Genomic DNA, 57,671 nt, shown 5'->3' on the forward strand with positions numbered 1-57,671 from the left:
TCTCGCAGGAGCTCAACCTGCTCCGCCAGGGTGCGTCGACGGTCCTCAACGGCAATCTGCTGACCCTGCCCGTCGGCGGCGGCATCCTGCACGTGCAGCCCGTGTACGTGCAGTCCACCGGCCAGACGGCCTATCCGACCTTGCGGAAGGTCCTCGTGTCCTTCGGCGACAAGGTCGGGTTCGCCGACACCCTGTCCGGGGCACTCGACCAGCTCTTCGAGGGGGCCTCCGGTGCCGAGACGAGCGAAGGTGAGGGCGCCGGTGCAGGGGAGGAGGCCCCGGGCGAGGACCCGGCGTCCGCCAGCGCGGAGCAGCGGCTCAAGGATGCCCTCGCGGCAGCCAACGCTGCCATCCAGGCCGGCCAGGAGGCACTGGCCGAGGGCGACTTCGCGGCCTACGGCGAGCAGCAGGAGGCCCTGCAGCGGGCCATCCAGGCCGCCATGGACGCCGACGCGGAGCTCACGGGCGAGCCGGTCGTACCCGAGGGCGAGGAGGCCCCCGCCTCCGAGTCGCCGGCGCCCGAGGGCGAGGGAGGGAACGGCTAGCGGCCGGCCGATTTGCGTTCTCCGCCCCGCGATGCAAGAATTGAGTCTTGCGGCGCGGGGTGGAGCAGTTCGGTAGCTCGCCGGGCTCATAACCCGGAGGTCAGAGGTTCAAATCCTCTCCCCGCAACTGGAAACCGGCCCTGACAGGGAAACCTGTCGGGGCCGGTTCTTTTGTGCGCACATGTTTCGTCATGGTTCGTGTTGCGCCGTAACGGCCCGGGACGTGTCGCCACGCAGACCCGGAGCCTCAGGAGGCCCTAGTAGTCTGAATCCGAGATTCGTCGAAAGGACCGCCAGTGAACGCGCCAACGTCGACCACGTCGCGTGATGCCCGTGGGCCGAAGCAGCCCAGTACGTGGATCAAGCTCGGAGCGTACGTCGGGGGCGCCGTCGTGCTCTTCGCCGTCGCCGTCCTCGCGGCTCGCTGGCTGGTGGGCCTCGACGGCGTGCAGGACTTCCTCCAGCGCTATCCGGGGCACACGCCGCTGCCGGAGGCGACGCCCGTCGGGCTGCCGGCCTGGCTGGGCTGGCAGCACTTCCTCAACGCGTTCTTCCTGCTGCTGATCATCCGCAGCGGATGGTTGGTCCGGACGCAGCAGCGGCCGCCCGCGCACTGGACCCGCAACAACAAGGGCCTGATCAAGACCAAGAACCCCCCGAAGCGCATCAGCATCAACCTGTGGCTCCACCTCACGCTGGACGCGCTGTGGGTGCTCAACGGGCTGGTCTTCCTGGTGCTCATCTTCGCCACCGGACACTGGGCGCGGATCGTGCCGACCAGCTGGGAGATCTTCCCCAACGCGGTCTCGGCCGGTCTCCAGTACCTCTCGCTGAACTGGCCGCTGGAGAACGGCTGGGTCAACTACAACTCGCTGCAGGTGCTCGCGTACTTCGTGACGGTGTTCATCGCGGCGCCGCTGGCCGTCATCACCGGCCTGCGCATGTCGGAGGCCTGGCCGAAGAAGGCTGCCGTGAACCGGTTCTACCCGATCGAGGCGGCGCGCGCGGTTCACTTCCCGACCATGGTGTACTTCGTCGCGTTCATCGTCGCCCACGTGGCTCTGGTGCTGGCCACCGGTGCGCGGCGGAACCTCAGCCACATGTTCGCCGCGCAGGAGGACGCCGGCTGGCTCGGCTTCTGGATCTTCCTCGTCTCGGTGGCCGTGATGGCCGCCGGCTGGTTCCTCGCCAGACCTGCGCTTCTGGCTCCGATCGCCTCGCTGATGGGCCGCGTCAGCCGCTGAGGGCGATGCGCGGAGGCGGCGGATCCGGGTCCGACGCCGCGCCCCGCCGGGCGGTCGGACGTGCCGTGCACGCCGGACCGGGCCCCGATTTGAACACCGGCCCTGCGACGTGTAGAGTCTTATCTCGCGCCGCGGGGTGGAGCAGTTCGGTAGCTCGCCGGGCTCATAACCCGGAGGTCAGAGGTTCAAATCCTCTCCCCGCAACGAGAAACAGGCCCTGACTTGGGAAACCAAGTCAGGGCCTGTTGTTTTAACGGGGGGTTCCGGTGAGGACCTGGGCCGGGGCAGCGCGCCGGGAGCGAGGGGTGAGGCGCCCGGGAAGCGCCTCACCCGGACGGCAGCTCAGGCCCCGTGGTAGCTGTTCGCTTCGTTCTCGCCGCTCGCCTGCCCGAGCTCGGCGGGGGAGCGCCCCTGTTTCAGGGCGGCCAGCCGGGCCTCGACCTCCAGCTGCTCGCCCAGGTCGTCGAGCTGCTCGAACTGCGAATCGAGGCTGGAGGCGGCCAGCTCGTTCGCGCCGATGACCTTGGCCTCCTCCCGCCGGATCTTCTCCTCGAAACGGGAGAGCTCCGACGTCGGATCCATCAGATTCACACTCTTGAGTGCGTCATGGACCTGGCTCTGCGCGGCCGCGGCCTTGGAGCGGGCCACCAGCTCGTCGCGCTTGGCGACCAGCTGCTGGCGCTTCGACTTCATCTGCTCCAGTCCGGACTTCAGCTTCTCGACGACCTGTTCCTGCGACGCGATCGTGGGCTCGACTCCCTTGGCCTCGCCCTCCGACTGCAGCTGACGCTGGATGGCGACCTTGGCGAGGTTGTCCCACTTGGCCGCGTCCGCATCCTGGCCGGCCGTGCGGTGCTGTTCGGCCCGCGACGACGCCGCCAGCGCCTTGCTGCCCCAGTCCTCGGCCGCGCGGAGGTCCTCGTCCCGGTCCTGCTGCATCAGGCGCAGGTTGCCGATGGTCTGCGCGATGGCTGCCTCCGCCTCGGCGATGTTGTCCGTGTAGTCGCGCAGCATCTGGTCCAGCATCATCTGCGGGTCCTCGGCCTGGTCGATCAGGGCGTTGATGTTCGCCTTGGCGAGTTGGGCGATCCGGCCGAATATCGACTGCTTCTGCATGGTGTTCCCTTTCGTTGGCTGACGTTTCGTGGGTCTGTAGGGGTCTGTACGGGTCTGTGCAGGTGTGAACGGTGCTGGGCTGAGTGGTGCGTGTCAGGCTCGGGCGCTCTGCCGGTCAGAAGGAGCCGCCCCCACCGCCGAAGCCACCGCCGCCTCCTCCGAACCCGCCGCCTCCGCCGAAGCCACCGCCTCCACCGGAGAAGCCGCCGAAGCCGCCGCCGCCCCACATGCCGCCTCCGCTGTGGCCCCCTCCGTGGTGGCCGTCGTGCATCATGTCCGAGAGGATGCCGCCCAGAAGGACTCCTCCGAGCATCCCCATGCCGTCGCCGCGCCCGCCCCGGCGGTAGCCGCCGCGTCCCATCGGTCCCTGTCCGAACGGGTCGAAGCCGGCGACATCGTCCTGGGCCACGGCCGAGGCCTGCTCGGCGAGGCTCAGGGCCCGGTTGGCGTGGTTCAGGGCGGTCGCCGGGTCGGCCCCGCGGAGGCGGATCGCCTCGTCGAGGTGCCGCTCGGCCTCGGCCAGACGGGTTCGCGCCGTGGCACCGACGCCGCCGCGCCGCGCTCCGACGAACTCCGAGGCGCCGCGCAGGCGCAGCTGCGCAGAGTAGATCGCCGACTGCACCTGTTCCGCGGCGCGGGCCTGCTGCTCCTGTTGCGAGCGAAGTCCCGCCAGCGGCGCGTCGAGCTCGGTGCGGGCCTCCTCGAGTCGGCGCAGCAGTGCCACGGGGTCGTGACGTCCGCCGTCGATGCTGTCCTGCACCTGCCGGAGGACGTGCTCGACGGCGGCGGTCGCCGCGGCCAGCTCGGGAGCCTGCCGCGCCTGGGCGAGGGAGCGGACCTGTGCCAGGTCCCGTTCGGTGGCCCCGAGGGCCTCACGGAGCGTCGCGGACGCCTTGTCGAGCTCCGGCTCCGTGGCCTCGACGGCGTCCAGGAGCTCCCCAGCCTGACCGAGGGCCTCCTCGGCCGCGTGGAGCGGCAGTGCCGCGCCGCCGCTGCTCGCGGCGATCTGCTGCTCGGCCTCCGCCAGCTGCTCGGAGGCGAAGTCCAGACGGGCGACCGCCTGCTCGTCGTTGTCGGCCACAGCGGCCAGGGCTTCCTCGCTGTACCGGCGGGAGACTCGTTCGAAGACCGCCGCGACGGGGCCGAGCCGTACCCGCGTGCGCTGCTCGACGGACTGGAGCCGCACGAGCTCCTCGGGAGCGCGCCGCTCCAGCTGGCGCAGTTCCTCGAACTCCGCGCGGTGCGACTCCAGCGTCGCGTCCACCGTCATGCAGAGGCGCTGGATCTCCCGCAGCCACGCCGACTGCTCCTCGGGTGTGTCGGGGACGTGGTCGTCGAGCCTCTGTTGGAGCTCGAACGCCCGGGAGACCTGCTGCTTGGCGGTGGAGAGATCTGCCTCGAACTGCTCGATGGCACCGTCACCGTACTGGGCCCGGGCGAACTCGACGTCTTGCCGGCTGGACCGCACGGCGTCGTCCGCCGCGACGAGCAGGCCGCCGACGGTCCGGCGCTGCCGCTCGATCTCCTCCGCGGACAGCACCGGGTCCTCGGGGTGCCCGGCCGCTGCGCCCTCGGAGGAGCCGTGACCTCCGTTCTCCGGACCGGCGTGACGGCGCTTGCGCCGCTGCAGGAACCAGACGCCGCCGGCCACGGCGGCACCGGCCGGCACGAGCCAGAGCAGACCGGAGCCGCCGCCGTCGCTCCGGCCGCCATCGCCGCCATCGAGGTCGGCGGAGGCGATGCCGTCGGCTGCGGCCTCCGCCGCGGCCCGCAGGGCGCCGGAATCGAGACTGCCGCTGCTCAGCTCCGGGACGATCCGCTCCTCCCAGATCCGCTGGGTGTCGTCCGAGAGCCCGGAACCCTGGTGCGCGAGGAACCTGCCGTAGCGCAGCTCCGGATCGATCGCGAGCACCGCGTCGCTGGGGCCGAGGCCCGAGGTGAACTCGTCGAGGGCCGCGTCGAACTCGTCCGTGGAGGACAGGCCGGTCGTGAAGCGCACGTGCAGCTCGATCCCGGTCTGCCCGCGGACCTCCGCGACCGCGGTCTCGACGGCGCGGGCATCCGCCTCGGACAGCAGCCCGGCGGGGTCCTGGAGCCCGGCCGACGCCGGGGCGGCGACCGCGGCCGTGACCGGCTGGGATATCCCGCGGGACAGCCCCTGGTGCTGGAGATTGTCCGCCGCGGCCGGGACGCCGGCCGTCACGGCCAGGACGAGCCCGGCGCCGAGCGCCGCACCGCGGGCGACGCGGAGCGCCCGCCCCGCCTGCGGGCCGCGACGCCCGATGGGCGCGGAGCGGTGCCCGCCGTGGACTGGCGGATCGAACCGGTCGGGAGTGGGCGGGAGGTCGGCGGACTGCAGCATTCGATGCCCTTCGTGGCGGACCGGCCGTCCACCGCACCGGGGTGCGGCGACGTCGGCCCATGCCGTGGATCACGTATGGCCTACCGCGATTGTATGGCCTGTTCCGGACCCTGTCTGCCATCGCGCCGCGTCAGGGGAGACGATGCGGGAACGGGGGCCCGGGCCTTCGAGGGCACGGGTGTTCGCGTGGAGCGAAGACTCAGGAAATGCATAGGCATGGCTGGCGGGGAACACAGGGCCGGCGGGCATAGTTGAGACCGATGGACCGACGAAAGGACAACACCGCCATGAGCGACCGCCACGGCACGGATCCGAGGGACGAGCGTCCCGGCCACGACGGCGCGGGCCTGCCACCGCGCCCGGAGACGCCTCCGCAGTCGCCGGCGCCGGAGCGCCGCGAGCAGCCGACCGCGCCGTTGTTCGGCACCCGCGCCGCCGAGCAGGCCGAGCAGGGCGAGCAGGGGCCGGCCGGATCCCGCGCGTCGGATCCGGGCCATCGCGACGACGCTGCCGAGGGCGACCGCACGCCTCAGGATGGCCGGACGCCTCAGGATGGCCGCACGGGGCCCGCGGGCCGCCCGACCCACGCCGCTGCGCCATACGGACCGTACGGCGCGTACGGCCGCCCGGACGACTCCGAGCCCGCCTTCTACGGCATGGCCCCGGCGACGCCGACGCCGCGCCGGCGGCGATTCGGCACCGGTGCCCTCGTGGGCGGCATGGTGCTCGCAGCCCTCATCGGCGGAGGCGCCGCCGTCGGCGCGGACTACCTGCTCGACGACGGCGGCGCGGCCCGGGTCGCTGCGGGCGGCGCGCAGGACTCCGTGGTCATCAACAATCCCGAGAACGTGACGGCCGTGACCGCGGCGGCTGCGAAGGCCGCCCCCAGCGTGGTCACCATCGAGGCCGCCTCCGACCAGGGCTCGGGCTCCGGCTCCGGCATCATCCTGGACGACGAGGGCCACATCCTCACCAACACCCACGTGGTCACGATGGGCGGTGCCACGGCGGAGCCCGTCCTGACCGTCCAGACCGCCGACGGCCGGGTCCTGCCCGCGCAGATCGTCGGACTGGACCCGCTGTCCGACCTCGCCGTGATCAAGGTCGAGGCGGAGAACCTGACCCCGGCCGAACTGGGCTCCTCGGGCGAGCTGAACGTCGGCGACGCAGCGGTTGCCATCGGTGCCCCGCTGGGCCTGAGCGGCACCGTGACGGACGGCATCGTGTCCAAGCTGAACCGCACCATCAGCGTCCAGTCGTCGGCCGTTCCGGAGGCCCCCACGGAGGGCGAGGGGCGGCCGGACGAGCAGTTCAAGTTCCCCGGGCAGGAGCAGTCCAGCGGTGCGGGGTCCATCTACATCAACGTCATCCAGACGGACGCCGCCATCAATCACGGCAACTCCGGTGGCGCGCTGGTGGACGTCAACGGGAACATCATCGGCGTCAACGTGGCCATCGCCTCCGGTGGGGAAGGCGCCTCGGCCGAGCAGGGCGGGAACATCGGCGTCGGGTTCGCCATCCCGATCGACTACGCCCAGCGCATCGCTAACGACCTGATCGAGCACGGAGAGGCCAGTCACGGCCTGCTCGGTGTCAGTGTCCAGCCGCAGCCGGCGCTGAGTGGCGAGCAGCCGACGTCGTTCTCCACCGGTGCGATCGTCCGTGAGGTCGTCCCCGACTCGCCGGCGGCGAAGGCAGGCCTCGAGGTCGGCGACGTCATCACCGGCGTCGACGACCGGCGCGTGGACGACAGCCTCTCGCTGACCGCCGTGGTCCGCGAGTACGCGGCCGGCAGCACGGCGGAGGTGAAATTCATCCGCGGCGGTGAGGAGCAGACCGCCGAGGTGACGGTGGGGCAGTCCACCGGCTCCTGACGCGGCGACGAGTATGCGGCGCGGGCCGCGGGCCGGACGGCGCCCGCGGCCCGCGCCACGACGGTTAACACGGCGCCGCATTCGGTAACAGCGCGCCGCATCCGTTCACAGGGCCGCCGCCTGGGGTCACGCGCCCCACCATCGGTTAACCGGCGTTAACCCGCTGCCCGAGGGGCGGGTTAGCATGGTGGCGAACCCGGCGGATCCGTGATTCCGCGGGCGACCAACCGACCGAAAGGCAGACATGAGCGACGCAACGCCGCTGAACGTCCTAGTGCTGGTGAAGTACGTCCCGGACGCGCAGTTCGACCGGCGCCTGGACCCGGGCACGCACCGGGTGGAGCGCACCGACAGCATCCTCTCCGAACTCGACGAGTACGCGGTGGAGGCGGCACTGCAGCTGGTCGAGGCCCACGGCGGCGTCAAGGCCGGCCACCGAGTCACGGTCCTCACCATGGGCCCCGACGGCGCCGGCAGCGCCATCAAGAAGACCCTGCAGATGGGCGCCACCGAGGGGGTGCACCTCTGCGACGACGCGCTCGCCGGGTCCGACGCCGCCGCCACGTCGCTCGCACTCGCCGCCGCCGTCCGCCACCTCGGCGGATTCGATCTGATCCTCACCGGCATGGCCTCCACCGACGCCGAGACCTCGCTGGTCCCGTCCCAGCTCGCCGAGCGTCTGGGCCTGCCCCAGCTGACGCTCGTCTCGGAGATCGCCCTCGAGGGCCGCGAGGTCACCGCCCGCCGCGACGGGGACACCCGCACCCAGCGACTCCGCGCACCGCTGCCCGCGCTCGTCTCCGTCACGGACCAGTTCGACGAGCCCCGGTACCCCAACTTCAAGGGCATCATCGGCGCCAAGAAGAAGAAGACCCACACCCTGACGCTGGCCGAGCTCGGGCTCAGCGCGGAGGAGGTCGGCGCGACCGGCTCGTGGACCGAGGTGGTCTCCAGCGCGGCCCGTCCGGCGCGCACCGCCGGCACCGTCATCACCGACCAGGGGGACGCCGGAGCCAGGCTCGCCGACTTCCTGGCCGACCAGAAGCTGCTCTAGGACACCGAGGGAGACAACATGAGCACCACACTCGTCTATCTGGATTCGCCCTCGCTCGCGCAGGGCTCCGAGCCGGGCAAGGCAGACCGGGAGCTGCTCGCGATCGCGGCGTCGCGCGGCGACGTCGTCGTCGCCGTTCCCGCCGAGCTCCCGGAGGCGGCCACCGCCGCCCTCGGAGCCTACGGGGCCACCGCCGTCGTCGTGCCCGACGCCCCGCTGGAGGACCAGCTCGTCGCGCCGCACGCGGCCTTCGTCGCCGCCGCGGCGCAGGACGCCGGCGCCGACCTCGTCCTGCTGTCCAACACGGGGGAGGGGCGTGAGATCGCCGCGCGCGCCGGCATCCGCCTCAGCGCAGGCGTGGTGACCGACGTGGTCGCCGTCGGTCCCGACAAGACCTTCACCAAGTCCGTCCTCGCCGGCGCCTACACCGCGGAGTCCCGGGCGACCACGGGGATCGCGGTCGCGACCGTCAAGCCCAACAGCGTCGAGCCGGCCGAGAGGGGCTCCGGCACCGCCGGCCTGCGCGCCATCTCCGTCCCGCAGGCCGGACCGGCGGCGCGCATCGAGTCCACCGAGGAGAAGCCGCTCTCCGGACGTCCCTCGCTCGACGACGCCCGGATCGTCGTCGCCGGCGGCCGCGGCGTCGAAGGTGACTTCGCCGCCGTGGAGCAGCTCGCCGACGTCCTCGGCGCCGCCGTGGCCGCATCCCGCGCCGCGACCGATGCCGGTTGGATCGAGCACAGCTACCAGGTCGGGCAGACGGGCAAGACCGTCTCCCCGCAGCTCTACATCGCGGCGGGCATCTCCGGCGCCGTCCAGCACAAGGCGGGCATGCAGACCGCGCAGACGATCGTGGCGATCAACTCCGATCCCGACGCCCCGATCTTCGAGATCGCCGACTTCGGCATCGTCGGCGACCTGGGCGAGATCCTCCCGCAGGCGGCGGCGGAGATCCAGCGGCGCCGGGCGTGAGTAGAGGCGCGGCGTTCGAACCGGAGCGCGAGCGGGTCGAACGCGTGCTCGCCTTCGCGGCGCACCCGGACGACCTCGACTTCGGGGCCGCCGGGACGGTCGCGGCCTGGACCGCGGCCGGGGTGGACGTCCAGTACTGCCTGATGACCGACGGCGACGCGGGGGGCTTCGACCCCGCTGACCGCGACGGCATCGTCCAGCTGCGCCGGCAGGAGCAGCTCGACGCCGCCCGCCGCGTGGGCGTGGAGCACGTGCACTTCCTCGGGCACCGGGACGGGTTCCTGCAGCCGGACCACACGGTCATGGAGCAGGTCGTCGCGCTGATCCGGCGGCTGCGGCCGGACGTCGTGCTCGCCATGCATCCGGAACGGGACTGGACCCGGCTCCAGCGATCCCACCCGGACCACCTGGCCTGCGGAGAGGCCGTGACCCGGGCCGTGTACCCGGCGGTGGAGAATCCCTTCGCCTACCCGGGTCTGCAGGCCGAGGGCCTCGAGGCATTCAGGCTGCGCTGGCTGTGGCTCTACGCGGGGCCGGCGGAGCGGGAGAACCACCGGGTGGATATCACGGAGCACGTCGATACCAAGCTGGAGGCGCTCCGCCAGCACCTCAGCCAGCACCCCGACGTCGGGCGCATGGAGGAGTATGTGCGGCGCCAGCTCGCCGCGAAGGCCGCCGACGCGGGTCTGCCCGCCGGCCGATTCGCGGAGGCCTTCCACGTCGTCGCCGTCAACGCGGACGACACGATCGCCGGCTTCTGAACCCGCTGCGGCGGGTTCGGAAGCCGGCGATCGGCCGCGCTGGAGGGGCTGCGCCTACTCGACCGGGGGCACGTCGATCGACACAAGCGGCTCGCTGGACGGCCGGTCCGTCCCGCCGACCTGCTCGAGCGTGACCGTGACCGTCGCGACGTCCTTCAGGCCGGTGAAACCGACGGCCCCGCTGCCCGTCCCGGGCTCGAAGGGGTCGAGCGGGCTGTGCGTCCCGGTCCGGCCCTCGACGACCCAGGCCTGATAGGCCATGCCGCCCTCCGGCGTCGGCATCCCGGCGATCTCGACGAAGCCGGCGTTCTCGTCGGGGGAGACGACGACGCTGGCCGACCCGCCGCCGTCGTACTCGACGCTCACGGGCGGCCGGGCGTCGGAGGCGGCGCGGACGTCCGCGACGACATCGCGGGGGGACAGGGCCAGGAACGCGGCGACCACGCCGGCGAGGACGACCGCCACGGCGACGACGAGCAGCATCCGCTTCGTCGCCCGGTTGTCGCGACGCTCCGGCCTGGACGTGGCGACCTCGTCGACGAGGGAGAGACCGAGGTCGCGCTCGGGGTGGTCGTCCGACGGGGCCGGCTCGGGATCCGCGGCATCGTGCCCGACCTCGTGGCGTCCGGCGTGGCGCGATTCGGGGTCCCGACCTGCGGACCTCCGGCCCTCCGACCGCCGTGCCTCGGCGCGTTCGCCCATGATCTCCATCCGTTCCGTTCCACCCGACTCGCTTCGGGCCCGATGCGTTACCGACCCGTTACATTACACGCTACCCCGCGCACGTGCGTGAAGCGTGGGAGCGGGCCGGGTGCGGCGTGGCCGCCGTGCTGGCGCGGCCGAACGGGCCGACCGGGACGAGTCCGGGAGACACCGAGGTGTGCAGCCTCACCTCCGTGGGCCGGCGCCGGCGAATCCGTGCTGCTTCCAGGCCTCGAAGACCGCGATCGAGGCCGTATTGGCGAGATTCATGGAGCGGCGCGAGGGCAGCATCGGCAGCTTGATGCGGTCGGTGACGCGCGGGTCCTCCTTGACGTGGGCGGGCAGTCCGACGGACTCCGGCCCGAACATCAGCACGTCGCCCGCGGCGTACTCGACGTCCGAGTACAGCGTCTGCCCCTCGGCGGTGAACGCGAAGACCCGCGCGGGCAGTAGGGCCTCGAAGGCGGCCTCCAGCGACGGGTGCACCGTCACCAGGGCGAGGTCGTGGTAGTCGAGTCCGGCCCGGCGCAGCTTGGCGTCGTCGAAGTCGAAGCCCAGCGGCTCCACCAGGTGCAGCTCCGCCCCGGTGACGGCGGCGAGGCGGATGGCGTTCCCGGTGTTCCCCGGGATCTCGGGCGCGTAGAAGAGGATTTTGAACACCGGGACATCCTAGCGCCGGGGAGCACGGCGGTGCCGGCCGGCGGCTGTCAGTACATGCCGCCGATCAGGCGCGCGAGCAGTGGCACGTCCACGACGTTCGGCTCCGGTCCCGTGGCGAGGAACAGCTTCAGCTCGCGGACCAGGTTCGCGGCGTTGACCACGTGCATCGGCGCGGCCGCGGAGGAGGGCTCGGCGCCGCGCGCGTAGTCGATCACCGGCTCGTGGAGGTTGCCGTCCGGGGCGTGGATCACGGTCCAGCCCGTGACGTTGACCTCGGGCATCAGCAGGTCCTGCATGCGGCGCACGGCCGGCGCCAGCCGCGGCGGGGAGATGGGACGGCCGTTCTGCAGCAGGGTCTCCCCGTCCCAGCGGTACACGCCGCGCGGCAGCAGCATCGAGTCCACGAGGGCGAGGCGGTATCCGGCGAGGACCGCGTGATCGACGAATCCGCGGTCGGCGGGGGAGTGGAGCCCGTTGACCAGACGGGCCGACGGCAGCACCGAGAGCACCTGGTTGGACAGCAAGGACACAGTCCGGGCCTCGCGCTGGAGCCGGGACTGCCCGGTGAAGAGCCCGCGCTTGCGGGGTACGCCGTGCACGCGCTGCTCGGCGAGCGCCCGGCTCAGCACCGGGACGACGTCGTCGCGGTACGGGGGGACGTAGCGGGTGGGCTCCGTCGCGGTGCTCCGGCGGGCGGGTCCGGTCGGCGCCGTGGTCGTCGACGCCCGGTAGGAGGCGGCCTCGTCGTCGGAGGCACGCGTGTAGGCCGAGGAGCCGCCGTAGCTGCGGTCGTAGGCGGCGCGGGCGCGCTCGTCGGAGAGCGTCTCGTAGGCCAGCGAGACGAGGCGGAACTCGGACGGATCCCCGCCGTGGTCGGGATGGGTCCTCCGGGCGGCGCGCCGGTAGGCCGCCTTGATGTCCGTGGTGCTGGCGTCCCGGGGCACGCCGAGGATCTCGTAGTGCGTCCGCTGCTGGGGCACGCTCCGCCTCTCGTCGATTCCGGTCCGGCCGTGGGCCACCATCCTAACGAAGCCGCCCGCGCCGGCGGCCCGTCACGTGCGCGAGGCTAGCGGGGCCGCCGATCCGGAGCGGGGCGCCGGTACTCGAGGAAGAGTGCGTCGTCCTCGGTCAGAAGGTGGTGCAGGGCCATCCGGCGCAGGTCCGGCTCGGTCTCGCCGACGGCGATCCGTCGCGCCGGGCCGCCGGCGAGCCGCGGGTCGAGGGTGAGGCAGAGGCTGTCCACGGCGTCGCCGGCGACGAACGTGCCCAGCAGGTGAGGTCCACCCTCGCTGTGGATCACCCGGTGGCCGCACGCGGACAGGGCCCCGACGATGGCCGCCGCCGTCGTCCCGGGCTCGAGGACGACGACGTCGGCCGCGTCCTCGAGGCGTCGCCGACGGGCCTCGGGCGCCTCCGGGCCGGTCAGGATGAGCGGCCGCACCGGGCACTCGGCGAGGAACGGGCCGTCCGGTTCGAGGCCGAGGGAGCCGCTCACGACGGCGACGGCCGGGTGGGCGGTCAGACCCCGTGCCCGGCGCCAGTCCTGCGCGGGACCGTCGAGGAGCTCCCCGCCGTACCCCTCGGCGCGCACCGTGCCGGCTCCGACGAGGATGACGTCGGCGAACCGGCGCAGGAGCGCGAAGATCCGCTGGTCCGCCTCGTTGCCGAGCTCGCCGGAGGTGCCGCCGTGCGTCGCCGCGCCGTCGAGTGTGGAGACGAAGTTGAACCGCACGAACGGGTCGGCCGCGTCCGGGGGCGCGTATGCCTCCAGCAGATCGGCGTCCGTCATGGACTGGTGGACTGGGAGCATCAGTGCCTCGTCTCCTGGGCTCGTGGGGTTCCTCCGGCGGCCGGAGCGCTGCCGGACGGGTGGTCGTCGGGCGCGGGCGCGTTGGCCTCGCCCATGTTGTGCCGCAGGTACGCCGGCTCCCGCCAGCCCATGGCCGCCTCGAGCAGCCGCATCGCCTGCACCGACTCCTCGACGTTGTGCATCCGGACGATCCGGGCACCGTTCATCGCGCACATCGCCGCCGCAGCCAGCGATCCGGCCGTCCGGCCCCGCTTGGGCAGGCCGAGCGATTCACCAATGAAGTCCTTGTTGGACACAGCCGCCAGGGCGGGATAGCCCAGTCCGGCGACCTCCTCGAACCGCCGGGTGAGCTCCAACGTGTGGAGGGTGTTCTTGTTCAGGTCGTGCCCCGGGTCCACGATGAGCTGCCCCGGTGCCGCACCCGCCTCCAAGGCCGTGTCGATCCGCCGGCGCAGGAAGTCGAGCACGTCGGCCACGACGTCGTCGTACCGGGGGCGGGGGTACGCGGTGCGCGGGCGGGCCAGCGAGTGGGTCAGGACCAGGTGCACACCGGCGTCGGCGACGACCCGGGCGAGCTCCGGGTCGGCCAGGCCGGTCGTGTCGTTGACGGCGTCGGCCCCGGCCTCGATCGCGGCGGCCGCGACGGACGGCAGGAAGGTATCGGCCGAGATGATCACGTCCGACTGCGCCCGCACCTCCCGGATCACCGGGACGATGCGCTCCGCCTCCTCCGTGGCCGGAAGCGCCGGTCCGGGCGCGAAGGGGACGCCGCCGATGTCCACCCAGTCGGCGCCGGCCTCGACGGCGCGCAGGGCCGCGTCGACGGCGTCGCGCAGCCCGTAGGTCGATCCGCCGTCGTAGAAGCTGTCCGGGGTGCGGTTGACGATCGCCATGACCGCGATCCGTCGGGAGAAGTCCACCGTGCGGTGCCCGAACTCGTGCACCGGATGCAGCAACTGCGGTTCGAACATGCCCACGGTACGTCTCCTTGTCGTCACCCCATTCCTATCAGGCCCGCGGGCTCTGCCCCCGGCGCCCCGGACGCGCGGGTCGCCGGGCGACTTGTACGCTGGTGGACATGCCCATCACCTTCGCCGGTTCCGCCGCCGGCCGCTGGGTCGCGGAGTTCCGGGACGCCCAGGCCTCCGCGGTCCCCACCGTCGCCACCCAGGTCCCCTCCGGCCATCCCGCCGTGGCCCGCATCTTCCACCCGGCGAGGGACTTCGACGGCCGACCCGTGCGCTGGAGCACGGTCGCCCGGGCCCGGGGGACGGTCTTCCACCCGGGCGCGCAGTTCGCCGCGCTCGCCGGGATCGACGAGGCCGGCTACGCGCTCTGCGAGGACGCCTGGGAGGGCGACGCCCCGACGGCTCACGGCCTGCCCCAGCCGGACCTGTCGCACCTCGCCGCACTGCTGTCCGCGCACACCGGCACCCCGGACAGCCTCTACCTGGGGCTCTGGAACGGCTACGCCTTCGCCGCCGGCATCACCGCGGAGGACGGCGCCCGGATCGAGCTGACCGCCGCCGAGCAGGCCGACGTCCTCGAGCTGGACCCGTCCGGGTACCAGACCTACTGGATCTTCCGCGGGACTGCCTCCGATCTGGCCGAGCCGCTCTGGGCGCAGAACGACGCCGTCTCCGAACGTCAGGCGCCGGACCTCGCGTGGCCCGCGGACCGGTCCTGGTTCCTCTCCACGGAGCTGTACGAGGACTCCACGCTCCTCTCCGGCCCGGAGGAGCTGATCCGCGCCGTCGTAGAGCACTCCGGGCTGGAGGCGCTGCGGGTCGGCTGCGAGATCCGCCTGGACGCAGCGGGTGACGAAGTCAACCCGCCTCCCGCGGGGCCGCCGGAAGCGCCGGAGGCGTAGAATCGGGGGAGCGCAGAGCCGCCCGGCTCCGTTCCCCACCCCGCACCCGACCCGCTTCTGGAGACCGTGGATTCCATCCCTGCCCCCGCCCCGCCGGGACCGGTCTACCTCGACCACGCCGCGACGACGCCCATGGCACCGGCCGCGCTCGAGGCCATGACCGCCGAGCTCGCGCGCACCGGGAACCCCTCCTCCCTCCACGGCGCCGGGCGCCGTGCCCACCGTGTCGTCGAGGACGCACGCGAGGAACTGGCCGCGGCGGCGGGCTGCCACCCCACGGAGATCGTCCTCACGTCCGGCGGCACCGAGGCCGACAATCTGGCGCTCAAGGGCCTCTACTGGGCGCGCCGGGCCGAGGATCCCCGCCGGACCCGCATCCTCTGCCCGCTGATCGAGCACCACGCCGTGATCGACACGGTGGAGTGGCTCGAGACCCACGAGGGCGCCGACGTCTGCTGGGTCCCGGTGGACGGCCTCGGGCGGATCGACCTGGACCGGCTGCGCGCGGAGATCGCGGCCGCGCCGGAGCGGATCGCCGTCGTCACCGCCATGTGGGCCAACAACGAGGTCGGCACGGTCCAGCCCGTCCGCGACGTCGTCGCGCTCGCCGAACCGCACGGCATCCCGGTCCACTCGGACGCCGTGCAGGCCTTCGGGGCGCTGCCCGTCGACTTCGCCGAGGCCGGCCCCGCCACGATGGCCGTCAGCGCGCACAAGATCGGCGGCCCCGTCGGCATCGGAGCGCTCGTGGTCCGCCGCGACGCCACACTCACCGCCGTCCAGCACGGCGGGGGCCACGAGCGGGCCCTGCGCTCGGGCACCCTCAACGCCGCCGCGGCGGCGGGCTTCGCGGCGGCCGCGCGGGACGCCGTCGGACGCCTCCCCGCCGAGGCCGAGCGGCTCGCCCGGCTGCGGGACCGGCTGATCGACGGGGTGACGGCCGCCGTCCCGGAGGCGCAGCTGAGCGGACCCGCCGACCGCGGTCACACGGGGGAGCGGCTGCCGGCCAACGCGCACTTCACGTTCCCGGGATGCGAGGGCGACTCGCTCCTGTTCGTGCTGGACATGCTCGGCGTGCAGTCCTCCACCGGCTCAGCGTGCACGGCCGGCGTGCCGCGCCCGAGCCACGTCCTGCTCGCCATGGGCCTGACCGAGGAGCGGGCGCGCGGGGCGCAGCGGTTCACGCTGGGGCGCACGACGACGGCTGGCGACGTCGACGCACTGGTCGCGGCGATCGGCGAGGCCTCCGCCCGGGCCCGCCGGGCCGGGCTGGCGGCCCGGCAGAGCAGCATTCGGACAGCAGGAACGGGAGGAGCGGCATGAGGGTACTGGCAGCGATGAGCGGCGGCGTCGACTCCGCCGTGGCGGCGGCCCGGGCCGTGGACGCCGGGCACGACGTCGTCGGCGTCCACCTGGCGCTGTCCCGCATGCCCGGCACCCTGCGCACCGGCAGCCGCGGCTGCTGCACGGTGGAGGACTCCAACGACGCCTGGCGTGCCTGCGACAAGCTCGGCATCCCCTACTACGTGTGGGACTTCTCCGAGCGGTTCAAGGAGGACGTGGTCGACGACTTCATCGCGGAGTACGCGGCGGGCCGCACCCCCAACCCCTGCATGCGCTGCAACGAGCGGATCAAGTTCGCCGCCCTGCTGGAGAAGGCGCTCGCGCTCGGGTTCGACGCCGTCTGCACGGGCCACTACGCCAAGGTGGTCGAGCTCCCGGACGGTTCCCGGGAGTTGCACCGCGCTGCCGACTGGGCCAAGGACCAGTCCTACGTCCTGGGGGTCCTCACGCACGAGCAGCTCAAGCACTCGCTGTTCCCCCTCGCGGAGACCCCGTCGAAGGCCGAGGTCAGGGCCGAGGCGGCCGCGCGCGGCTTCACGGTGGCGAACAAGCCGGATAGCCACGACATCTGCTTCATCCCCGACGGGGACACCCGCGGCTGGCTCGCCGAGCGCATCGAGATGACCGAGGGGGAGATCGTCGACCACGAGGGGAACGACATCGGCACGCACCCCGGCGCGCATGCGTTCACCGTCGGCCAGCGGCGCGGCCTGAAGATCGGCCGGCCCGCCGCGGACGGCAAGCCGCGGTTCGTGCTGGAGATCCGGCCCAAGGAGAACAAGGTCGTCGTCGGCCCGCAGGACCTGCTGGAGGTTGACCGGCTGCGCGGCATCAGGATCAGCTGGGCGGGCCTGCCGCTGCCGGAGGCCGAGGCCGGCGAGGAGTTCGAGTGCATGGTGCAGGTCCGCGCCCACGCGGACCCGGTGCCGGCCCGTGCGTGGGTCACGACGGACACGGAGGAGGACGACGCCCTGGACGAGCTCGTCGTCGACCTCGAGGGCCCCCTGAAGGGCGTCGCTCCCGGTCAGACGATGGTGCTGTACCAGGGCACGCGCGTCCTCGGCCAGGCCACGATCAACTCGGCCCGGAGCCGGTCCTGGGATCCGTCGGCCGTCTCCTGACCGCGGCAGACCCGGGGCGACCGGCCAGAGGGCCGAGGCCTGCCGGGAACGCCGGTCAGGCGGAGGGGGCGCCCGGCTCGTCCACGACGCCCGTGAGCCGGGTGCCGACCTCCTCGTACTCGCAGCGCACGCACCCCGGTGCCGTCGGCGGAAGTTCCCGCGCCGGGTGGGAGGCGCAGTAGAGGAAGTCGAAGTCCGGCCACCACTTCTTGGGCCGGACCGCCTCCGTGAACCCGCAGACCGTGCACGTCAGGTGGAGCCAGACCGGCCGCTTGCCGGTGCGGTTCGCCTTCGACTGGGCCAGCCAGGCCGGCGGCTCCGCGATGAGCGCCCGGAGCTCTGCCTCGGAGAGCCGGGCGGGGATTCCGTGGCGCGCGGCCATCTCGAGGGGGATGTCCAGGGCGATGGCGGCGTCTCGGCGGGTCAGCATAGCTCGCCAGCGTAGCCGCACCGGGGGAGCCGCGCACCTCCGGGGGCGCGGGCGGATCGGGCGACCGATCGGCCCGGCGGTCCGCCGGCGTGTCCCGCGCAACAGTCCCGGGCCGGGCGGGCCTCGACGGGTGCCCGGCGACTAGACTGGGGCGCATGAGCGAGACGCAGCCGGCGCGCGCCGAGGACACCGACCCCACGCCAGCCGCGGAGCCGACGTCGGACGGGGACGCCGACGGTTACGATCCCGCCGCGAGCTCCCTGCAGGGTGCCGTCGACCCGGCGGTGATGCGGGAACTGCTGGCCGTGCGCAGCAGCATCGACAACATCGACGCGACACTGGTCTTCCTCCTCGCCGAGCGCTTCAAGGCCACCCAACGGGTGGGGCACCTCAAGGCCCGGCACCGGCTGCCAGCCGGGGACCCCGGGCGGGAGAAAGCGCAGATCGCCCGCCTGCGCCGACTGGCCGAGGAGGCCCAGCTCGATCCCGCGTTCGCCGAGAAATTCCTGAACTTCATCATCTCCGAGGTCATCCGCCACCACGAGGCCATCTCGCAGAGCCACCAGCACGACCCCGCACAGCAGCAGCACCCATGACGTCGAGCCATACCGTCCGCGCCACAGCCCGCGGCCCCATGCCGGGCACCGATCCGCTCGAGGCCTCCCGCATCGTCCACGGCGAGCTCGGAAGCCCGCACCTGCCGCATCTCATCGAGTTGCCCGACCGCGGCGTCGGATCGGACCCGGTGGGACGCACCGCCGGTCTTCTCGAGGAGCTCCACGTCGACCTCCACTCCTACGGGTGGCGTCTGGCCACGCGCCCCGGCCGCGACGCCGGGCGGATCGCCGGCGCGCTGCGCAGCGACATCAACGCGACGGCGGACGTGCTCGGCGCGCAGTCGGAGCCCGCCGCGGAGCTCAAGCTGCGGATCGTCGGCCCGCTGGCGCTGGCGAAGAGCCTGTACCTGGCCAACGGCGAGCGTGCGCTCAGCGACCACGGGGCACGGCGCGACCTGGCCGACTCCCTCGCCGTCGGGGCCGCCCGCCACGTCGACGCGGTGCGGCGGGGGACCGGCGTCGAGCGCGTCGTCGTGGAGGTGGACGAGTCCGGCCTGGGCCCGGTCCTCGCCGGTGCCGTGCCGACGGTCAGCGGCTACCGGACCCTGCGATCGGTGCCGCGGCACGAGGTTTCCGCCGCATGGCGCACGGTCGCCGAGGCGTTGCGGGATGCCGGCGCGGAGACGGTGCTCAGCACCGACGTCGACCCCGCCGACGTGTCCGTCGTCGTGGAGGCGCTCACCGGCGCCGGGTTCGACGGCGCCGGCCTGAACGTCGCCGCACTCGACACGGCGGCCTGGGAGCAACTGGCGGGGCTCGTCGAGGGCGGGCGCTCGGTTTGGCTCGGCCTGCTCGACCCGTCGTGGCTGGAGCTGGACGTCGACGACCGTCCGCGGCTGCCCCGCGTGACCGAGATGGTCCGCCGCGTCCACCGCCCGTGGCGGCAGCTCGGGCTCGGCGACGCCCAGCTCGCCCAAGCGGTGCTCATGCCCGCCGACGGCCTGGCGGGGCTGCCCCCGGTCGCGGTCCGCTCCGTCCTGACGGCGCTGACGGGAACGGCCGAGGCCCTGAGCCAGATCGCCGCCGAAGCGGCCGCCTGACCCGTCCGCCGACCAGCGGCGGCGTCTCCGTCCATGTCGTCCGCTCGATGGGATCCGCTGGATCCCGCGCCGCTGACCGGTGATCGGCTCCGTTCCGGTTAGGCTAAAGACTGGATGCACGCGGCCACGCCGCGACGGCTGCGACGAAGGGGAGTCATGAAGGCCCGGATTCTGGTGGTTGACGACGACGACGCCTTGGCTGAGATGATCGGCATCGTTCTGCGCAACGATGATTTCGATCCGATCTTCTGCAACGACGGGGCCGCCGCGCTGGAGGCCTTCCGCGAGTCGAACCCGGACCTGGTCCTGCTGGACCTCATGCTGCCCGGTGTCGACGGGATCGAGGTCTGCCGGCAGATCCGCGCCGAGAGCGATGCGCCGATCGTCATGCTGACCGCGAAGTCCGACACGGCCGACGTCGTCCGCGGCCTCGAGTCCGGTGCGGACGACTACGTGCCCAAGCCCTTCAAGCCGGCCGAGCTCATCGCCCGCGTCCGGGCACGGCTGCGTCCCGGGGAGAAGCAGGCGCCGGAGACGCTCCGCATCGGCGACCTCACCGTCGACGTCGCCGGCCACTCCGTCATGCGCGGCAACGAGCGGCTCTCCCTGACACCGCTCGAGTTCGACCTCCTCGTCGCCCTCGCGCGCAAACCGTGGCAGGTCTTCACCCGCGACCAGCTGCTCGAGCAGGTCTGGGGCTATCGGCACGCGGCCGCCGACACCCGGCTCGTCAACGTGCACGTCCAGCGGCTCCGCTCCAAGGTCGAGCGCGACCCGGAGAACCCCGAGGTCGTCCTGACCGTGCGGGGCGTCGGCTACAAGGCGGGCACGAACTGACCTGGATCCGCCGGCTCGCCAAGCGCGCGCGTCTGGCATGGCGGCTGGCCGCCATGATCTGGAGGCGCTCCCTGCAGCTGCGGGTCGTCGCCGTCACGCTCACCCTCTCCGCGCTCGCCCTGGGGGCAACCGGGGTGTTCGTCTCCCACCAGGTCGCCTCGGGCCTCTTCAACGAGCGATTCAACCAGCTCCAGGGCGACGCTATGAACGGTCTGAACAACGTCAAGGCGACCTTCGCCTCCCTCGAGACGGGGGGAGAGCGGGACCAGGTGTGGACGGACGTCCGTCAGACCCTGGAGGCGCACGCCCACCAGGGCGCCAGCGGCGAACGGGCCTTCGTTCTCGCGCTGCTGCCCGGCAGCGAGACGATGTACGTGCCGTCCATCGCCTCGCCGGGGCTGACCACGGGCACGGTTCCCTTCGAGCTCACGGAGGCGGTCCGCGACGGCGCCGGCATCTACTGGCAGTCGATCTCCTATGTCGTCGACAACGAACGCGTGCCCGGCCTGGCCTTCGGCACCCGGGTCACGCTCCCGCCGGGGGCCGACTACGGCTTGTACTGGATCTACGACCTCTCCAGCGTCCAGGAGACCCTCGACTTCTTCCACCGCACCGTCTTGTTGGCAGGCATCCTGCTCCTCGTCGTCATCGGGTTGATCGCCTGGTACACCACGCGGCTGGTCGTCGGCCCCGTCTCGAACGCGGCGGCCGTCTCGGAGAAGCTCGCCTCCGGGCGCCTGGAGGAGCGCATGGAGGTCCGCGGCGAGGACGAGGTCGCCCGCCTGGGGAACTCCTTCAACCACATGGCCTCCAGCCTGCAGGACCAGATCGTCCAGCTCGCGACGCTGTCGCAGATGCAGCAGCGGTTCGTCTCCGACGTCTCCCACGAGCTGCGCACACCGCTGACCACGGTCGCGATGGCGGCCGAGGTGCTCCACGACGCCAAGAACGACTTCGACCCCGTCAACCGGCGGTCTGCCGAGCTGCTCTACCGGGAGGTGGAGCGCTTCGGGATCCTGCTGAGCGACCTGCTGGAGATCTCCCGGTTCGACGCCGGGGCGGCCGCGCTCGACGCCGACGACCTTGATCTGCGACCCGTGGTCCAGCGCGTCCTCGAGACGGCCCAGCCCCACGCCGCACAGGCCGGCGCCGAGCTCCGGCTGCACGGCCCGGCCAAGCTCGTCGTGCAGATGGACGCCCGTCGCGTCGAACGGGTCCTGCGCAACCTCGTCATGAACGCGGTCGAGCACTCCGAGGGGCGTCCGATCGATGTGACCATCGGCGGCAACGACTCTGCGGTCGCCGTCTCGGTGCGGGACCACGGCATCGGCATGTCCACGGAGCAGGTCACGCACGTCTTCGACCGCTTCTGGCGCGCCGATCCCGCCCGCAACCGCACGACCGGCGGCAGCGGCCTCGGGCTGTCCATCGCCATGGAGGACACCAGGCTGCACGGCGGCTGGCTGCAGGCCTGGGGGGAGCCCGGCGGCGGGTCCTGCTTCCTGCTCACGCTGCCACGGCGGCTGGGCGGGACGATCGCCGAGTCGCCGCTCCCGCTGTCGCCGCCGCGCGAACTCGGATCCGGGGAGGCCCTGCGATGAGAACCGTCCTCAACCGTGGCCGGGCCCTGCTCGCCGGCTTGGCCGTCGTCGTCCTCGCCCTGAGCGGCTGCGCGTCGATTCCGACCGACGGCCCCGTCGGCGTCAGCGCCGCGGATGCCACCCAGCCGGGCGGCGTCGCCTACGAGTTCAACCCGCCCGGACCCGCCGAGGACGCCGAGCCGGAGTCGATCATCCAGGGCTTCATCACGGCGGGCCTCTCGCCGGCCGACGAGTACGGGACCGCCCGTGAATTCCTCACGCCGCAGCTGTCCCGGACCTGGCAGCCCAGTGCCTCCACGCTGGTCTACACGGGCCAGCCCAACGTGGTCGGCGGGGCCGGCGCTGGCGAGTTCGCGGTCGAGGTGGCCACGACGGCCCGCATCGACGAGTTCGGCGTCATGCAACGGTATGAGACGGCGAAAATCGAGACGATCAGCATGGTGCTCGACGAGGTCGACGGGCAGTGGCGCATCGGGGAGACGCCCGACCTCACGCTGCTCGAGGAGGGCAGCTTCATCGACGTCTTCGGCTCCTACCCGCTCTACTTCTACAACGCCACCTACTCCCATGCGGCCCCGGACTTCCGGTGGTTCGCACGGCGTCAGTCCCTGGCCTCGACGCTCGTCCGGGCGCTGCTGGACGGGCCCCGACCGTATCTCGAGGGCGCCGTCGTCACCGCGTTCCCGGAGACCAGCGAACTCGCCCGGAACGCCGTGCCCGTGGAGGGGAGGACCGCCACGGTGGACTTCCAGGAAGCGGTCTTCGCGGACGCCTCCGCCCTGGTGCGCCTGCGGATGCAGCAACAGCTCGAGCTCACCCTGGACGGGGTCAACAACATCGGGGCCGTCCAGATGACCGTCAACCAGACACCGATCACCCTCGAGGGGTCCCAGGAGTTCGTCGAGGTCTCGGCCGAGGCCGAGGTGCCGGATGTCCAGATCGGGATCGCCGACGGCCAGCTCGTCCTCTACCAGGGCGGCAGCAGCACGATCGAGATCGGGAACATCCCGGACGTCCGCTCCTACGACCCGATCGAGCCCGCCATGTCGCCGGCCGGTGCCGAGGTCGGCGGAAGCCAGTACGCCTTCGTGAGCGGCGACAGGACGCATGTCTACATCGTCTCCCAGAGCACCGGTTCCGACGGTGCGCTGGCCGAGGCGGCGATGGGGGAACGGTTCATCCGGCCGAGCATGGACGTCCACGGCTGGCTCTGGGCGGTGGACTCCGGCACCGGCAAGGTCACGGTCGTCCGGGCGTCAGCCGAGGAGGGCCTCGCGGACCGGCAGACCTCGGAGATCGCCGCCGAGTGGCTCGAGGGGCTCACGGTCGATTCGTTCCGGGTCTCCCCGGACGGCACCCGGGCGGCCGTCGTCGCGGGCCGGGGCGAGGAGCGTCGGCTCTACGTCATCGGGATCATCAGGGATTCGACGGGCGTGCCCCGGGGCTTCACCGAGCTGTCCATGCTGCCGGTCTCGGTACCCGTGGGACAGGTGGTCTGGGATGCCACAGACGCTGTCATCGTCATGGATCCGAGCGGGACCGAGCCTGTCCGGCCCGAGCGGGTGCGGCTCGACGGGCGGACGGAGCCGTTGAACGTCCTCCTCGGCATGACCAGCATCTCCAGCGGCCCCGGCGACGACATCATCGTCTACGCCGAGGCGCAGGGCACGGTCTGGTCCCAGGTGGCGAACGTGTGGAAGGACAACGGGATCGAGATGCGCGGCCTCGCCTATCCCGGCTGATCGGCCCGTCCTCCACAGTCCGCCGTCCGCGCCGCTCCGTCCACACGGCCTCCGCCGGCGGTCCTCGGGGTGCCGCCTTCGTGCCACCCTCGCCGGATGGACACTCGAGAGGACGTCCCCGGGGACCCCGCAGACCGCGTCGGCGCCGGCGGCGGGGAACCTCGACCGGACGACGACGGCGGGGACGACGCAGGCCGACCAGCCAGACAGCCGGTACGCGCTGCCGCGAGGCTGGACGGCTGGGCACTCGGCGATCCGGGGCGTGCCGCTGCGGAGGCCGTCCGGGAATTCCTCGGCCTGGTTGCCCCGACGGAGTGCGTGGCCTGCGGCGGGCAGGACACGGTTCTGTGCCGCGTCTGCTCGGCACGGATGCGCCGGAGCACCGTCCGGCCCGCCCGGGTCGAGGACGCGGCCGAGTCGCTGCCCATGGACGACTTCGACCGTCCCCTGCCGGTCGTCGCGGCCGGCCCGTACGCCGGCGAGCTCTCCGCGTGCCTGCTCGCGTACAAGAACCGCCAGCGCACCGGTCTGGTCACGGTCCTCGGGCCGGCTCTGGCCGGGGCGGTGCACAGTTTCGCGCCGGAGGCTCGACGCGTGAAGGCATGGACCGGCGCCGAGCGGCTGCTCCTCGTCCCTGTGCCGTCCCGGCGGTCCGCGACCATCGAACGAGGCTATGCGCCCGTGCACGAACTGCTTCGGTGGATGCGCCGTCGCCGGCTGGAGCCTCCCGGCTTCCAGATCGCGGCCCCGTTGCAGGTGCAGGAGACCTGGAGCGCCCTCCTGCCCTCCCGCGCCGCGGTCCGCCTCATCGATGCGATCGGGCAGCGCCTCGGTGCCGGCCGGGGTGCCGGGAGCGGCGCGCAGAAGGGCCGGGGACGGCGTGCGCGGACCGCGGTGCGCGAGAGCATGCGGGTCGGAGTCGATCTCCGCGGCTGCGTGTGCGTCATCGTCGACGACGTCCTGACGACGGGTGCCACCGTCGCGGAGGCGCACCGGGCGCTCGAGGTGGCCGGCGCCGTCGTCGCCGGCGCCGTGGTGATCGCGGCGACCCACGACCCACGGGGAACGGAGACGGCGGCTGTCGGCATCAACGGCGGGTAAACATTCCGGAAATCTCTTGCATCCTGGCGTAGGTGATCTACGGTGAAGTATGGGCATCCCGAAAGGGACGACGCACCCATCTTCAGCGGTCCGGATGAGCGTGATTCCGGCCGTTGTCGTGTCACCGAGGACGTAGGAGGACACCATGGAGATGACTTTCACCGGACGCAACATCAGCGTCTCAGACCGCTTCCGCGAGTACGTGGAGGAGAAGGTCGACAAGGTGGAACAATTGGCCGCGAAGCTGCAGCGGCTTGATATCAAGGTGACGAAGGAGCCCCACTGCAAGAACCCCGAGACCCAGCTCACCGTGGAGCTGTCCGTCATGACGAAGGGCCCGGCGATCCGGGCCGAATCCCACGCGGCTGACAAGTTCGCCGCGTTCGATCTGGCGTTCGGCAAGCTGCTGGAACGCCTCCGTCGCGCTCGCGACAAGCGCAAGGTCCATCACGGCCGCCACACGCCGACCGCCGTCTTCCAGGCCACGGGCGGGCTCGACCCCGCACCCAGCGACGTGCCGCTGCACCAGGCCGCCACCGCCGACGAGCCGGTTGAGCAGAACGAGTCGCAGGATCACGCCAACCCCGTGGAGATCCGCCGGAAGGTCTTCCCCGCGACGCGTATGAGCGTCGACGACGCCGTGGACCGGATGGAACTCGTCGGGCACCCCTTCTATCTCTTCGTCGACGAGGCCACCGACCAGTGCGCCGTCGTCTACCGCCGCAAGGGCTGGTCCTACGGCATCATCGCGCTCGACGGCGACCGCCAGGAGCCGGAGACGGTCGAGACACGCCACTACCGGGACGAGAAGCCCGCCACCGTCTGAACCGGACGGGGACCGATCGACTGGAACCGATGCAACGGGGGCCGGGCCGCATTGTGCGGGCCCGGCCCCCGTTGCATGCCCCGGCCGGGCCGACGTTCGCTCGCGGCGCAGGCGCGTGCCAGCTGCCGCGGCCTGCGCCGTGGGCTGCGCGTATAGACTGGCCGAGCCAGTTTTCCTGTGCCATAGAAAATGGAGCTACCACGTGGCGTCACTGCTAGAACGCGTCCTACGTACCGGCGACAAGAAGACGCTCAAGCGTCTTCGCGGGTATGTCAGCGCAATCAATGCACTCGAGGAGGAGTTCCGGTCCATGACGGACTCGGAGCTCCGCGCGGAGACCGACAGTTTCAAGAAGCGTCTCGCCGGCGGCGAATCACTCGACGCCCTCCTGCCGGAGGCCTTCGCCGCCGTCCGGGAGGCAGCCGACCGCACCCTCGGAATGCGCCACTTCGACGTGCAGCTCATGGGCGGGGCAGCCCTGCACCTGGGCAACATCGCCGAGATGAAGACCGGTGAGGGCAAGACGCTCGTCGCCACGGCCCCGGCCTACCTCAACGCGCTCACCGGCGGCGGCGTGCACATCGTGACCACGAACGACTTCCTGGCCGAGTACCAGTCCGATCTGATGGGGCGCGTCTTCCGCTTCCTGGGCATGACCAGCGGCTGCATCCTCTCCAAGCAGGATCCCGCGACCCGGCGCCAGCAGTACGAGGCGGACATCACCTACGGCACGAACAACGAGTTCGGATTCGACTACCTCCGCGACAACATGGCGTGGTCCAAGGACGAGCTCGTCCAGCGGGACCACAGCTTCGCCATCGTCGACGAGGTCGACTCGATCCTGATCGACGAGGCCCGCACGCCGCTGATCATCTCCGGTCAGGCCCAGGGCGACGTGAACCGCTGGTTCGCCGAGTTCGCCCGCATCGTCCAGCGGCTCGAGCTGGGCACCGACTACGAGGTCGACGTCAAGAAGCGCACGGTCGGCGTGCTCGAGCCCGGTATCGAGAAGGTGGAGGACTACCTCGGGATCCACAATCTCTACGAGACGGCGAACACGCCGCTGATCGGGTTCCTGAACAACGCCATCAAGGCCAAGGAGCTGTTCACGAAGGACAAGGACTACGTCGTCATCAGCGGCGAGGTCCTCATCGTGGACGAGCACACGGGCCGCACCCTGGCCGGTCGCCGGTACAACGAGGGCATGCACCAGGCGATCGAGGCCAAGGAGGGGGTGCAGATCAAGGCCGAGAACCAGACGATGGCGACCGTCACGCTGCAGAACTACTTCCGCCTCTATGGGAAGCTCTCGGGCATGACCGGCACGGCGACCACCGAGGCCGGCGAGTTCATGGGCACGTACAAGCTCGGCGTCGTGGAGATCCCGACCAACCGCCCGATGCAGCGCAAGGACCAGGCCGACCTCATCTACAAGAATGAGGTCGCCAAGTTCGACGCCGTCGTCGAGGACCTCGTCGAGCGTCACTCGGCCGGACAGCCCGTCCTCGTCGGCACCACGAGCGTCGAGAAGAGCGAGTACCTCTCGCGGAAGCTCGCGAAGGCCGGGGTCCGCCACGAGGTGCTCAATGCCAAGCAGCATGCTCGGGAGGCGGGCATCGTCGCCCAGGCCGGCCGTAAGGGAGCCGTCACGGTCGCCACGAACATGGCCGGACGCGGCACCGACATCATGCTCGGCGGAAACGCCGAGTTCCTCGCGGTGGCCGAGATGAATCGCCGGGGGCTCGACCCGGAGGAGAACGCCGAGGAGTACGAGCGCGTCTGGGACCAGGTCTTCACCGAGTGCAAGGAGCGAGTGGAGGCGGAGGCCGAGGAGGTGCGCAGCCTGGGCGGGCTGTACGTGCTCGGCACGGAGCGGCACGAGTCCCGCCGCATCGACAACCAGCTCCGCGGCCGTTCGGGACGCCAGGGCGACCCCGGTGAATCGCGTTTCTACCTGTCGATGACCGACGAGTTGATGCGACGTTTCAACGCCGCCGCGGCCCAGCGGATCATGAACAACCCGAATCTGCCCGACGACATGGCGCTCGAATCGAAGATCGTCTCGAAGGCGATCGAGACCGCGCAGGCCCAGGTGGAGTCGACCAATGCCGAGCAGCGGAAGAACGTCCTGAAATACGACGACGTCCTGAACCGGCAGCGCGAGGCGATCTACACCGATCGGCGCCGGATCATCGACGGGGACGACCTGCACGAGAAGGTCCAGCACTTCCTGGAGGACGTCATCAACGCCATGGTCGCGGAGGCGACGGCGGAGCGGAACCCGGACGACTGGAACCTCGAGCAGCTCTGGGTCAACCTCAAGCAGCTCTATCCGGTCAGCATCACGCTCGACGAGGTCGCCGCCGAGGCGGGCGGACGCGGGAACGTCACCGCAGGACTGCTGCGGGAGGAACTGCTGTCCGACGCCCGTCTGCAGTACCAGGCCCGTGAAGAGGCAGTGGGCTCGGAGAACATGCGCGAGCTGGAACGCCGCGTGGTCCTCAGCGTGATCGGTCGCAAGTGGCAGGAGCACCTCTACGAGATGGACTACCTGAAGGAGGGCATCGGCCTGCGCGCCATGGCGCAGCGCGATCCTCTGGTGGAGTACCAGCGCGAGGGGTACACCCTGTTCCAGACGATGATGGAGTCCATTCGCGAGGAGAGCATCGGCATGCTCTTCAACATCAAGGTCGAGACCAAGCCCGCAGCCCCGGCCGTGAGCCTGCCCGGCGTAACCGACGGACGCGCAGCGGCCGCCGCGCCGACCCTGTCGACACCGGGTCTGGATGCGCCGGCCAAGCCGGCATCGCTGCGCTATACGGCGCCCAGTGAGACCGGCGAGGCAGCCACGAAGGTCGAGCGTCAGGCTGCGGCCGAACCGGCGAACCGAGCGGAGCGCAGGACCAAGAAGAAGAACAAGTAGCACGGCAGTCCTGCGGGGCCCTGTCCCGACCATTGGTCGGCACAGGGCCCCGACGCATCTCCGGGAGGGCTCTCCGGCGCTCAACCCTCGACGGGCTCAACCGAGCTCCAGGGCGCAGACCTTCCACTGGCCGCGGCGCAGCTCCAGTCGCACCGCTGCGGCCCGTAGCCGGCCTCCGACGTTCACCACGACGGAAGCCTCGTAGGCATGCTCCGCTGCGCGGCAGACCCGGACCCGTTGGACGGGCGTCTGCGTCGGGCGGGTGGCACCACCCCGGGTATTCGGTCCGCTATGGCCCGACTCCGGAGCGCGTAGGAGCGCGGCCGCCGGCATCCGCGGGTTGATGGGCTGACCAAAGACGATCTCGAGTCGCTGCTGCAGGCGCTCGAACGTGGGAGCATCCAGCCATCTGGTGAGTTGGTCCAGGGGCCGCACGCCCGCCAGCACCTCGAAAGTCGACTGGCCCACCAGGCGGACGACCCGAGCGACGTGGCGCTGTTCCTCGCGCTGGGCCTCACGGCGCCGCGCGCTCCGCGCCTCTTCCCCCTCGTCCGTCAGACGGCGCTCCTGCGTCCTGCGGATGTGCTCGGCGACAAGCCGCGAGGTGGCCGCGGAGGGCTGCCGGTGCTCCGGCGGACTGCCGGCCGGACCGGCGACTGACTCGTCCGGCGCCTCGCCGGCCGTCCGCGGTGCCACCCAGGGCGCGACGTCGGCGAACCTCCGTACGGGTGCAGCAGTCGTCGTGCCGGAGGACGTCGATGCGCCGTCGAGCCGGATGAGACGCAGCTTCGGGCGGCTCTCGTCGCCGGTGGGCCGGTCCGGCACCGGGCCCGGTGCGGAGTCGGGGTCGGGGCTACGGTGTGCGATCGCGGTCATGGTGGTGCTCCTCCGGAGTGCGAGTTGGGAAGACTCGTTTGCGGCGGCGGGCCGCCGCATGATGCTGATGGGCTGATCTCTGCGTGGCAGTGGCAGTGGCAGTGGCGATGTTCGGGCTATTCCGTCGGTGGCTTGAGCGTCATCCCGGGGTAGAGGCGGTTCGGGTCCGCTCCGATGAGGTGCAGATTGGCGCGGTACCAGCGTGGCCACTCCTCGGCGACGTCCAGGACGGAAGGATGGGGGCCCAGGTGCCTGGCCGCGATGCTCCAGAGCGTGTCGCCCGGCCGGACGACGACCTCGGCAGCGTCGGGTCGGGCCGGCCCCAGCACGCGCTCGAAGGCGGGAGGAGGAGCAGTGGGACGCCACCCGGGCTCCGGGGCGTCGCGGGGGGCCGCGACATCCCCGGTGGCCTGTCCCGTCGCGACCGGGGGAGCCCAGTGGGGCGAGGGCGCGGTGGTCAGAGGTCCGGTCCCCGTCGGCTGGACGCGTTGGACGCCGGGTGCCTCCGTCCCGACTGCCGTGCCGAATGCGGCAGGCGCGGTCGCGACGTTGAAGCAGACGACGACGGCGGCGATCCTTCGCACGTGGGCCGGGGCGAGCCGGTCCACCCCCGACGCGAGCCGGGGGAGTCGGAAACGCCGGAGCAAAGCCCCGAGCAGGGCGAGCGTCAGCGTCGCCGTCCACCAGAGGGCGGTGACCGCGGCGAGACCGGCCAGGCCGATGACGACGGCTGACTGAAGCCCGGCCTCCGAGAGCTGGACGGGGCGCAGCACGAGCTCGGTCCACGGTCGCGGCCCGAGGTGTGAACGGGCGGCGACGAGAATCGCGGCCGCGGCGCACCCGGGGAGGACGGCGAGCAGCACGTCGGCTCGGGAGGCGTTCGCGCGCCGTGGGGATGGCGCGACCTCCTGGGAGGTGGCTTGGGCCACTGTTGCCGTTCGCATGTTGTCTCCTTCCCGCGTCGGGCGGCACCGTAGACGCGTCCGTTGGATCGCGTCGGATAGGAACGAGAGGTCTAGCTCGCGTCGATCCCATTTGATGTCGTTTGATGTGACTCTATCCTTACAGCCCCTTATATAGTTGTCCAGATGTTTCGATCAATCCCCTTCTCGACGGGGCCCGCGCACCCCAGGCCGCTGCCGGGTCGCCGCAGAGGTGCGCCGACCCACCGCCGCGGGCCGATGGCCGGTTAGGCTCGGGGGCATGAGATGGGAGTCGCTCTTCGCCGACCTCGAGGCACAGCTCGACGGTGTGACCGTCCATGACCGGGCCGCCGAGGTCCAGGAGATGGTGCGCATCGAGAAATCGCAGGTCATGCTCTCAGCCCGGCTCGTGGCATGGATCGGGCAATCCATCGACGTGACAACGCTGGGTGGACAGAGATTCTCGGGCGAGGTCACCCACGTCGGTACGGGATGGGTCACGCTGGCAGCGGCCCCGCTCGAATACCTCGTGCTCACGTCGGCGGTGCGGAGTCTCGTTGCCGACGGCGCGCGTGTAGCGCCCGACTCGGACCTGCGACAAACGAAGATCAGCCTGCGGATGGCTCTGCGGGCGGTGGCCCGGGACCGGGCCCCCGTAACGATCTACGCGCTCGACGGTTCGGCTGCCGCGACGGGCACGCTCGACTACGTGGGCGTCGACTTCCTCCAGATCGCCGCGCACTCGGTAGGCGAGTACGTCTCCAGCTCCCGCGTCGTCGCACGCCATGTACTGCCGCTGTCGGGCATCGCTGCCCTGCAGCGCAGCGTCTGACGTTGTCCACAGCGCGTGTAGTCGATATCACGTCACTCGTCGCCTCCGAATAGGGTGTACGGCAGAGAAACCCGTCGGGCCGTCCGCATCTCCCGCGGCCCGGGGACGCCGACGAGAGGACGAGGGATTGAGTTCCACCACACCGAATGCCGATGTTGCGCGTCTGCGCCGCCCCGGTTGGAAGGACCCCCGGCTGGTCCTCGGGCTCCTGCTGGTCATCGGTTCGATCGTCGGCGTCGTGGCGTTGGTGGGCGCCCTGGACCGCACGGTCCCCGTCTACACCGCCAAGGAGGACATCTCGCTCGGAGATCCCGTCGGACTCGAGGACCTCGAAATCGCGGACGTCCGCCTGAACGGGGTCGAGGAACGCTACCTGGAGGCGGGAGCGGAGCTGCCCGAGGGGTTGCGCTCGAGCGTCTTCATCGGGGCGGGGGAGCTCGTGCCCGCGCGGGCCCTCGAGCAGGGAGACCCCCTCGGACGGAAGCCGGTCTCCGTCGGAATCGACGGCACGGTTGCGGACGCCATCGTCGCCGGCACCCACGTCGATGTCTGGGCGGCATCGCTCGATGAATCGGGCCGACTCTACGACGAGCCGACCCGCCTCCTGAAAGGCATCGAGGTCGCCGGACGGGAAAGCGTGGAATCGGCCTTCGGCGGAACCAGCGGAACCCAGCTCGAGCTGCTCGTCACCGACGAGCAGCTGCCCGCCCTACTGGACGCGTTGGCCAACGAGGCGAAGATCACCGTCGTGTACAGCCCCGCCGGAGACTCGCAGTGAGCGTCTCGGTCGTCGTCTGGGGAGACTCGTTCGGCATCAGCGACGGTATCGAGGCCCTGCGGGGCGAAGTGACCGTCGCCCGCCAATGCGACGAGCTCGTGGAGACCCTCGCCCTCGTCGAGTCCGGTCTCGCCGATGCGGCCCTGCTCGCGGGCCCGGCCACCGACGTGGACGCAGCCGTGGTCGACGGCCTCCGCGAGCGCGGAGCCGCCGTCGTCGCGCTCGTCGACGATGCCGAGGAGCGCGGGCGCCTGAGCGGCTACGGGGCGGTCTGCGAATCCGTCACCGCATCGCCGCAGGCGCTCGCCGACCTGCTCGAGCTCGTGACGGCCACCGCTCCGCAGGCCAACCCCATCGGTCCGCGGAGCGCTCCGGAGGCGGAGCCCGCTACGGCACCGGGTCGCGGGCAGGTCATCGCGGTCTGGGGGCCGCATGGGTCGCCCGGGAGGACGACGGTGGCCGTCAACTATGCGGTCGAGGCGAGCCTGGCCGGTTCGCGCGTGGCGCTCGTCGACGCCGACACCTACGGGGCCAGCGTCGCCGTTCTCCTCGGTCTCATGGAGGAGTCCGCCGGCGTCGCGCAGCTGTGCCGACTCTCCGACCAGGGCGTGCTGGACAGCGAGAGCTGGCAGCGCGCGTGCCCCGTCCTGACTGTCGCAGGAGCGCGGCTCCGGGTCGCGACGGGGCTCCCGCGACCGACCCGCTGGCCCGAGCTCCGTCCGGCCTCCGTCGGCCGAGTCCTGGAGCATCTGACCGCAGCCGTCGACCTCGTCGTCGTCGACGTGGCGCCGTACCTCGACGTCGACGAGGACCTCTCGTTCGACACGACGGCGCCCCAGCGGAACGCGGCCACGCTGGCGGTGCTCGAGCGGGCCGACGAGATCCTCGCCGTGGGCCAGGCCGACAGCGTGGGAGTGCCCCGACTGATCAAAGCGCTCGAGCGGCTGGCCGAGACGGTCCCCGACGCGATGCCGCGGGTTGTCTTCAACAAGGTCGCCCGAGCGGGTCTGGGCGCGAATCCCGAGCGACAGCTGCGAGAGACCTGGACCCGGTTCGGCCCGGGCGCGCCGATCCGCGGCTACCTACCGTGGGATCCCGGTTCCGCAGCCGAGGCCCTGTTGTCCGGAACCGTCTTCGCCGAGTCGTGTCCGGATGCGCCCCTGCGGGCCGGGATCGCGCAGTTGGCCGGGCACGACGTGCTGCCTCGGAAGGGGCTGTTCGGGCGGCGGCGCGCGGCGGATGGGGCGGGCTCGTGAACAGCGTTAGGCTGGACCCATCATGCCGACATTGATCGGCCGAAAAACTGACGCGGAGGCGCAATAGTATGTCGACTGGGTCCAGCAAAACCGATCGGTTCATTGCTGACACACTGACACCTGAATTCGTCCGGGCCTACTACGGGCACCTTACTGAGGATGAGGCGAAGAGCTACAGCGACGTAGATCTTCAGGCCCGTGTCCGGACACACCTAGAAATCGGCTTCGAGCGGCCGACGAAGCAGGCACGCATCGAGGTACGGAATGTAGGCGGAGCGACCGTCGTGTTCGTCGTCAACGACGACATGCCGTTCCTCGTGGACTCGGTCGTCGCCGAGATCGTCCGCCAGCAGCACGGCATCACGCTCGTCACACACCCGACGTTCGTGGCCCGCCGCGATCTGGCGGACGGACGGCTGACGGGCCTCGACGCGGTCTCCACCGCTTCGCCCATCTCCAGCGGCGACACGGCGACGCTGCCGAACCTGGCCCGCTATCTCGACGACGCCGACGGTCAGACCCAGGTCGAGTCCTGGATCGCCGTCGAGCTGGGACGCGAACTGAGCCCGGAAGCCGCCGACGAGCTCGTCGAGGGGCTCAGTGCGGCGCTCGTGGACGTGCGGTACTCCGTCGAGGACTGGCAGCTCATGCGCAATAAGGTGCACGAGATCGCCAGCGAGCTGGACGAGCGCAAGGACCGGCTGCCGGTGCCCGAGCTCGGGGAAGCCGCCGAGCTCCTGCGCTGGCTCGACGACGGCCACTTCACCTTCCTCGGGTACCGGGAGTACACCCTCGTGGACCTCGAGGGCGAGGACGCGCTGGAGATCCAGGTCGACAGCAGCCTCGGCCTGATGCGCCGGACCTCGCCGGAGAGCCTGCTCCAGCGCCTCAATCCGGAGGGTCTCAAGCACGCGCGCGAGCCGCGGCCGCTCGTGATCACGAAGGCGAACCGCCGATCGCGCGTCGACCGCAGTGTGTACCTCGACTACATCGGAGTCAAGTCTTTCGACGAGCAGGGCAACGTCACCGGGGAACGCCGGTTCATCGGGCTGTTCGCCTCGAGCGCCTACATCCGCTCCGTGCGCGAGATCCCCGTCATCCGGCACAAGGTCGACGCAGTGCGTCGACGCGCCGGGTTCGCAGCCGAGTCTCACTCGGGCAAGGACCTCGTCTCCATTCTGGAGGCCTACCCGCGCGACGAGCTCTTCCAGATCGAGGAGGAGGACCTCTACGAGACCGTGATGGGAATCCTCCGCCTGCAGGAACGCCGCGTGACCCGACTGTTCCTCAGGCCGGATACCTACGGCCGGTTCATGTCCGCCATGGTCTTCGTACCCCGTGATCGCTACACCACCGGAGTCCGGCGCCGCATCGAGAATGAGCTGAAAGAGGCGCTCGACGCGGAATCGCTCGATTTCGAGGTGCGCATGACCGAGTCGGCGCTCGTCCGCGTCTTCTTCCGGATCAGGCTGCCCAAGGGCGGGGTCGTCCCCGAGATCGACCGGTCCGAGCTCGAGGGCCGGATCGCTCGCGCGGTGCGCTCCTGGCCGGAGGGCGTCACGGACGCTCTCGCCCTCCGCGACCCGGACTCGGCGCGCGATCTCGCCGCGAACTGGGCCGACGCCTTCCCGGCGGCCTACCGCGTGGCGTTCGAGGTCGAGGACGCACTGGCCGATATCGCGGAGTTCACGCGGTTGGAGTCCCCGGATCACCGTGGGCCCGTGGTGCGCGTGGAGCCAGCGTCGGATCGGGACTCCGGAGTCACCGCCCGACTGAAGATCTACGTGGACGAGACGATGTCGCTCAGCCGCATCCTCCCCGTGCTGTCCAACCAGGGCCTCGAGGTCATCGACGAGACCCCCTACGCCGTCCAGCGGGGCGACGGCAAGGGGTTCTTCCTCTACGTCTTCGGCCTGAGGTACCCGGACGGTGCCGATGTGGAGGCGACGAACGAGCTCCTCAGCGAGGCCTACCGGGCCGTTGCCCTGGGCGAGGCCGAGTCCGACAACTTCGACCGGCTGATCCTGACCCAGGGCATGACCTGGCACCAGGTCTCCGTCCTGCGGGCCTACGCCAAGTACCTGCGCCAGCTCGGCAACGCCAACTCGTTCGAGTTCATGGGGGACACGTTGCTGGCGAACCCGGCCGTGGCCCGAGCCCTGCTCGATGTCTTCGAGGCGACTTTCGAGCCGGGTCAGGCCGAGCCGGCACGTGACGAACGGCTGCAGACGGCCAGGGACCAGCTGGCCTCCAGTCTCGAGTCCGTCGCCACCTTGGATGCGGACCGCCTCCTCCGCCGCTTCGCAAACGCCATCGATGCGACGCTCCGGACGAACTACTACCGCACGACTCGGACGGCGCTCGCCTTCAAGGTAGCGCCCGCGCGGATCGAGGGTGCTCCCTACCCGCGACCGGAGTTCGAGATCTGGGTGTACTCGCCGGAAGTGGAGGGTGTGCACCTGCGCTTCGGCGCCGTCGCACGCGGCGGCCTGCGCTGGTCCGATCGTCGGGAGGACTTCCGCACCGAGGTCCTGGGCCTCGTCAAGGCACAGGTCACCAAGAACGCTGTCATCGTGCCGGAAGGTGCCAAGGGTGGCTTCTTCGCGAAGCAGCTTCCCGACCCGGCCAAGGACCGCGGTGCATGGATGGAGGCAGGAAAGGACGCCTACCGCATCTTCATCCGAGCACTGCTGTCCGTGACGGACAACCTGGACATCGCCGCCGACGGAACCCAGACGGTCATCCCGCCGGAGAACGTGGTCCGGCTCGACGGCGACGACAGCTACCTCGTCGTCGCGGCCGACAAGGGCACCGCGTCCTTCTCGGACATCGCCAACGAGATCTCGCTGGAGGAGGGGCACTGGCTCGGCGACGCGTTCGCCTCCGGCGGATCGGTCGGGTACGACCACAAGGCCATGGGGATCACCGCCCGCGGCGCGTGGGAGTCGGCCAAGCGTCACTTCAGCAGCTTCGGCCACGACACGCAGACCGAGGACTTCACGGTCGCCGGAGTCGGCGACATGAGCGGCGATGTCTTCGGCAACGGCATGCTGCAGACGAAGCACATCCGGCTCGTGGCCGCCTTCGACCATCGCCACATCTTCCTGGACCCGAACCCCGACGCCGCCGTGTCGTTCGCTGAGCGGGAGCGGCTCTTCGAACTGCCTCGCTCCAGCTGGGCGGACTACAACACCGAGCTGATCAGCGAGGGCGGCGGCGTGTACCCGCGCCATTCGAAGACCATCCCGATCAGCCCGGAGGTGCGGGCCGCGCTCGGAATGCCCGAGGACGTCGAGGAGTTGTCGCCACCGGAGCTGCTGCGCGCCATCCTGAAGGCACCGGTCGACCTGTTTTACAACGGCGGCATCGGCACCTACATCAAGGGCAGCACCGAGTCCAATGCCAGTGTGGGCGACCGCGCCAACGACGCAATCCGTGTCGACGGGGCGGACGTGCGTGCCCGCGTCATCGTCGAGGGCGGCAACCTGGGCCTGACCCAGCTCGGCCGCATCGAGGCCGCGATGAAGGGGGTCCTGCTCAATACCGACTCGATCGACAACTCCGCGGGCGTCGACTGCTCCGATCACGAGGTCAACATCAAGATCCTCGTCGACCGGCTCGTGGCCGCCGGCAAGCTGGACGCGGCGGACCGGGCGGCGTTCATCGAGTCCATGTCGGACGAGGTCGCCTCGCTCGTGCTCGAGACGAACTTCGCGCAGAACGTGCTCCTCGTCAACGAGCGCCAGCGGATGAAGCAGTGGAACTCGAGCTACGACCGGCTCATGGACTGGCTCGAGAACACCGCAGGCCTCGACCGCAAGCTCGAGTTCCTGCCGAAGTCGAAGGAACTTCGGGCCCGCGGGGAGCAGGGGCTCACGTCCCCCGAGCTGAGCGTGCTCACCGCATACGCCAAGCTCCAGCTGACGAACGCGCTGACGCAGGCGCGGATCGGCGACGACCGGTACTTCGACCGGTTGCTCCTCGGCTACTTCCCGGCGCCGCTCCGTGAGCGGTTCCCGGACGAGGTGCTGTCCCACCCGCTGCGCAACGAGATCATCTCGATGCGCGTCGCGAACGACATCGTGAACATCGGGGGCGTCACGTACGCCTTCCGGGTCATCGAGGAGATGAACGTCTCCGAGGCGGCGATGGCCCGCGCGTTCGTGGTCCTGCGCGAAGTCTTCGACCTCGACGGTCTGATCGATGCGGTGCACCAGCTGCCGGCGTCGTTCCCCACGGATGCGTGGAGCGACATCCAGCTGGACACCCGCCGCCTGCTCGACCGGGCTACGCGCTGGTTCGTCTCGCACGTCACCATCGAGGACCTCGCCGCGACGATCGAGGCCTTCAAACCGACGGTCCAGGGGCTTGCCGCCACGGTGGGGTCCTTGCTCCAGGGCGTCGATGCCGAGCGCGTCCGCGCCCACTACGAGCACGCGATCGAGCTCGGGGCGACCGAGGAGATCGCGCGGCGCTGGTCCGAGCAGTTCGAGACGTTCCCTCTGCTGGACATCGCCCAGACCGCCCACCGGGAGGACATCGATGCCGAGCGGCTCGCCGCGGTGTACTACGCCGTGTACGAGCGGTTCTCCATCGATGAACTGCTGGTGCGGATCTCGAACCTCCCCCGCGAGGATCGATGGCAGGCGCTCGCTCGCGCCGGGCTCCGGGACGACGTGTACACGACGGTGCTGGACATCACGGTGGGTGCGCTCCGGCTGGCCCCGGACGCCGCGCCCTACGATGCGCTCCAGAGGTGGGAGGACGAGCACGAGCAGGGCCTGACGCGGGTGCGCAGGGTCTTCGAAGAGATGAGCAGCCAGCAGCGCGACGACATGGCGCCGCTGTCCGTCTCCCTCCGGATGCTGCGCTCGATCGTCCGGAGGTAGCGTGGCCATCATTACGGATGTCGTCCGGGAGTACGCGGATTTCGGCCCCGGCGACGAGGACTGGCTCCACCTCCTGGTGGGGGACTGGCAGCTCATCGCCGATCTGGCGTTCGCCGACCTGGTGCTCTGGCACCCGGCCCCGGACCATTCGTACATCGCGTTGGCCCATGTGCGGCCATCGACGAGCCACACGGTGTTCCACACCGACTTCGTCGGCGAGAGGATCCGCAAGGATCTGAAGTCCTTCGTCGACGACGCGTGGAAGACCGGAACGGTCCAGGAGACGAGCGGGGACGGCTCGATGCATATCGAGGCCGTCCCGCTCCTCCGCGGCGGACGCGTGCTGGCGGTGCTCACCAGCCATACGGATGTGGGCGGATCCCGTCTGCCTTCACGGCTGGAGATCACCTACCGGCAGTGCGCCCGGGACGTCCTGAAGATGTGCCACCTCGGCATCTGGCCGGACTTCACCTCCCCGACCGGCTCCCGCCGCGGCGCCCCCCGCGTCGGCGACGGCATGATCCGGCTCGACGCCGCGGGAGCGGTGGAGTACGCCAGCCCCAACGGGGTGTCGGCCTTTCGCCGGCTCGGCGGCAGCGAGAGCCTGGAGGGCAGGTCGCTCTCCGAATTCGCGACGATGCTGATGAAGGACCGGCGGATGTCGGACGAGGCGCTCCCGCTCGTCCTCGCGGGGAAGATGCCTTGGCGGAGCGAGATCTCCTCCGACGGCGTCACGCTGTCGTTGCGCGCGATCCCGCTCCGTGACCGGGAACGGCGCTACGGAGCGATCGTGCTCTGCCGGGACGTCACCGAGCTGCGCCGTCGCGAGATGGAGTTGGTGACCAAGGACGCGACGATCCGCGAGATCCACCACCGGGTCAAGAACAACCTGCAGACGGTGGCCGCCCTCCTGCGCATGCAGGCGCGGCGGATGAAGAGCGAGGAGGGCAGGCAGGGACTCGATCAGGCGATGCGGCGCGTAGCGACCATCGCTCTGGTGCACGAGACCCTCTCGCAGGGCCTCGCCCAGAGCGTCGATTTCGACGATCTGATCGACCGTCAGTTCAGGCTCGCTGCGGAGGTCGCGTCGCCCGGGCAGGTCGTTCGAACCGAGCGTCACGGGAGCTTCGGTGCGCTTCCCAGCGAGATCGCCACGCCTCTCTCGCTGGTGATCAACGAGCTCGTCGCCAATGCCGTCGAGCACGGTCTGGGCGAGCGCGACGGCACGATCGCCCTCGAAGCCGAACGCGCCGTCGAGCCGACCGGTCGTCAGCTGCTCACCGTCACCATCGCCGACGACGGCGTGGGGATCACGGGCGAGCCCGGCGACAGTGGACTTGGCCTGCAGATCGTGCGGACCCTCGTGACGAGCGAATTGAACGGCAGCATCCGGTGGGAGCCGCGGGCCCCGTCGGGCACGAGGGTCGTCATCGTCCTGCCGGTGGAGCAGCGTCCCCACTGACGCGGTTTCGGTCGACGGCATGAAAGCGGCGGGGCCGGGAACCGTAACGGTTCCCGGCCCCGCCGCCCTTCGTGTGGCTGTTAGAAGTTGGCCATGTGCGACTTCACGGACTTCACGTAGGACTTCGTGTCATCGTACATGCCGTTGCGCCGGACCGAACCCTGGCCCTGGTAGTAGGAGGCGATGCCCTCCTCCATCGATGCCGAGGTCCGCTGGAGGGCGGCGATGATCGCGACGCCGGCGACGACATTGTCGTCGGGGTCGAGCAGGTCCAACGGACGGCCGACGAGCTGCGACGCCCACTCTCCCGACGTCGGGATCACCTGCATGGCGCCGATCGCATTGGCGGGGGAGACCGCACTCGGGCTGAACCCGGACTCCTGATAGGCGTGCGCCAGTGCCAACGAGGGATCGACGCCGAGCGACTGGGCCGTCGCCACGATCTTGCTGCGCATCTCCGCCCGGCTCGGGAGATCCCGAGAGAGGAGAATCGCCTTGTTCTCGTTGGCGCTCCGAACCGTCGCCTCGGGATAGCGGTAGTGCAGGAACGTCGAGGGAACCAGCTGGCTCGAGGCGGTCGTCGTGGCGCCGCCAGGCACATTAAGCTTCTGGCCCGGCCGGATCACCGAGGTCTTGGAGAGGTTATTGGCCTCGAGGAGCTTGCTCAGGCCGACGCTGTAGGTGCCCGCGATGCCCGACAGGGTCTCCCCGGAGGCGACCGTGTGCGTCCGGGGGGCCGTGGGCGCGGAGGTGCTCGACGTATTGGTGCTGGTGGTCGAGGACGAGCCGCCGGCGACGGTCAGTTTCTGACCCGGGAAGATCGTGTCCGACGCGGAGAGCCCGTTGAGCCGCAGGAGCCGGCTGAGGGACATGTCGTGGCGGATGGCGATGCCGCCGAGGGTGTCTCCCGAGGCGACGGTGTACGAGCCGGTGGAGGCGCCGCTCGACGCGGCCGCCGTCGTGGTGGTCGTGCTGGTGGTCGAGGATGAGCCGCCGGCGACGGTCAGTTTCTGACCCGGGAAGATCGTGTCCGACGCGGAGAGCCCGTTGAGCCGCAGGAGCCGACTGAGGGACATGTCGTGGCGGATGGCGATGCCGCCGAGGGTGTCTCCCGAGGCGACGGTGTACGAGCCGGTGGAGGCGCCGCTCGACGCGGCCGCCGTCGTGGTGGTCGTGCTGGTGGTCGAAGATGAGCCGCCGGCGACCGTCAGCTTCTGGCCCGGGTAGATGATCGAGGACTTGCTGAGCCCGCTGTTAAGCCGGAGGAGCCGGCTGAGGGACATATCGTGACGGACGGCGATACCGCCCAGCGTGTCGCCGGGCTTCACGGCATACGCCGTCGTGGCCGCGGGCGATGCCGGCTTGGCGGCAGACGTCGCGGACGAGCTGCCGCCGAGCTTGATCTTCTGTCCCGGGAAAATGACCGAGGAGGCCTTCAGCCCGTTGGCCTCGAGGAGGCTGCTGAGCGATACGCCAGCCCGGGCAGCGATGTGCGAGAGGGTATCGCCGGGCTTGACGGTGACCGTGGAGCTCTTGGCAGCGGCGACCGGCCCTGCGGGCACCAGCCGGGCCGGGACCTGAGAGGCGACCAGGCTCGCAGCGATGCGTTGCTGGGCCGCGGCGATGTTGGCAGGGGTCGCCGCCTTGGGAGCGACGGGCGCCTGGGCGGGCGAGGGGGCCGCGACGGCGGGCGCGGCCGCGCCGAAACCGGTGAGGACCACGGCGGGCAGAGTCGCAGCGGCGAGTGTGCCGGAGGCGATCCGGGACCGGTTGGAGCGGCTGGTCGCTGCCCGTGGGGCGCTTGCGGCGTGAGGCTGTGGCATGGGAATCCTCTGCTAGGTCCGAACGCAACGGGCCCGAAGCATCGTCCCCGTGATACTTCTGTGACTCATGTTGCAAGAGTGTCTCTTGTGAATTTACACCATGGCCTCAGACGGGGGAAACCCCTTCCGCGGGGACAATTGCGGCAGCGTTGGGCCTTGTCGACCGCGGTTTACCGAGAGGGTAGCGGGAACGCAGAAGGGCAGCCCACCCCTCCCTATCGCGCCGGCCATCGACTCGGCGCCGGGACTGGGGAGACCGGGCGCGGGGTAGAGAGATCGAAAAGCCGCTCATGCGTGGCGGAAACGTGACCGAGCCAGGCCGTTTGCCCCGCGGGTATGGCACGCTTGTGCGTGTGAATAACGTTGAAGAACTCGTCGGTGACTGGATGGCCCTGCCGGACGTCGCCGAAGCCCTAGATCTGAACATCCGACAGGTGCACACCTTGATCCGCGAGCGAGCGTTGATCGAACATCGCGTGGGGGGCGACCGCATCCGGGCCGTGCCGGCTGCCTTCCTGATGGACGGGAAAGTGCTCGACAGCGTGAAGGGGACCGCGTCCGTGCTCGCCGACGCGGGGTACACGGACGAGGAGGCTCTGCGCTGGCTGTTCACGGAGGACGAGTCCCTCCCGGGCAGGCCGATCGATGCGCTTCGCAGCGGCCGCAAGACGGAGATCCGCCGCCGGGCGCAGGCGCTCGCCTGGTAGTCGGTCGCTAGGCCTTCCGCCGGGTCGCCTGCAGGCCCAGCGCGCGCAGTGACTCCACGACCTCTGCGCGGACCGAGGGCGTGCCCACCTGCAGGTCCTCGAGTGCGGCGAAGCCGCGCTCGGAGAGCCGGTCGATGGACTGCTCGGTCTGGGCGAGGGCGCCCGAGTCCTCGAGGATGGAGCACATCCGTCGGATCTCGTCGTCCCGGAGGTCCTCAGCGCCCAGCCGCGTCTGGATGAAGTCCGAGTCCTCCGGGGCCGCGAGGCGGAGGGCGTGCGCCACCAACTCGGTGCGCTTGCCCTCTTTGAGGTCGTCGCCGGCGGGTTTGCCGGTGGTCTCCGGGTTGCCGAAGACTCCCAGCACGTCGTCGCGCAGCTGGAAGGCCTCGCCGAGGGGCAGCGCGAAGGCGGAGTAGCGCTCTGCGAGATCGTCCGAGATACCCGCGAGCGTCCCGCCGAGGAGGAGCGGGTTCTCGATCGAATACTTGGCGCTCTTGAACCGGACCACTGTCCGGGCACGGGCCAGCGCCGCCTCCGGACCGTGCGAGGGTCCCGCGGACTCCTCGAGGACATCGAGGTACTGTCCGGCCATCACCTGGGCCCGCATGGCGTCGAAGACCCTACGGGTCGACGCCGGAGCGGCCAGGGTACCGAAGAGCTGCTCGCTGAAGGAGAGGCACAGGTCCCCGGTCAGTACCGCCGCTGCCTCGCCGAAACGGGCTGAGTCGCGAGCCCACCGGGCGCGGCGGTGGAGCGCTTCGAAGCGGCGGTGGACGCTCGGCTGGCCCCGCCTGGTGTCGGAGCGGTCGATGAGATCATCGTGGATGAGTGCGGCGGCCTGGAAGAGTTCGAGCGAGGCGCCGAGGCGGACGATGTCGTTCGCTGCGGGATCACCCCCGCCGCCGAGGAAGCCCAGGTAGGCGAAGCGCGCGCGCAGCCGCTTGCCCTGGCGTGCGAGGTCGCGGATGGCGGCAACCAGCTCATCAGCGTCGGGCGAGATCGCGTAGACGAACTCCGACTGGCCCTCCAGAAAGCGCTCGAGCAGATCGCCGACGCGCAGGACGTAGTCTTCGATGCCAAGCGCTCCGGCGCCGACCGCAGGGAAATCAGGGGACATTAAGCCGCTTCTCACTCGTGCTCGCTCCAGGGACGGCGCTATGCCGTGGGCTCCACTCTATAGGCTGTGTTCTATGGCCCATCCGGTACGCGAGCGCGCCATCCTCCACGTCGACATGGACGCGTTCTTCGTCTCCGTCGAGCTCCGGGAGCGCCCGGACCTACGCGGTCGGCAGGTCATCGTTGGCGCGCCCGAGGGCCGGTCGGTCGTCCTGTCGGCCTCGTACGAATGCCGTCGCCTGGGCGTCAAGTCCGCGATGCCGATGGCCACGGCGCTGCGCATGGCGCCGCAGGCGATCGTCATCCCGCCCCGGCAGGGGGTGTACACGGCGGTCTCGAAGGAGATCATGGCCGTCTTCCGCTCTGTCACCCCCGCGGTGCAGCAGGTCTCGGTGGACGAGGCCTTCCTCGACGTCACCGGCAGCATTCGGCGCCTGGGGGCGCCGCCGGCGATCGCCGGGCAGATCCGCGAGGAGCTGCGCCGAGAGCTGGACCTGCCGGCCAGTGTGGGGGTGGCGCGGAACATGTTCGTGGCCAAAATCGCCTCCACCCGCGCGAAACCCGATGGGCTCCTGGTCGTGCCGCCGGACCGTACCGTGGAATTCCTCCACACGCTTCCGGTCTCGGCCCTCTGGGGCGTGGGGCGCAAGACGGAGGAAACGCTCGCCACGGCCGGACTGATGACGGTGCGCCACGTCGCACACACACCCGTGCCGACGTTGACCCGGCTCCTGGGGTCCGCCGGAGCACACCTCCACGCCCTGGCCTGGGGGACCGACGACCGGCCCGTGGCACCGCACCGCCAGGAGAAGAGCCTGGGCGCAGAGGAGACGTTCGCGAGCGACGTCGCCGATCCCGGGAAGCTACGCGCCGAGCTCCTCCGACTCGCGTACCGGGTGGCGGAGCGGCTTCGCGGCATCGGCAAGAACGCGCAGACCGTGGCCATCAAGGTCCGGTACGACGATTTCCGAACGGTCAGCCGCAGCCGCAGACTGCCCCAACCGAGCTCCTCCGCCGTCACACTCGCCCGAGCCGCGACAGAACTACTGGAGGCCTTGCTGCGTCCCGGTGATCGGATCCGGCTCATCGGTCTGCGAGCCGAGAACTTGACGACGGAGAAGGGCTTCCAGCTCAGCATCGACCGGGCCGACGCGAACTGGGAGCAGGCGCAACTGGCGATGGACCGGATCAAGACCAAGCTCGGAGGCCAGGTCGGACCGGCCAGCCTGCTGGATGGGCGGCGCCGGGGAGGAGGCTGTGAAGGCCCTCAATAGAGGGGATCCCGGGGCTTCTCCGACTTCCGGTCCTCTTCCCAGTGGACGTATTCTAGAAGTGACGTATTCGAACGGCGTCGGGGCCACCCGGAGCACCGGCAGCGGCAGACGGTTGCACCGCCGGGAACCCGGGGCATCGGTCCCGCGTTGAGCGGATACAGCCAAAACGCCTCACGGCGACCGGCGGAGGGAATCCGCCGGGAGTCCGCGAAGAGAACGGGGAAGAAAATGCCGCTTTCGGAACATGAACAGCGACTCCTGGAGCAGCTGGAACAGCAGCTCCACGAGGATCAGCGCTTCGCCTCGGCCATGAAGTCCGGGGGCGGCTATTCGACGCGCAACATCGTCATCGGCGCTCTGATCGTCGCCGTCGGCCTGGTGGCCCTGATTCTGGGCATCTCGAGCAAGCTCATCATCGTGGGCGTCCTGGGCTTCGCCGCCATGTGCGTGGGCGTCTACGTGGCGCTCTCGCGGACGGGGAAGACGGATGCCGGGACACCCGGCGGAGGAGGCCGCCCGGACCGTCGGCCCGGCAAGAGCTCCTTCATGGCCGATCTCGAGGCCAAATGGGACCAGCGGCGGCGTGACCAGGACATGTAGTCCCTCCACTGCTCTCCCCACTTCCCCCACAGCCCGCCGTCGGCGGGCTGTCGGCGTTAAAAATGCCCTCGTGAGCCGGCCGGAGCGACGATTTCAGCCAAAGTTCAGGTAAATCCCCTCCACTTCCCACCACGGCCCGGAATCCCCGCGATTCCGGGCCTTTCTCGTTCATCAGCGCCCTCTCGGTGCGGCGGATTCGTTGACAGTGGTAGATGGTGGAGTAAAGTGGAGCTCAGTAGAGGGCAGTGGGGGAGATCTTCCGCTGGACGGCCCTTCTGACCGAGAGGCGGTTGTGCATGTTCCTGGGGACATACACGCCGCGTCTCGATGAGAAGAGCAGGCTCATCCTCCCGGCCAAGTTCCGGGACGAGCTCGGCAACGGGCTCGTTCTGACACGCGGCCAGGAGCGGTGCCTCTATGTGTTCAGTCAGCGGGAGTTCGAGCGGGTGCACGAGCAGATGCGGCAGGCGCCGATCTCATCGCGTCAGGCTCGCGACTACATCCGCGTCTTCCTCTCGGGCGCCTCGGACGAGGTTCCCGACAAGCAGGGGCGGATCACCATCCCGGCCTCGCTGCGGGAGTACGCGGGTCTGGGGCGCGAAGTCGCCGTGATCGGCGCCGGCACCAGAGCTGAGATCTGGGACGGCGATGCGTGGAACGACTATCTCGCGGAGCAGGAGAAGACCTTCTCCGAGACCGACGAGGAAGTTCTCCCCGGGATCTTCTGACAGAGATCGCCGCGGCGGCGTCACCGGAGCGACAACCGAATAGACAACGCAAGATCCGGCGCGCGTCGAGGTGACGCCGCCGCGGGCTTGAATCAGATCTCTCTCCGCCCGGCTGCGCCACCTGACTCACCTTCCCCGGAGTCAGGCGGCAGTCACCGGAGCGGCGGGGGATCTGATTCAAGGACCGAACACAACATCTCCGCCGCTCGGCGGGGACGAGTAACGCCACGGCACCGGAACCGCCTGGAAAGGGGCACATGATGACCGCTCGGGACGCGCACAGCGAATCCGCAGCGCGCCCCGAGAGCGGCGAGCCGGCCACGCCGACGAGCGACCGGCACGTTCCCGTGCTGCTGGATCGCTGCGTGGGGCTCCTCGAGCCCGCGGTTGAAGCGGCGCGCAAGGCCGAGCGCACTCCGGTCATCGTCGACTGCACCCTCGGCATGGGCGGTCATTCCGAGGAGATGCTGCGCCGGTTCGGGGACCTCCACCTCATCGGCCTGGACCGCGACGAGCAGGCACTGGCACTGGCCGGTGAACGGCTTTCGCCCTACCGGGCCCGCACCGACCTTGTCCACGCGGTCTACGACGAGATCGACGCCGTCGTGTCGGACCTGGGCTTCTCCGGCGTCGACGGTGTGCTGTTCGACCTCGGGGTGTCCTCCCTGCAGCTCGACGAGCGCGAGCGTGGATTCGCCTACTCCTTCGACGCGCCGCTCGACATGAGGATGGACACCTCCCGCGGCCCGACGGCGGCCGATCTGGTCAATACCCTCGACGAGAGCGAACTGGTCCGCATTATTCGCGCCTGGGGCGAGGAGCGCTTCGCGGGCCGCATCGCCACGGCGATCGTCCGGGCCCGGGGTGAGGCGCCATTCGCGACGACGGGACGGCTGGTGGACGTCATCAAGGAGGTTGTGCCGGCGGCGGCGGGACGGACTGCCGGCCATCCGGCGAAACGCACCTTCCAGGCGCTCCGAATCGCCGTCAACGAGGAGCTCGACGTCCTCGAGCGTGCCATCCCGGCGGCGCTCGGTGCGACTCGCCTGCGCGGCCGCGTGGTCGTCATGAGCTACCACTCCCTCGAGGACCGGATCACGAAGAAGTACTTCCAGCAGGCGAGCAGCTCCTCGGCTCCCGTGGGCTTCCCCGTGGAACTTGAGGAGCACAAGGCCCGGTTCAAGAATCTCGTCCGGGGCACCGAGAAGCCCACCGAGCAGGAAATCGAAGAGAACCCACGTGCGGCGTCGGCCAAGCTCCGCGCCGTCGAACGGATCATGAAGGACTGATGGACATGCGAGCACCGGCACCCATCCGCCGTGCGTCCCGTTCCGCGGGACCGCAGAACCCCACGTCCACCGCGCCGCGCACGGACGGCGCGACGGCATTGGCCGTGCAGCCGGTGCCCGCCGCGTTCGAGGCGCCGATCCGACGACGAACTCCGCTGGCCGTCGTCCCAGCGGTCACCAGCAACCGGCGTCTGCCGTTCCTCCTGCTGTGCGTCTTCTTCCTGATGGCCGCCCTCGCCGGCGTCCTCCTGCTGAACATCCAGGTCTCGAGCGGTCAGTACGAGCTGGTCAAGCTTCGCGGCCAGGAACGGACGCTGACCCAGGAGAACGAGGCGCTCGCGGAGCAGGTGCAGCACCTGCAGGCACCGCAGAACCTCGCCGACAAGGCCGCAGACCTGGGCATGGTGAAGCCGGGAGACGTGGCGGCGATCGATCTGGGCACCGGGAAAGTCTCAGGTGTCGCAACGCCGGCAACGGAGAAGGACACAGTAACGTCCTTCGTGGAGGCGCCGAAGACGGCCCCCGAGCCCGTGAAGAAGAATCCGGTGAAGCAGCAGGCGCCGCCGGCCGAGGAGGCGGAGCCGCAGCAGGCCGCCGGCCAGGGCGAGAGCCCGCAACGGTCCGACTCAGGCGCCCGGGCCGGTGACCGGCAGGCCTTCAGCGATGCGGAGCTCAACGGGGGCACCATCCCGGCGCCGACACTGAACGGCGATCAGCCGTGAACTGATCGATAGAAGCAAACGGCCGGTCGCGCGAACCCCGCGGCCCGCCACGCGAGAAGGAGGCCGAGGAGCCATGGCGCGATCCGACTCAGGCACGAGGGGCGTCGACGCCGAGGGAACGATGGACCCGCGGCGACTCCGCATCGGACTCGCCGTGTGCCTGGCGATGCTCCTCGCCCTGACCGGACGCCTGTTCTTCGTCCAGGGCCTCGACCCAGAGGCCGTGGCCCAGGAGGCCGCGACCAGCCGGACCCGGACGGAGCTCATCCCGCCGACGCGCGGGGACATCCTCGACTCCGAGGGGCGCGCCTTCGCCACCTCCGTCATCCGGTATGACCTGGTGACCGACCAGAAGTGGTACAAGGAGGAGTTCGACCGCCGGAACCCGGACACCGGGGAGCGCGAGTCCGCCCGCATGGACGATGCCATCGACGCACTCTCCGGTCTGGTCGGCCTCGACGTCCAGACGCTGCGCGAGTCGCTCGTCCCCGCCGACCCGGAGAGCCCGAAGCGCTACTCGGTGGTCGCGAAGGGCGTGACCCCGGAGACCAAGGAAGCGGTCATGGATCTCGGCATCCCCGGGCTGCTCGCCGAGCGCACGAATGATCGGCAGTATCCGAACGGATCCGTCGCCGGCACGCTGTTGGGCTTCCTGAGCGCCGCGACGACGAACGACGCCGGCCAGAACACCGGGGCCGAGGGCCTCGAGCTGACCCAGAACGACCTCCTCGCCGGGACATCGGGGGAGAGGAAGTACGAGGTGGGGGCCGACGGTGTCCGCATCCCCACGGCCCCCTCCACCACGACGCCGGCGGTCGACGGCAAGGACGTCCAGCTCACGATCAACGAGGACGTGCAGTGGGCGGCGCAGGAGGCCGTCATGGCCAAGCAGGAGCAGTTCGACCCCGACTGGGTCTCCGCCGTCGTGCTCGAGCTCGAGACGGGCAAGATCCGGGCGATCGCCGACTCGCGCTCCGTCGATCCCAACGACCCGGCCGCCGTCGATGCCCAGTACCGTACCTCGACCGCGCTGACCCAGGCGTTCGAGCCGGGATCGACCGGAAAGCTGGCGACCTTCGCCGCAGCCATCGAGGAGGGTGTGGTGGATCCGGAGGAGGCCTTCACCATCCCGAACTCCTACACGACGCAGAACGAGACGATCCACGACTCGCTCAAGCACGCGACCTACCCGATGACCGCCGCCGGGATCTTCGCGCGCTCCTACAACACGGGCACCGTGATGATCGGAGAGCGGCTGAGCAACCAGCAGCGCTACGACTACTTCACCAAGTTCGGCATCGGCGAGGGCATCAACATGGGCGGCCTGCCGGTGGCCGAGGGGATCTTCGTGGAACCGTCCGCCTGGGACCGCCGCCAGCAGTTCACCACGATGTTCGGGCAGGGCTACACGCAGACCGTGCTCCACACCGCGCAGATGTTCCAGGGCATCGCCAACGGCGGGCAGATGATCGAGCCCTCCCTCATCGAGGCGTACATCGATCCCGACGGGACCCGGCACGAGCCGGAGCCCCATGCACCGGAGCGGGTCGTGTCCAAGAAGACCTCGGACGTCATGCTGCGCATGATGGAGACGGTCGTCACCGACGGCACCGCGCAGGGCGCGGCCATCGACGGCTACCGCGTCGGCGGCAAGACCGGCACCGGCCAGGCCGCCAATCCCGACGGCGGCGGCTACGACGGCCACACCAGCTCGTTCGCTGGCGTGGCGCCCCTGGATGACCCCCAGTTCGTCGTCGTCGTGACGATGCACCGCCCCCAGGGCAACTGGAGGGACTGGCACGTCACGGATACCTTTAAGACCATCATGGAGGCGACCCTGAACACCTACGACGTCCCGCCGTCGGACAGCGAACCGAATCCCTACAAGGCCTTCGTCGGCGACCAGCAGAAGTACGGCTGGGAGTAGGGATGGGCGTCGACCATCGCGAGGCCGAACGGGCCTTCCGTCCGGCTCGCCCCCGCGTGAGCCGTCTGGCGGAGCTGATCGGCCGGATCGCCGCCGCCGACGTCGTCTGGGACTTCGTCGGCGACGACGACGTGGCCGTCACCGGTGCGTGCCTCGACTCGCGCGCCGTCCAACCCGGGGATCTCTACATCGCCCTGCCCGGAGCCCGCGCCCACGGTGCCGACTTCGCCGAGCAGGCCGCCTCCCACGGCGCGTCGGCCATCCTGACGGACGCCGACGGCCGCGGGCGGGCCGAGGCCACCGGGCTGCCGGTCCTGACGGCCGACTCCGTGCGCGACGTCGTCGGCCGGGTCTCCGCGGAGATTTACGGCACCCGTCCGGACGCCCCGGAGCTCCTCGGCGTGACCGGGACCAACGGCAAGACCACCACCACCTATCTGGTGCGCTCGCTGCTGCGGGCGCTCGGTCGGAGCACGGGGCTCGTCGGCACCATCGAGATCGTCGCCGGCGAGACGCCCATCCCGTCCGTCCTCACCACCCCGGAGGCCCCGCAGCTGCACGGGCTCATGGCCCGCATGCGGGAGGCCGGAATCGGCGCCGCGGCGATGGAGGTCTCCTCCCACTCCCTGGACTACCGGCGTGTGGCCGGGCTCAGCTACCGGGTGGCGGGCTTCACGAACCTCACGCAGGACCACCTGGACCTGCACGGCAGCATGGAGGACTACTTCGCGACCAAGGCGAAGCTGTTCGCGCCCGACGTCGCCGCGTCCGCGGTCGTCACCGTGGACGATGCGTGGGGACGCCGCCTCGCCGCCGAGCGCCGGGCCGCGGCCGGAGCCGACTCGCTCTGGACGCTTGAGACGGCTGCCGGAGCGGACCGTGCGGCGGGCGCCGGCTCGGCGCCGGATGCGTACGACGCCGACTGGCGCGTCGAGCGCGTCGAGCGGCGTGGGCTCGGGCACGCCTTCGAGCTGGCCGGCCCCGAGGGCAGGCGCCTGCGGGCGTCCACCGGCCTGCCCGGCCGCTTCAACGTTTCCAATGCCGCACTCGCGGTGCTGATGGTCCTCGCGTCCGGCGCGGACGCCGCGGCGCTGCAGCGCGTGCTGGACGACGCCGACCCGCTGACGATCGAGGTGCCCGGCCGCATGCAGGTGATCGCGACCGCGCCGGCCGCCGTCGTCGACTTCGCGCACAATTCCGACGCCCTGGAACGGGCGATCGAGGCCGTGCGGGGCGAGCGTGGAGGGCGCGTCGTCGTCGTCTTCGGCGCCACGGGGGACCGGGACGCGACCAAGCGGCCGGTCATGGGCGCGGTCGCTGCGCGCCAGGCCGACGTCGTCATCGTCACGGATGACGATCCGCACGGCGAGGAGCCCGGCCGGATCCGCGCCGAGGTCCTCGCCGGCGCCCGGGAGGCCGTCGCGGCCGAGGGGCTCGCCACCGAGGTCATCGAGTCGGCGCCGCGTGCAGCCGCCATTCGGGAGGCCGTCCGGCTCGCAGGCCCGGAGGACACGATCCTGATCGCCGGACGGGGACACGAGACAGTCCAGGAGATCGCCGGGGTGGATCACGCCCTCGACGACCGGGTGGAGCTCCGCGCCGCTCTGGTCGAGGCCGGACGGGACGTGCTCGCCGAGGGCGCCTCCGGGCGCCCGGGGCGCCGGGCTGAGGCCAGTGCCACAGGCGTCGAGACGCAGTCGGCGGGGGCCGAGAGAGTAGAGTCCACAGAGCCATGATTGAACTTTCGACAGCAGAGATCGCCGAGATCACCGGCGGCCGGCTGAGCCCGACGGCCGACCCGGCCGCCCGGGTCACCGGTGTGACCACCGATTCCCGGGAGGTGCTGCCCGGCTGGCTCTTCGTCGCCAAGCCCGGCGAGTCCAGCGACGGCCACCACTTCATCGGCCGCGCGCGCGAGGCCGGTGCGGTCCTCGCGCTCACCGAGCGGACCACGTTCGACGCGGACGGGACCGCCGACCCGGCGGTCATCGTCGACGACGCCGTCGAGGCCATGGGCCGGATCGCCGCCCATCAGGTGGAACGCCTGCGCGCCGACGGGGCGCGCATCGTCGGGATCACCGGCTCGGCCGGGAAGACCACCACCAAGGACCTGCTCGCCGCCGTCCTGGAGGCGACCGGTGAGACGGTCTCGCCGATCGGCTCCTACAACGGCGAGGTCGGCGTCCCCCTGACGGTCTTCCGGGCCACCGAGCAGACCCGCAACCTCGTGATCGAGATGGGCGCCACCGGCATCGGGCACATCACCTACTTGACCGACATGGTCCACCCCGAGGTCGGGGTGGTCCTCTGCGTCGGCACCGCCCACGCCGGCGAGTTCGGCGGCGTGGAGAACATCGAGAAGGCCAAGGGCGAGCTCGTCGAGGCCCTGCCGGAGCACGGGACGGCCGTGCTCAACCTCGACGACCCCCGGGTCGCCAACATGGCCGTGCGCACGCGCGCCCGCCTCCTGGGCTTCGGCGTGGATGCCGCGCCGCGTGAGGGGATCGACGTCGTCTCCGCCCGCGGCCTCGAGGTGACGCCCGACGGCCACCCGGAGCTCGATCTCGTCTTCCCCGACGGGTCCTCGTTCCACCTGGTCAGCGGGCTCATCGGTCGCCACCATGTGTACAACCTCCTGGCCGCGACCGCGGCCGCCTACGCGCTCGGCGTGGACCCGGCGACGATCGCCGACCGGCTCGACGGTCGGGCTGCGGCCAGCCGCTGGCGCATGGAGCGCACGGACCGGCCCGACGGCGTCACCATCGTCAACGACGCGTACAACGCGAATCCAGAGTCGATGCGGGCCGCCCTGCAGACGCTCGCCGGTCTCGGCGTCCCGGACGCGGGCGGCGCGCAGCGCCGCACCTGGGCCGTCCTGGGTCCGATGCTCGAACTCGGCGAGGACTCGGTGCTCGAGCACGACATCCTGGGCCGCCTCGCCGTCCGGATGAACATCAAGAAGCTCGTCGTCGTCGGCGCCGAGGCCAAGCCGGCCTACAACTCAGCGGTGCTCGAGGGCAGCTGGGGCGACGAGGCCCACTACGTCGAGACGGTGGAAGAGGCCGAGGCCCTGCTCGTGCGCGAGCTCCGCCCGGGCGACATCGTCCTGTTCAAGTCGTCCAATTCCGCAGGCCTGCGGCACCTGGGCGACCGAATCGCCGCTGCGGGCACGCCCGCCGAGGAGGCCCACCCGTGATCGCTCTGCTCCTGGGCGCCAGCATCGCCCTGCTGATCTCCTTCCTGGGCACCCCGCTGTTCATCAAGCTCCTGGTGCGTCGCCGGTACGGGCAGTTCGTCCGCGACGACGGGCCGACCTCGCACCACACCAAGCGCGGGACCCCCACCATGGGTGGGGCCATGATCGTCCTGGCCGTGGTGGCGGCCTACTTCATCACCCACGGCATCCGCATGCTCGCGAGCGAGCACGCCTCCGGCCCGACGGTGTCCGGCCTGCTGCTCCTGTTCCTCATGGTCGGCATGGGACTCGTCGGCTTCCTGGACGACTTCATCAAGATCTCGAAGCAGCGCAGCCTCGGCCTGCGACCGTGGGAGAAGATCGGCGGGCAGGCGGCGGTCGGCATCGCGTTCGCGCTCCTGGCACTGCAGTTCCCCGACTCCAAGGGCCTCACCCCGGCCTCCCTGAAGATCTCGTTCATCCGTGACATCCCCTGGCTGGACATGGCCTTCTTCGGACCCATCGTCGGCGCGATCCTGTTCGTCATCTGGTCCAACCTGATCGTCACCGCGACCACCAACGGCGTCAACGTGACCGACGGGCTGGACGGACTCGCCACGGGCGCGTCCATCATGGTCTTCGGCGCCTACACGCTCATGGGCATCTGGCAGTACAACCAGGCCTGCGGGTCCTCCCGCGCCATCGGCAGCGTCTGCTACGAGGTGCGCGACCCCATGGACCTCGCGCTCCTCGGGGCGATCCTGTGCGGCGCCCTCATCGGATTCCTCTGGTGGAACACCTCGCCCGCCCACATCTTCATGGGCGACACCGGCTCGCTCGCCATCGGCGGCGCACTGGCCGCCTTCGCCATCCTCTCGAGGACGGAGCTGCTGCTGGTGGTCCTGGCGGGCCTGTTCGTCCTCATCACGCTCTCCGTCATCATCCAGGTCGGCTACTTCAAGCTCTCCGGCGGCAAGCGGGTGTTCCTCATGGCCCCGCTCCAGCACCACTTCGAGCTGAAGGGCTGGGCCGAGGTGACCGTGGTGGTCCGCTTCTGGATCCTGGCCGGCCTCTTCGTCGCCGCCGGGCTCGGGATCTTCTACGCCGAATGGGTGGTGGGGCTCTGATGCGGTTGGACCACCTGAACAGCTGGGACGCCGACTGGGCCGGTCTGCGCGTCGTCGTCACCGGGCTCGGCCTCTCCGGGTTCTCGGCGGCCGACACCCTGATCGAGCTCGGGGCGCGCGTCGTCGTCGTGGACGGGCGCGACTCCGAGGAGAACCGCCAGCGGGCGGACACGCTCCGGATCGTCGGTGCCGCCGACGTCCTGCTGGGCGCCGAGCACCAGGGACGCCTGCCCGACGTCGAGGGGGAGCCGGCCCAGCTGGTCGTCACGTCGCCGGGGTGGAACCCGCGCCAGCCGCTGCTGGCGGCCGCGTACGACGCCGGGCTGGAGGTCTGGAGCGACGTTGAGCTCGCGTGGCGCGTCCGGGAGCGCGAGGGCCGCACACCGGCCGAATGGCTCGTCCTGACCGGGACCAACGGCAAGACGACGACGGTCGGGATGGCCGAGTCGATGCTGCAGGCCGCCGGCCTGCGCGCCGTCGCCGTCGGCAACGTGGGCACGCCCGTGCTCGACGCCATCCGCGACCCCGAGGGCTACGACGTCCTGGTCCTCGAGCTCTCCAGCTTCCAGCTCCACTACACGCACACCATGTCGCCGCTGGCGTCGGTGGTCCTGAACATCGCTGAGGACCACGTCGACTGGCACGGCTCCTTCGAGGAGTACCGGGCCGCCAAGGCCAGGATCTACGAGCGCACCCGCGCCGCCGCGGTCTTCAACGCCGAGGCGCCGGAGACCGTGCGCATGGTCGAGGACGCCGACGTCGTGGAGGGGTGCCGGGCGATCGGCTTCACCACCGACGTCCCCGCCGTCAGCATGCTCGGGCTCGTCGACGGCCTCCTGGTGGACCGCGCCTACATCGCGGAGCGGCGCGAGTCCGCCGCGGAACTGGCCTCGCTCGAGGACTTCGGCGAGCTCGCCGCCCGGCACAACGTCGCCAACGCCCTCGCCGCGGCCGCCCTCGTGCGCGCCTACGGCGTCGCACCCGAGGCCGTCCGCGACGGGATCCGCAACTACGAGCCGGGCGCCCACCGGATCCAGGCCGTGGCCCGCCGGGACGACATCCTCTGGATCAACGACTCCAAGGCGACCAATCCGCACGCCGCCGCAGCCTCGCTCGGCGCGTTCCGCTCCGTCCTCTGGATCGCGGGCGGGCTCTCCAAGGGCGTCGACTACGCCGACCTGGTGGCCGAGCACGCCGCCCGGCTGCGCGGCGTCGTCCTCATCGGCGCCGACCCCGCGCCGCTGCGCCGCGCGCTGGCAGAACACGCGCCGGATGTGCCGGTGTTCGAGGCGGCGGTGGGGGAGACTGGAACGGACGCCGTGCCCGACGACGGCGCGGGAGCCGCGGTCATGCAGCGGGCCGTCCGCCTCGCGGCGGACCACGCGCAGCCCGGCGACACGGTCCTGATGGCCCCCGCGGCGGCGTCGATGGACCAGTTCGCGTCCTACGCGCAGCGGGGCCACGCCTTCATCGAGGCCGTGCGGGTCCTGATGGAAGAGACGCCGACCGAACCGTGAGGAGCCGAACGTGACAGCCCGGCCAGCGAGGGGGATGCAACGCTTCTGGCGCGTGCTGGAAGGCGACGACGGGAGCCGCAACAGCGGCTATTACATGATTCTCGGCAGCGCCCTGGCCCTGACGGTCATCGGGCTGATCATGGTCCTCTCCTCGTCCTCCGTCACCGCCATCGCCAGTGGCACCAGCTCCTTCGTCCTCTTCCTGCGCCAGGGTGTCTTCGCGGTGCTCGGCTTCATCCTGATGCTCGGGCTCTCGCGCGTCCCGGTGCGCGTCTACCGACGCTACGCGTGGATGCTCTTCGCGCTGGCCTGCGCGCTGCTGCTGCTCGTCTTCACGCCGCTGGGGGTGACCGTCAACGGCAACCGGAACTGGATCGAGATCGCCGGCATGCGGGCGCAGCCCTCCGAGGCCGCCAAACTCGCGCTGAGCATCTGGGCGGCCCAGGTCCTCGTCACCAAGGCCCCCCTCGTCCGCACGGACTGGAAGCACGCCGTCGTGCCCGTCGTGTTCCCCGGCGGAGCGATGATCCTCGGGCTGGTCCTGCTGGGGCACGACGTCGGAACGCTCCTGGTCCTCGCCCTGATCATCGGCGCGGCACTCTTCATGGGCGGCGCCCAGGGACGGGTCTTCGCGGTCGGCGGCGTCCTCGGGATCGTCGGGGTGCTCGGCACGTTCCTGACCTCGGACAACCGCATGAGCCGGCTCGCGGCCTGGCTCAAGTTGGACTGCGAGACCAACGACGCCTGCTACCAGCCGATGCACGGGTTCTACGCCCTGGCCTCCGGGGGATGGTGGGGCGTCGGCCTCGGCCAGTCGCGGCAGAAGTGGAGCTACCTCCCGGAGAGCCAGACCGACTACATCATCGCCATCATCGGCGAGGAGCTCGGACTCATCGGCTCCCTCGTGATCGTGGTCCTCTTCGCGGTCCTCGCGATCGCCCTCTACCGCGTGGCCTACCGCAGCCACGACCGGTTCGTCCGCATCGCCACCGCGTCCATCATGGCGTGGCTCGTCGGCCAGGCGTTCATCAACATCGCCATGGTCACGGGCCTGCTGCCCGTGATCGGCATCCCGCTGCCCTTCATCTCCTATGGCGGGTCCGCCCTGACCATCTCGCTCGCGGCCGTGGGCGTCGTGCTCGCGTTCGCGCGGCACACCGCCCGCGAGCCGCTGGCCCGCACCACCGACGGAAAGAGCTCGCAACGCGCATGAAGGAACCATCGATCGTCCTCGCCGGAGGGGGCACCGCCGGGCACGTCTCGCCCCTGCTGGCGATCGCCCGCGCCCTCCAGGACCTCCACCCGAGTGCGCGGATCGTCGCCGTCGGCACCGAGTCCGGCATGGAGACCCGGCTGGTCCCCGCCGCCGGCTACCGGCTGGAGACCATCGAGCGCGTCCCGATGCCGCGCCGTCCCGGCCGGGCGCTCCTGCGCCTGCCGTTCCGCTTCGCCCAGGCCGTCAAGCACGCGGGCGGGATCCTCGACCGCGCCGGGGCCGACGTCGTCGTCGGCGTCGGCGGGTACGTGTGCACGCCCGTCTACCTCGCCGCCCGGCTCCGCGGCATCCCCGTGGTGATCCACGAGGCCAACGCGCGCGCCGGCCTGGCGAACAAGGTCGGCGCCCGCATCGCCGCCCGGGTCGCTGCAGCCTTCGAGGGAACGGGGCTGCCCCGCGCGGAGGTCGTCGGCATGCCCATGCGCGCCGAGATCGCCGGTCTCGACCGGGAGGCCGAGCGTCGCGGGGCGCGGATCGGGCTCGGTCTGGACCCGGAGGCCCGGACGCTGGTCGTCACCGGCGGCTCCTCCGGCGCGGTCTCCATGAACCGGGCCCTCGCCGGCGCCGTCGCGGCGATCTCGCAGCGGGCCCCGGGTACGCAGGTCCTGCACATCACCGGCCGGGACAAGCAGATCCTCGACGACGACGGTCGCCTGCTCACGGCGCCCGGGTACGTCCAGGTCGAGTACGTCGACGGCATGGAGCGCGCCTACGCCGCCGCGGACCTGATGGTGTGCCGCTCCGGCGCCGGCACGGTCTGCGAGCTGGCCGCCGTCGGGCTGCCCGCGGTGCTGGTGCCGTTGCCGATCGGCAATGGCGAGC

General features: G+C 70.8%; 47 protein-coding genes and 2 tRNA genes (2 of these 49 cut by a window edge). 37 read left to right on the plus strand and 12 right to left on the minus strand.

What is annotated here, in order from left to right; translation table 11 throughout:
• The 4 genes from RIN46_RS02940 to RIN46_RS02955 all read left to right on the plus strand — a co-directional run.
• A protein-coding gene (locus RIN46_RS02940) for a UPF0182 family protein (protein ID WP_375141833.1) crosses the window boundary here: on the plus strand, positions 1 to 545 show its 3' end. It extends 2,488 nt beyond the left edge of the window; only the last 545 of its 3,033 coding nucleotides appear in the window; its start codon lies beyond the left edge, outside the window; its stop codon occupies positions 543 to 545.
• A gap of 53 nt (positions 546 to 598) precedes the next feature.
• Positions 599 to 672, plus strand: a tRNA-Met gene (locus RIN46_RS02945).
• 232 nt (positions 673 to 904) lie between these two features.
• Positions 905 to 1,789, plus strand: a complete 885-nt coding sequence (locus RIN46_RS02950; RefSeq protein WP_309080130.1) for a cytochrome b/b6 domain-containing protein — start codon at positions 905 to 907, stop codon at positions 1,787 to 1,789.
• A 130-nt stretch (positions 1,790 to 1,919) separates the two neighbouring features.
• A tRNA-Met gene (locus RIN46_RS02955) sits at positions 1,920 to 1,993 on the plus strand.
• Positions 1,994 to 2,131: 138 nt separating this feature from the next.
• Here RIN46_RS02955 and RIN46_RS02960 read toward each other — a convergent pair.
• Positions 2,132 to 2,905, minus strand: coding sequence for a PspA/IM30 family protein (locus tag RIN46_RS02960; protein WP_309080062.1), 774 nt, complete (start codon positions 2,903 to 2,905; stop codon positions 2,132 to 2,134).
• A gap of 115 nt (positions 2,906 to 3,020) precedes the next feature.
• Positions 3,021 to 5,267 (minus strand): TPM domain-containing protein, encoded by a 2,247-nt coding sequence (locus RIN46_RS02965; protein ID WP_309080061.1) that lies wholly within the window; start codon positions 5,265 to 5,267, stop codon positions 3,021 to 3,023.
• Between the two features lie 287 nt (positions 5,268 to 5,554).
• Between RIN46_RS02965 and RIN46_RS02970 the strand changes: the two genes are divergently transcribed.
• From RIN46_RS02970 to RIN46_RS02985, 4 genes are all read left to right on the plus strand, one after another.
• Positions 5,555 to 7,141, plus strand: coding sequence for a trypsin-like peptidase domain-containing protein (locus tag RIN46_RS02970; RefSeq protein WP_309080060.1), 1,587 nt, complete (start codon positions 5,555 to 5,557; stop codon positions 7,139 to 7,141).
• 244 nt (positions 7,142 to 7,385) lie between these two features.
• Positions 7,386 to 8,195, plus strand: a complete 810-nt coding sequence (locus tag RIN46_RS02975; RefSeq protein ID WP_309080059.1) for an electron transfer flavoprotein subunit beta/FixA family protein — start codon at positions 7,386 to 7,388, stop codon at positions 8,193 to 8,195.
• An 18-nt stretch (positions 8,196 to 8,213) separates the two neighbouring features.
• Positions 8,214 to 9,167, plus strand: coding sequence for an electron transfer flavoprotein subunit alpha/FixB family protein (locus tag RIN46_RS02980; protein WP_309080058.1), 954 nt, complete (start codon positions 8,214 to 8,216; stop codon positions 9,165 to 9,167).
• Positions 9,164 to 9,928, plus strand: coding sequence for a PIG-L deacetylase family protein (locus RIN46_RS02985; protein ID WP_309080057.1), 765 nt, complete (start codon positions 9,164 to 9,166; stop codon positions 9,926 to 9,928). Before RIN46_RS02980 ends, RIN46_RS02985 begins: the two co-directional genes overlap by 4 nt.
• A 54-nt stretch (positions 9,929 to 9,982) precedes the next feature.
• Here RIN46_RS02985 and RIN46_RS02990 read toward each other — a convergent pair whose 3' ends face one another.
• From RIN46_RS02990 to folP, 5 genes are all read right to left on the minus strand, one after another.
• Positions 9,983 to 10,630: an anti-sigma factor gene (locus tag RIN46_RS02990; protein ID WP_309080056.1), complete on the minus strand. Its 648-nt coding sequence runs from the start codon at positions 10,628 to 10,630 to the stop codon at positions 9,983 to 9,985.
• Positions 10,631 to 10,816: 186 nt separating this feature from the next.
• The gene (locus tag RIN46_RS02995; protein ID WP_309080055.1) at positions 10,817 to 11,290 is read right to left on the minus strand and encodes a tRNA (cytidine(34)-2'-O)-methyltransferase; all 474 of its coding nucleotides are present in this window, start codon (positions 11,288 to 11,290) and stop codon (positions 10,817 to 10,819) included.
• 47 nt (positions 11,291 to 11,337) lie between these two features.
• On the minus strand, positions 11,338 to 12,312 hold the full coding sequence (locus RIN46_RS03000; protein ID WP_309080054.1) for a J domain-containing protein: 975 nt from the start codon (positions 12,310 to 12,312) through the stop codon (positions 11,338 to 11,340).
• 44 nt (positions 12,313 to 12,356) lie between these two features.
• Positions 12,357 to 13,100 (minus strand): pyrimidine reductase family protein, encoded by a 744-nt coding sequence (locus RIN46_RS03005; protein ID WP_309080053.1) that lies wholly within the window; start codon positions 13,098 to 13,100, stop codon positions 12,357 to 12,359.
• On the minus strand, positions 13,100 to 14,071 hold the full coding sequence (folP, locus tag RIN46_RS03010; protein WP_309080129.1) for a dihydropteroate synthase: 972 nt from the start codon (positions 14,069 to 14,071) through the stop codon (positions 13,100 to 13,102). The genes RIN46_RS03005 and folP overlap by 1 nt, the downstream gene beginning before the upstream one ends.
• 107 nt (positions 14,072 to 14,178) lie before the next feature.
• Between folP and RIN46_RS03015 the strand changes: the two genes are divergently transcribed.
• From RIN46_RS03015 to mnmA, 3 genes are all read left to right on the plus strand, one after another.
• Entirely contained in the window at positions 14,179 to 14,970 is a 792-nt protein-coding gene (locus tag RIN46_RS03015) for a hypothetical protein (RefSeq protein WP_309080052.1), read from the plus strand.
• A 132-nt stretch (positions 14,971 to 15,102) separates the two neighbouring features.
• Positions 15,103 to 16,293 carry a cysteine desulfurase family protein gene (locus RIN46_RS03020; protein WP_375141837.1) on the plus strand — a complete coding sequence of 397 codons (1,191 nt, stop codon included), beginning with the start codon at positions 15,103 to 15,105 and terminating at the stop codon, positions 16,291 to 16,293.
• The gene (gene mnmA, locus RIN46_RS03025; RefSeq protein WP_309080050.1) at positions 16,290 to 17,435 is read left to right on the plus strand and encodes a tRNA 2-thiouridine(34) synthase MnmA; all 1,146 of its coding nucleotides are present in this window, start codon (positions 16,290 to 16,292) and stop codon (positions 17,433 to 17,435) included. Before RIN46_RS03020 ends, mnmA begins: the two co-directional genes overlap by 4 nt.
• Positions 17,436 to 17,490: 55 nt before the next feature.
• On the opposite strand, the gene RIN46_RS03030 is transcribed toward mnmA, so the two are convergent.
• Positions 17,491 to 17,865 (minus strand): hypothetical protein, encoded by a 375-nt coding sequence (locus tag RIN46_RS03030; protein ID WP_309080049.1) that lies wholly within the window; start codon positions 17,863 to 17,865, stop codon positions 17,491 to 17,493.
• A 155-nt stretch (positions 17,866 to 18,020) separates the two neighbouring features.
• Here RIN46_RS03030 and RIN46_RS03035 point away from each other — a divergent pair, with 155 nt between their 5' ends.
• From RIN46_RS03035 to secA, 8 genes are all read left to right on the plus strand, one after another.
• The gene (locus RIN46_RS03035; protein ID WP_309080048.1) at positions 18,021 to 18,461 is read left to right on the plus strand and encodes a chorismate mutase; all 441 of its coding nucleotides are present in this window, start codon (positions 18,021 to 18,023) and stop codon (positions 18,459 to 18,461) included.
• The gene (locus RIN46_RS03040) at positions 18,458 to 19,522 is read left to right on the plus strand and encodes a hypothetical protein (protein ID WP_309080047.1); all 1,065 of its coding nucleotides are present in this window, start codon (positions 18,458 to 18,460) and stop codon (positions 19,520 to 19,522) included. The genes RIN46_RS03035 and RIN46_RS03040 overlap by 4 nt, the downstream gene beginning before the upstream one ends.
• Before the next feature lie 156 nt (positions 19,523 to 19,678).
• On the plus strand, positions 19,679 to 20,359 hold the full coding sequence (gene mtrA / locus RIN46_RS03045) for an MtrAB system response regulator MtrA (RefSeq protein ID WP_309080046.1): 681 nt from the start codon (positions 19,679 to 19,681) through the stop codon (positions 20,357 to 20,359).
• A gap of 53 nt (positions 20,360 to 20,412) precedes the next feature.
• Positions 20,413 to 21,960 carry an MtrAB system histidine kinase MtrB gene (gene mtrB / locus RIN46_RS03050; RefSeq protein WP_309080045.1) on the plus strand — a complete coding sequence of 516 codons (1,548 nt, stop codon included), beginning with the start codon at positions 20,413 to 20,415 and terminating at the stop codon, positions 21,958 to 21,960.
• Positions 21,957 to 23,702, plus strand: a complete 1,746-nt coding sequence (locus RIN46_RS03055; RefSeq protein WP_309080044.1) for an LpqB family beta-propeller domain-containing protein — start codon at positions 21,957 to 21,959, stop codon at positions 23,700 to 23,702. The genes mtrB and RIN46_RS03055 overlap by 4 nt, the downstream gene beginning before the upstream one ends.
• 96 nt (positions 23,703 to 23,798) lie before the next feature.
• Entirely contained in the window at positions 23,799 to 24,803 is a 1,005-nt protein-coding gene (locus tag RIN46_RS03060; RefSeq protein ID WP_309080043.1) for a phosphoribosyltransferase family protein, read from the plus strand.
• Positions 24,804 to 24,948: 145 nt separating this feature from the next.
• On the plus strand, positions 24,949 to 25,629 hold the full coding sequence (gene hpf / locus RIN46_RS03065; RefSeq protein ID WP_309080042.1) for a ribosome hibernation-promoting factor, HPF/YfiA family: 681 nt from the start codon (positions 24,949 to 24,951) through the stop codon (positions 25,627 to 25,629).
• Between the two features lie 202 nt (positions 25,630 to 25,831).
• Positions 25,832 to 28,552, plus strand: a complete 2,721-nt coding sequence (gene secA, locus RIN46_RS03070) for a preprotein translocase subunit SecA (protein ID WP_309080041.1) — start codon at positions 25,832 to 25,834, stop codon at positions 28,550 to 28,552.
• 96 nt (positions 28,553 to 28,648) lie between these two features.
• Here secA and RIN46_RS03075 read toward each other — a convergent pair whose 3' ends face one another.
• Entirely contained in the window at positions 28,649 to 29,428 is a 780-nt protein-coding gene (locus RIN46_RS03075) for an Rv3235 family protein (protein ID WP_309080040.1), read from the minus strand.
• Between the two features lie 116 nt (positions 29,429 to 29,544).
• A complete protein-coding gene (locus tag RIN46_RS03080) occupies positions 29,545 to 30,372 on the minus strand; it encodes a LysM peptidoglycan-binding domain-containing protein (RefSeq protein WP_309080039.1) in 828 nt (275 codons plus the stop codon).
• A 259-nt stretch (positions 30,373 to 30,631) separates the two neighbouring features.
• Here RIN46_RS03080 and RIN46_RS03085 point away from each other — a divergent pair, with 259 nt between their 5' ends.
• The 5 genes from RIN46_RS03085 (at position 30,632) to RIN46_RS03105 (ending at position 39,568) form a co-directional block, all read left to right on the plus strand.
• Positions 30,632 to 31,183: a hypothetical protein gene (locus RIN46_RS03085; RefSeq protein WP_309080038.1), complete on the plus strand. Its 552-nt coding sequence runs from the start codon at positions 30,632 to 30,634 to the stop codon at positions 31,181 to 31,183.
• Positions 31,184 to 31,310: 127 nt separating this feature from the next.
• On the plus strand, positions 31,311 to 31,961 hold the full coding sequence (locus tag RIN46_RS03090; protein ID WP_309080037.1) for an SAF domain-containing protein: 651 nt from the start codon (positions 31,311 to 31,313) through the stop codon (positions 31,959 to 31,961).
• Positions 31,958 to 33,217: a P-loop NTPase gene (locus tag RIN46_RS03095; RefSeq protein WP_309080036.1), complete on the plus strand. Its 1,260-nt coding sequence runs from the start codon at positions 31,958 to 31,960 to the stop codon at positions 33,215 to 33,217. Before RIN46_RS03090 ends, RIN46_RS03095 begins: the two co-directional genes overlap by 4 nt.
• A gap of 68 nt (positions 33,218 to 33,285) precedes the next feature.
• Positions 33,286 to 38,106 (plus strand): NAD-glutamate dehydrogenase, encoded by a 4,821-nt coding sequence (locus RIN46_RS03100; RefSeq protein WP_309080035.1) that lies wholly within the window; start codon positions 33,286 to 33,288, stop codon positions 38,104 to 38,106.
• A 1-nt stretch (position 38,107) separates the two neighbouring features.
• Positions 38,108 to 39,568 (plus strand): histidine kinase N-terminal domain-containing protein, encoded by a 1,461-nt coding sequence (locus RIN46_RS03105; protein ID WP_309080034.1) that lies wholly within the window; start codon positions 38,108 to 38,110, stop codon positions 39,566 to 39,568.
• A gap of 80 nt (positions 39,569 to 39,648) precedes the next feature.
• On the opposite strand, the gene RIN46_RS03110 is transcribed toward RIN46_RS03105, so the two are convergent.
• The gene (locus RIN46_RS03110; RefSeq protein WP_309080033.1) at positions 39,649 to 41,391 is read right to left on the minus strand and encodes a LysM peptidoglycan-binding domain-containing protein; all 1,743 of its coding nucleotides are present in this window, start codon (positions 41,389 to 41,391) and stop codon (positions 39,649 to 39,651) included.
• Positions 41,392 to 41,744: 353 nt separating this feature from the next.
• Here RIN46_RS03110 and RIN46_RS03115 point away from each other — a divergent pair, with 353 nt between their 5' ends.
• A complete protein-coding gene (locus RIN46_RS03115) occupies positions 41,745 to 42,098 on the plus strand; it encodes an Rv2175c family DNA-binding protein (protein ID WP_309080032.1) in 354 nt (117 codons plus the stop codon).
• 7 nt (positions 42,099 to 42,105) lie between these two features.
• Here the strand turns inward: RIN46_RS03115 and RIN46_RS03120 are convergent, their stop codons facing one another.
• Positions 42,106 to 43,215 carry a polyprenyl synthetase family protein gene (locus RIN46_RS03120; RefSeq protein WP_309080031.1) on the minus strand — a complete coding sequence of 370 codons (1,110 nt, stop codon included), beginning with the start codon at positions 43,213 to 43,215 and terminating at the stop codon, positions 42,106 to 42,108.
• Positions 43,216 to 43,288: 73 nt separating this feature from the next.
• On the opposite strand from RIN46_RS03120, the gene dinB reads away from it, so the two are divergent.
• The 12 genes from dinB to murG form a co-directional block, all read left to right on the plus strand.
• Positions 43,289 to 44,488, plus strand: coding sequence for a DNA polymerase IV (dinB, locus tag RIN46_RS03125; RefSeq protein ID WP_309080030.1), 1,200 nt, complete (start codon positions 43,289 to 43,291; stop codon positions 44,486 to 44,488).
• Positions 44,489 to 44,716: 228 nt separating this feature from the next.
• Positions 44,717 to 45,088 (plus strand): DUF3040 domain-containing protein, encoded by a 372-nt coding sequence (locus RIN46_RS03130; RefSeq protein ID WP_309080029.1) that lies wholly within the window; start codon positions 44,717 to 44,719, stop codon positions 45,086 to 45,088.
• Between the two features lie 296 nt (positions 45,089 to 45,384).
• Entirely contained in the window at positions 45,385 to 45,816 is a 432-nt protein-coding gene (mraZ, locus tag RIN46_RS03135; RefSeq protein ID WP_309080028.1) for a division/cell wall cluster transcriptional repressor MraZ, read from the plus strand.
• A gap of 257 nt (positions 45,817 to 46,073) precedes the next feature.
• Positions 46,074 to 47,105, plus strand: coding sequence for a 16S rRNA (cytosine(1402)-N(4))-methyltransferase RsmH (gene rsmH, locus RIN46_RS03140; RefSeq protein ID WP_309080027.1), 1,032 nt, complete (start codon positions 46,074 to 46,076; stop codon positions 47,103 to 47,105).
• A 5-nt stretch (positions 47,106 to 47,110) separates the two neighbouring features.
• Positions 47,111 to 47,827 (plus strand): hypothetical protein, encoded by a 717-nt coding sequence (locus RIN46_RS03145; RefSeq protein WP_309080026.1) that lies wholly within the window; start codon positions 47,111 to 47,113, stop codon positions 47,825 to 47,827.
• Positions 47,828 to 47,900: 73 nt separating this feature from the next.
• The gene (locus RIN46_RS03150) at positions 47,901 to 49,754 is read left to right on the plus strand and encodes a penicillin-binding protein 2 (protein WP_309080025.1); all 1,854 of its coding nucleotides are present in this window, start codon (positions 47,901 to 47,903) and stop codon (positions 49,752 to 49,754) included.
• 2 nt (positions 49,755 to 49,756) lie between these two features.
• Entirely contained in the window at positions 49,757 to 51,490 is a 1,734-nt protein-coding gene (locus tag RIN46_RS03155; protein WP_309080024.1) for a UDP-N-acetylmuramoyl-L-alanyl-D-glutamate--2,6-diaminopimelate ligase, read from the plus strand.
• Entirely contained in the window at positions 51,487 to 52,950 is a 1,464-nt protein-coding gene (murF, locus tag RIN46_RS03160; protein WP_309080023.1) for a UDP-N-acetylmuramoyl-tripeptide--D-alanyl-D-alanine ligase, read from the plus strand. The genes RIN46_RS03155 and murF overlap by 4 nt, the downstream gene beginning before the upstream one ends.
• Complete coding sequence (gene mraY, locus RIN46_RS03165; RefSeq protein ID WP_309080022.1) at positions 52,947 to 54,056, plus strand: phospho-N-acetylmuramoyl-pentapeptide-transferase; 1,110 nt, start codon at positions 52,947 to 52,949, stop codon at positions 54,054 to 54,056. The genes murF and mraY overlap by 4 nt, the downstream gene beginning before the upstream one ends.
• Positions 54,056 to 55,573 (plus strand): UDP-N-acetylmuramoyl-L-alanine--D-glutamate ligase, encoded by a 1,518-nt coding sequence (gene murD, locus RIN46_RS03170; protein ID WP_309080021.1) that lies wholly within the window; start codon positions 54,056 to 54,058, stop codon positions 55,571 to 55,573. Before mraY ends, murD begins: the two co-directional genes overlap by 1 nt.
• Positions 55,574 to 55,583: 10 nt before the next feature.
• A complete protein-coding gene (ftsW, locus tag RIN46_RS03175; RefSeq protein ID WP_309080020.1) occupies positions 55,584 to 56,786 on the plus strand; it encodes a putative lipid II flippase FtsW in 1,203 nt (400 codons plus the stop codon).
• On the plus strand, positions 56,783 to 57,671 hold the 5' portion of the coding sequence (gene murG / locus RIN46_RS03180) for an undecaprenyldiphospho-muramoylpentapeptide beta-N-acetylglucosaminyltransferase (RefSeq protein ID WP_309080019.1). The gene runs 257 nt beyond the window's last position; the window shows 889 of its 1,146 coding nt (coding positions 1-889); it begins with the start codon at positions 56,783 to 56,785; its stop codon lies beyond the right edge, outside the window. The genes ftsW and murG overlap by 4 nt, the downstream gene beginning before the upstream one ends.

The sequence above is a fragment of the Zhihengliuella sp. genome (assembly GCF_031178195.1).
In the GTDB taxonomy this organism is placed as follows: domain Bacteria; phylum Actinomycetota; class Actinomycetes; order Actinomycetales; family Micrococcaceae; genus Zhihengliuella.

What these genes read in the sequence shown, in the direction of transcription:
- RIN46_RS02960 (WP_309080062.1), bottom strand. Translation starts at nt 2,905, where the DNA reads ATGCAGAAGCAGTCGATATTCGGCCGGATCGCCCAACTCGCCAAGGCG.
- RIN46_RS02965 (WP_309080061.1), bottom strand. Translation starts at nt 5,267, where the DNA reads ATGCTGCAGTCCGCCGACCTCCCGCCCACTCCCGACCGGTTCGATCCG.
- RIN46_RS02970 (WP_309080060.1), top strand. Translation starts at nt 5,555, where the DNA reads ATGAGCGACCGCCACGGCACGGATCCGAGGGACGAGCGTCCCGGCCAC.
- RIN46_RS02975 (WP_309080059.1), top strand. Translation starts at nt 7,386, where the DNA reads ATGAGCGACGCAACGCCGCTGAACGTCCTAGTGCTGGTGAAGTACGTC.
- RIN46_RS02980 (WP_309080058.1), top strand. Translation starts at nt 8,214, where the DNA reads ATGAGCACCACACTCGTCTATCTGGATTCGCCCTCGCTCGCGCAGGGC.
- RIN46_RS02990 (WP_309080056.1), bottom strand. Translation starts at nt 10,630, where the DNA reads ATGGGCGAACGCGCCGAGGCACGGCGGTCGGAGGGCCGGAGGTCCGCA.
- RIN46_RS03000 (WP_309080054.1), bottom strand. Translation starts at nt 12,312, where the DNA reads ATGGTGGCCCACGGCCGGACCGGAATCGACGAGAGGCGGAGCGTGCCC.
- RIN46_RS03005 (WP_309080053.1), bottom strand. Translation starts at nt 13,100, where the DNA reads ATGCTCCCAGTCCACCAGTCCATGACGGACGCCGATCTGCTGGAGGCA.
- folP (WP_309080129.1), bottom strand. Translation starts at nt 14,071, where the DNA reads ATGTTCGAACCGCAGTTGCTGCATCCGGTGCACGAGTTCGGGCACCGC.
- RIN46_RS03015 (WP_309080052.1), top strand. Translation starts at nt 14,179, where the DNA reads ATGCCCATCACCTTCGCCGGTTCCGCCGCCGGCCGCTGGGTCGCGGAG.
- RIN46_RS03020 (WP_375141837.1), top strand. Translation starts at nt 15,103, where the DNA reads ATGGCACCGGCCGCGCTCGAGGCCATGACCGCCGAGCTCGCGCGCACC.
- mnmA (WP_309080050.1), top strand. Translation starts at nt 16,290, where the DNA reads ATGAGGGTACTGGCAGCGATGAGCGGCGGCGTCGACTCCGCCGTGGCG.
- RIN46_RS03030 (WP_309080049.1), bottom strand. Translation starts at nt 17,865, where the DNA reads ATGCTGACCCGCCGAGACGCCGCCATCGCCCTGGACATCCCCCTCGAG.
- RIN46_RS03035 (WP_309080048.1), top strand. Translation starts at nt 18,021, where the DNA reads ATGAGCGAGACGCAGCCGGCGCGCGCCGAGGACACCGACCCCACGCCA.
- RIN46_RS03040 (WP_309080047.1), top strand. Translation starts at nt 18,458, where the DNA reads ATGACGTCGAGCCATACCGTCCGCGCCACAGCCCGCGGCCCCATGCCG.
- mtrA (WP_309080046.1), top strand. Translation starts at nt 19,679, where the DNA reads ATGAAGGCCCGGATTCTGGTGGTTGACGACGACGACGCCTTGGCTGAG.
- mtrB (WP_309080045.1), top strand. Translation starts at nt 20,413, where the DNA reads ATGATCTGGAGGCGCTCCCTGCAGCTGCGGGTCGTCGCCGTCACGCTC.
- RIN46_RS03055 (WP_309080044.1), top strand. Translation starts at nt 21,957, where the DNA reads ATGAGAACCGTCCTCAACCGTGGCCGGGCCCTGCTCGCCGGCTTGGCC.
- RIN46_RS03060 (WP_309080043.1), top strand. Translation starts at nt 23,799, where the DNA reads ATGGACACTCGAGAGGACGTCCCCGGGGACCCCGCAGACCGCGTCGGC.
- hpf (WP_309080042.1), top strand. Translation starts at nt 24,949, where the DNA reads ATGGAGATGACTTTCACCGGACGCAACATCAGCGTCTCAGACCGCTTC.
- RIN46_RS03075 (WP_309080040.1), bottom strand. Translation starts at nt 29,428, where the DNA reads ATGACCGCGATCGCACACCGTAGCCCCGACCCCGACTCCGCACCGGGC.
- RIN46_RS03080 (WP_309080039.1), bottom strand. Translation starts at nt 30,372, where the DNA reads ATGCGAACGGCAACAGTGGCCCAAGCCACCTCCCAGGAGGTCGCGCCA.
- RIN46_RS03085 (WP_309080038.1), top strand. Translation starts at nt 30,632, where the DNA reads ATGAGATGGGAGTCGCTCTTCGCCGACCTCGAGGCACAGCTCGACGGT.
- RIN46_RS03100 (WP_309080035.1), top strand. Translation starts at nt 33,286, where the DNA reads ATGTCGACTGGGTCCAGCAAAACCGATCGGTTCATTGCTGACACACTG.
- RIN46_RS03110 (WP_309080033.1), bottom strand. Translation starts at nt 41,391, where the DNA reads ATGCCACAGCCTCACGCCGCAAGCGCCCCACGGGCAGCGACCAGCCGC.
- RIN46_RS03120 (WP_309080031.1), bottom strand. Translation starts at nt 43,215, where the DNA reads ATGTCCCCTGATTTCCCTGCGGTCGGCGCCGGAGCGCTTGGCATCGAA.
- dinB (WP_309080030.1), top strand. Translation starts at nt 43,289, where the DNA reads ATGGCCCATCCGGTACGCGAGCGCGCCATCCTCCACGTCGACATGGAC.
- RIN46_RS03130 (WP_309080029.1), top strand. Translation starts at nt 44,717, where the DNA reads ATGCCGCTTTCGGAACATGAACAGCGACTCCTGGAGCAGCTGGAACAG.
- mraZ (WP_309080028.1), top strand. Translation starts at nt 45,385, where the DNA reads ATGTTCCTGGGGACATACACGCCGCGTCTCGATGAGAAGAGCAGGCTC.
- rsmH (WP_309080027.1), top strand. Translation starts at nt 46,074, where the DNA reads ATGATGACCGCTCGGGACGCGCACAGCGAATCCGCAGCGCGCCCCGAG.
- RIN46_RS03145 (WP_309080026.1), top strand. Translation starts at nt 47,111, where the DNA reads ATGCGAGCACCGGCACCCATCCGCCGTGCGTCCCGTTCCGCGGGACCG.
- RIN46_RS03150 (WP_309080025.1), top strand. Translation starts at nt 47,901, where the DNA reads ATGGCGCGATCCGACTCAGGCACGAGGGGCGTCGACGCCGAGGGAACG.
- RIN46_RS03155 (WP_309080024.1), top strand. Translation starts at nt 49,757, where the DNA reads ATGGGCGTCGACCATCGCGAGGCCGAACGGGCCTTCCGTCCGGCTCGC.
- murF (WP_309080023.1), top strand. Translation starts at nt 51,487, where the DNA reads ATGATTGAACTTTCGACAGCAGAGATCGCCGAGATCACCGGCGGCCGG.
- murD (WP_309080021.1), top strand. Translation starts at nt 54,056, where the DNA reads ATGCGGTTGGACCACCTGAACAGCTGGGACGCCGACTGGGCCGGTCTG.